Raw genomic sequence first — 57,671 nt, forward strand, 5'->3', positions numbered from 1 at the left:
TTCCAGAAAGACCGCTCCGAAGATGGCAAAGGCGCCACCGGCGGCGCCAATAAAAAGCGCCCCGACGGGAGTCAGCACGTGGCAGCCTGCAGTCACGGCAACAAGGCCACCCAAAAGACCCGAGATCGAGTTTTCCGGCAGAATGACCTTGTCCCTCTGGCGTCCCAGAAAATACCCGGCTCCCGTACCCGCTGCGGCAGCAATCACGGTGTTGGCCAGTATCATCGGCACATGCCAGGACGCTGACAGTGTGGACCCGCCGTTGAAGCCCAGCCAGCCGACAAACAGGATCAAAGCCCCGGAAGTTGCCAGAACCGAGCTGTGGCCCTGGATACGATAGGCGCGCCCATCCGCCCCGAACCGGCCTGATCTCGGCCCCAGGATCACGCAGGCGGCAAGCGCGATCCAGGCGCCGGTGCCATGCACCACCGTCGACCCTGCAAAGTCGACAAACCCAATGCCGGCGAGCATAGCCTTTGCATCGGAAAACAAGGCGGCGCCCCAGGCCCAGTGGGCGAAGATCGGGTAAATGAGACCGGCGGTCAGCACCGAGCACCAGATATAGGCCGACAGACGCATGCGTTCGGCCACCGCACCAGAGATGATTGTAGCCGCTGTTCCGCAGAACATGACCTGGAAGGCAAAGATGGTCAGACCCCACGGATCGAGGTCCGAGAGACCCAACAGGCGAGAATCGAACCCGGCAAACCAGCTTCCGCCGGCACCGAATGCGAGGGAAAAACCGAAAACGGCAAAAATCAGAACGGAAACAGCGAGGTCGAGGAGGTTTTTCTGGGCGACATTGATCGAGTTCTTGGACCGGACGAGGCCTGCCTCAAGCAGCATGAACCCCACCTGCATCAGCAGCACCAGTCCGGCCGCGAACAGCACCCAGACCATATCAAGGCTCTTTTGAAACGATGCCAGGTCGATTGCCTGCGCCGCCAATGCCGGCCCCGTCACCAAAATACCGGCACCGCAGAGAACGGATCTTGTGTATGCCGCCCGGCTCATGATGTATTTGCCCCGCTTTTCGAAAACAAAGGCATGATTTCGCCGAGAGGTTAATTCTGTATTGCTAATTTTGTCAGGTATTTTTACGAAAAAAGAATGCTCATTTCTTCAGCAATCGCCACCAACAAACCCACGATTCAATTCTGAACTCAAACAATTGTAATCATTTAATAAATCGAACCCTGCAGGCAGAGACCCTTCGAGACAGCAACCTTCTCCCCCAAGGGAACAGTGCTCAAAATTGAAGCATCTAACGATCTGTAAAATCAGCGGAAATTCGGCCGAACCTTGCAATTGTCCGACCATCATGCCGTCAGCCACGGCATGATCGGCAACCGATCTTCCCGTGCTAGCCGGAAGATGCCTCAGTCAGCGCGCAGGACTGTCCGCCATTTGTTTCACCGACACCTGCAATTGCAGCTTCCGCTTGCCGAATGGCCAGTTCCCCCATGACCCGGGACGTCAGCCAGGCCCAGTCTTCCGGGTCCACCCTTTGCTCACTGGTCACTTTGACCGGAGACATCGCCCGGATCCCTTGATCCTGAACAGCGGCAATCGCGAAGCGGAAAGCATAATTCGGGGTCATGCCCATACGCAGGTCCGAGATGACGATCTTGTCGTTCTCCTGTTCAGCCCGGTAATAGCCGCGACTGAACCACTGCAATTTCCGGAAGGCATCCGTCTCTTCAACACAGGCAACGAGTTCCGGGTGCCTCGGATGGGGATAGATTTCGGGAGCCTTTTCGCCGTCCAGAAGAGAGATGTAGAGATTGTCGTATCGACCTTCCTGAAGGCCGATAACCTTCCAGAGAAGAATGTTGAACGGCGCGGCAATCGCAAAGACCTCGTCCGGAACAATGCCTTCCTGCCTGAAGATGTCCCGCGCTTGTTGCTCGACATGTCGCTGAAGAACGACACTCAGGCCCAGATAACCTGTCGAAACGGCCAATACCGCCACAGTGAAGGTCTGAAGACGCCGCGTCCAGCTTCCCTTGAAGAGGGCCCATATCACGACAGCCAGGAGAGGCAGGGTGTAGAGCGGATCGATAATGAACACCGATCCGACACCGAGAGGGTCCGGATAAAACGGCCAGAACAGCCGCGTGCCGTAGACCGTCATCGCGTCGATGCCCGCGTGGGTGGACAGGCACAGAAAGACAGTCATCCAGGTCAGCCAGCGACAATCCCTCAAGCCTTTGAACAGCCTTACCAGCCCCTCGCCCAGAAGCGGGGCTGCCAATGCATGCACGAAGACTGAATGCGTCCAGCCGCGATGGAAAACGAAGCTGTCGACCGGGTCATCATAGGGGATGAGGACGTCAAGGTCCGGCAATGTTCCGAGCACTCCGCCGACAAGGGCTGCCTTTCTGGGGCCAAGCTTTTTGCCGAGAAGCGCCGTTGAGACGGCGGCGCCGAGAACGAACTGGGTAAGAGAGTCCATATAAAACCTTGGTCCTGAGCCGGAAGGTAAGCGGGTTATGTGCGGCGGAGGTCACCGATTGGCAAGGGTCCGGATCGAATTGATTGCCCGAACGCCCATCAGTCTTCACCGGACGCTGGCAATCTCCCCCTCCTGACATCGCGCCAAAAAGAACGCCCCGCGTCCTTTCGGACGCGGGGCGTTGCAGTTTCCTTTATCGAAGCGTCAAGCCGCCCCTATGTCAGTCGACCACCCGGAAGGCCCCCTTGGAGGCACTGGTGGTCAGCTTTGCATAGGCGCGCAGAGCCGTTGAAACCTTGCGCTTGCGCACTTCGACCGGTTTCCAGGCCTGATCACCCTTTGCTTCCATCGCGGCGCGGCGTTCGGCAAAGACTGAATCGGGCAGGTCCACTTTCAGAACACGGTTCGGAATATCGATCACGATAGGATCGCCCTCCTCAACCAGCCCGATAGCGCCGCCTTCCGCAGCTTCCGGCGAGATGTGACCAATCGAGAGGCCCGACGAACCACCCGAGAAACGGCCATCGGTGATCAGCGCACAGGCTTTACCGAGGCCTTTGGATTTCAGATAGCTGGTCGGATAGAGCATTTCCTGCATGCCCGGACCGCCGCGAGGGCCTTCGTAGCGGATCAGAACCACTTCGCCTTCCTTGACCTTGTTGGTCAGGATCGCCGAAACGGCACTGTCCTGGCTTTCGAAGATACGTGCCGGGCCGGAGAATTTCAGAATGCTCTCATCGACGCCCGCGGTTTTCACCACGCAGCCATCTTCGGCGATGTTGCCGTAAAGCACGGCGAGACCGCCGTCCTTGCTGTAGGCATGTTCAACTTCCCGGATAACACCGGCCTTGCGGTCCAGATCCAGATCGTCCCAACGACGCTCCTGGCTGAAGGCGACCTGTGTCGGAACCCCGCCGGGTGCGGCCCGGAAGAAGGTATGCACGCTCTCGGAATTCGTCTGACGAATATCCCAGCGCGAGAGTGCTTCCTTCATCGTGGCCGAATGAACGGTCGGAAGGTCGGTATGGAGCAGCCCTGCCCGGTCGAGTTCACCGAGGATGCCCATGATGCCACCAGCGCGGTGAACGTCTTCCATATGGATGTTTTCGACTGCGGGTGCGACCTTGCACAGCACCGGCACCTTCTTCGACAGACGGTCGATGTCGTCGATCGTGAAGCCGATTTCGCCTTCGTGAGAAGCCGCCAGAAGGTGCAGGATCGTATTGGTGGATCCGCCCATGGAGATGTCGAGGCTCATGGCGTTCTCAAACGCCTTGAAGTTCGCAATGTTGCGCGGCAGAACGCTCTCGTCATCCTGCTCGTAATAGCGTTTGGCAAGATCAACGATCAGGTGTCCGGCTTCAACGAAAAGGCGTTCGCGATCCGCATGGGTTGCCAGCGTCGAGCCATTGCCCGGCAAGGCAAGGCCAAGGGCTTCGGTCAGGCAGTTCATGGAGTTGGCCGTGAACATGCCCGAGCAGGACCCACAGGTCGGACAGGCGTTCTGTTCCATCGTCAGAACGTCGGCGTCGGACATCCGGTCGTCGGCAGCGGCGATCATCGCGTCGATCAGATCGACGGACTTGGCAACACCGTTTTCCAGCACCACCTTGCCCGCTTCCATCGGACCGCCGGACACGAACACGACCGGAATGTTGAGCCGCATGGCGGCATTCAACATGCCCGGTGTAATCTTGTCGCAATTGGAAATACAGACGAGCGCATCCGCGCAATGGCCGTTGACCATATATTCGACCGCATCGGAAATCACTTCGCGCGACGGCAGCGAATACAGCATGCCATCGTGGCCCATGGCGATACCGTCATCCACCGCGATGGTGTTGAATTCCTTCGCGACACCGCCAGCCTTTTCCACTTCGCGGGCAACCAGTTGGCCGAGGTCCTTCAGGTGGACGTGCCCAGGCACAAACTGCGTGAAGGAGTTGGCAATCGCGATGATCGGCTTGCCGAAATCATCGTCCTTCATGCCGGTCGCGCGCCAAAGGCCGCGTGCACCAGCCATGTTGCGGCCGTGGGTTGATGTTCTTGAACGATACGGGGGCATTGTCGTTTCTCCCTACATGTGCAGGCCTTTGTCCCTCCGGCACGATGTGCTGCCGGAGCGGATCAGGTTTCCGCGCCCGATTTAGCTCTGATATGGGTTTGACAGGTTTTTTTGCCAAACGAAAGGCCGGATTGGGAAAAAAGAGTACGCTCCGGTACGGTTGCTGCTCACCGTTCCTGATTGCCCCTGATAGACGCCGTATCATTGCTTGGAAGAGGCCCCTGGAAGACCTGCCGGCAAGCCGTTCCAGTGTGGCACTGCAATTTGTACAGGACACAAAAAGAAAGCCGGTGCAGACGCAAAGCCTGCACCGGCTATCCTTCAGACCGCCCCGGATTGGGGGGATGTCGGGCGGCCTGAAATACGAAAGATTACTCTGCTGCGACCGAAGTTTCGGCCAGCGTCGGATAGTCCGTGTAGCCTTTTTCAGCACCGCCGTAGAGCGTATCGGTGTCGAGCTCGTTCAGCGGAGCGTCCTTCTCCAGCCGGTCGACAAGGTCCGGATTGGCAATGAACGGGCGCCCGAACGCCACAAGATCGACTTTGCCCGTTTCCACTGCCTCGATTGCCATGGACCGATCGTAACCGTTGTTGCCCATGCGTGCGCCATCGAAGAGTGCATAGAGTGCGGATAAGTCACCGCCTTCCGGAATGTCGCGCGAACCACCGGTCTGGCCTTCAACCAGATGGAGATAGGCAAGGCCGTAGCCGTTGAGCAATTTGATCGCGTGCGAGAATGTCGCCTGCGGATTGCTGTCGGACGCGTCGTTGGCGTTGGAGAAAGGGCTCAGCCGGACACCGACCCGGTCGCCGCCCCAGACATCAACAACCGCATCCATGACTTCCTTGAGGAAGCGGGACCGGTTTTCGATAGATCCGCCATAGGAATCGTCACGCTTGTTGGAGCCATCCCGCAGGAACTGGTCGATCAGATAGCCGTTGGCTGCATGAACCTCGACACCGTCGAAGCCTGCTTTTTTCGCATTTTCAGAAGCCTTGCGGTAGTCCTCGACAATGCCCGGAATTTCGCTGGCATCCAGCGCACGCGGTGTCGGTGTATCGACGAACTGCTCCCCATCGAAGGTCTTCGACTTTGCGGCAATGGCGGATGGTGCCACGGGATCAGCGCCACCCGGCTGAAGAACCGGATGCGAGATCCGGCCGACATGCCAGAGCTGAATAACAATCTTGCCACCCTTGGCATGAACAGCATCGGTGACTTTCTTCCAGCCTTCGATTTGTGCGTCGGAATAGATGCCTGGCGTCCAGGCGTAACCTTTGCCTTGCGGCGAAATCTGCGAGGCTTCGGTAATGATCAGCCCGGCACCGGCCCGCTGATCGTAGTATTTCACCGTCAGGTCATGCGGCGCATCGTCTTCATGGCGCGCCCGGTTACGGGTCAGCGGAGCCATCACGACACGGTTCTTCAATTCGATTGCCCCAGCCTTGGCGGGCGAAAACAGTTTTGCTTTCGACATATTCAACTTCCCTTCTGACGTTTATCTGCTTCACTATTTCTGGACCCTTCAGTCCAATATTGTGCACACAGGTTTTGGATTTTCGTGATCAGGACGGCCCCTTACGCTGTTGAAGACATCAGGACTGTCCTTGCCTGCTTCAGGGTTCTGGCAATGCGGTCTGCAGGAACACCTGCCTTGCGCAGCGCCAGGGTGCCGATAGCAAGCGATGAATAGGCGCTCGCCCTGTCCCGGACAGCATCCGGATTGGCAGGGTCGATCGCCGCGGCGAAAAGAGTTTCGATATTTTCCAGATGACGACGTCCGATTTCCGCGACCTTGTCATCGTGTGGTGCGAGCTCGGTAATGCAGTTGACCAGGAGACAGCCTCTCGGGCCGCCTTTCGGGTCGGACAATGCCTGCATCATGGCGTCCACCGGATCGTCTTCAGCGGTTTCGGCAACTTCCTTCAGACCGCGAATTCCGTTTTCGGAATAGTGCTCGAGCGCCCGCAGAAACAGTGTCTGCTTGCAGCCGAACGTAGCGTAAAAACTGGATCGGCTGAGCCCCATAGCCTTGGTGAGATCGTCAAGTGAGGTCGCTTCAAAGCCCTTCTGCCAGAATACATGCATGGCAGACTCCAGCGCCGCGGCTTCATCGAAGCTGCGCGGGCGCCCTGGACCTGCCGTGCGTTTTTCCAGGCTGGGGATATGGACCGCATTGTCGCTCATGCTTTTGATATGGACCATACAGTCCAGAATGCAAGAGGAACTCGATTGATTTCTGGACTGATCGTTTCAGATCATCCGGACAGGTGCTGCGCGCTGGCTCATGCTACATTCGGCACGAGCCGGCATAGGCGTCGCCGACGTCGTCAAAAACCCGGGCAACTGCTTCCATCTCATAGAGCTTGCTGGTGCGACGAACACCTTCCACAAGGTAAAAGTCTTGAATGGGGAATTGGTTCGAATTGAAACGAAAATCTCCCCGGACGCTTTCAAACGGCGCGGCGCTGATGGCCGAGATCATTGCTTCCTGATCCTTTATGCCGCCAGTCAGCTCCAGAGCGAAATGGATGAGCTTGGCGGCGTCATACCCCTGGGCGGCATAAACGGACGGCTCGTAATTATACGCCCGGCTGAATTCCCGCACGAACCTCTTGTTGGAGGGATTATCGAGGTTCGGCGCCCAGTGAGAAGCGCTGTAAAGCCCTTCGGCCATCTCCGCGGTATAGGGAAGCGTGATGGCATTCACAGTCTCGGACGACAGGAAGGGAACAATCCCCTTCAGTCCGGAGGTATGAAACTGCTTCACCAGTTCCACGCCCATTCCGCCCGGCATGTAGGCATAAATCGCATCTGGCTCAATTTCCTCGATCTGCTTGAATTCGGACGAGAAATCGGTCTGCCCGAGTTTGGGAAACAGTTCCCGGGCAATCTGCCCCTTGAAATGGCGGCGGAAAGCGGCCACCGCATCGTGGGCGGCTTCATAGTCGGGGGCAATGGTGACGACGTTCTGATATCCCTTCAGACTTGCATACCGTCCCATTGTCTCGTGGACCTGGTCATCCTGCGAAGCCGTGGAGAAGAAGTAGCGGCTGCAACTGCGCCCGGCGATCGGCGCGGGGCCCGAATGGGTGCCGATGAAAAGGGTCTTCGAGCGCACGATAGGATCGTGCACGGCAAGCATGACCTTGGAAAAATTCACACCGACTATAAGATCGACGCCGTTTTCCTCAATCAGTTTTGTCGCCTGCTTGACCGCGTACACCGGGTCCAGCTTGTCGTCGACGACGATCACATTGGTTGGCAAACCACCCAGGGCACCGTTTGATTGTTCGACGGCCAGCATGAAACCGTCACGCATCTGTTCGCCGTAAATCGCGGCCGGGCCGGACAGGGTCGCCAGCATTCCGACCTTAAGTTCCTCCACGTCCTGTGCGGAAACCACCTGGCAGCTCATTGCCAATCCCGTTGCCATTCCTGCTGCAACTCCGGCCGTGCGGGAGATGAAATGAGAGATCCAGCGCGTCATGATGATTGCCCGTTGTTTCTGGCTTCGCCAATGTCCTGACCGGGTAACCGGCCTTCGGCCCCTGCCCAATGGCAGCCTGTTTGCACCAAGTCTGGCATAGACTGGTTAGGCTTTTGCAAACGACGCGGCCAAACAGCAGCGCAAGACCACAGCCCTGTCACATTTCATGCAAATTTCCCCAGTACCGCCGCAATCCGGCCCGCGTGACGACGCAATGCCGAAGATTAATGTTCCGGTACCCAACTATGGCAACCGCTCCGAGCGTGCCCGAACCGCAAAATCAGGAGGGCCACATGTATTCCGTAACCGCGCCTGCCACCGCTTGCGACTTCCCAGAAGGCCACGATCCGGACAATGCACCTCAAAAGAACGAGCTGAAGCTCGTCGTTCCGAATGACCCGCTCACAAGTGATGACACTGCCGACATCGCGCCCGACAGTCATGCAACGGTGGAAGACACCGATCTTGACGGAACAACACTTGCCGCCAAGATCCTGCAAATGCACGCAACATCCGCTGACCTGAAGACGACGGCGTCCCGCCGCCCCACCCTTTCGGGTGCACAGGAGGAAACCGGCTTCGACATGCCGGGTGTGTTGCGTACCCCGCTGCGGGGAACACGGACAGCCGGCCTTCAGCCCGAACCGGTCCCCGCTCCCGCCAAGATGGCGAAGGCAGCAGACAGCTTCCGGCAGGGGCCGAGTTTCGGAACGCTTCTGCTCAGCACCTTGCTGATAGTCGGCATCGGCTCCGGCGCGGTGTTCTTCAGCCTCAGCGGTCTTCTGGCCGGAAAAACCTCGGACAGCCGCACGGTTCAAACCGAGCAGATAAACGCCGCCACGACGATCGAGAGCCTCATCGCGGGTGCAGAGACTGAATTTGAAGGCCGGACCGACCTGACCGCAGCACCGACAGCAAGCGCAGAACAGGTCAAACTGGCCAAGGACCGTATCCGCCAGGTGTTTGCATCGAGATCGACTGCATCACCTGCACCGGAAGATCACTCCAACCCGCTGGGACATGACGCGACCAACGCTGCCGATCCCAAAATCCAGGCAAGACTTGTTCCGCCTCAACCTGTTCCCGTCAAAATCGCCCCCCCGGTGACGCCAGCCGGCAGTGCTCTTGTTTCGGGTGCGGTTGCAGCGCCTTCGGAGGCTGGCTCAAGTCCGGTTTCGGACACACAGGTTCCGGACGTTGACGCGAGCGCCGCAAAAGCTCCAGCCCCTACCGCCGCCCCTGCGGCCACGGATGCCAATACGTCCGATGAGGCCTTTCCGCTCGCCGGCAAGATAAGGTCCTCCGTCAATCTGCGGGAAGCGCAGAACAAGGACGCAGCGGTTCTGGCCGTCATCCCGGCGGGCACCGAAGTCCGTTACAGTGCGTGCGGCAACTGGTGGTGCGGCGTCCAATTCGACGGCAAGACCGGCTATGTGGGCGAAAGCTTCCTGGAAGCCTTGACGAAGCCGTAACTAAAACCTGCACTTGCAAGGTAGAGGCTTGTTAAGCGTCGAAGTGTAACATCCCGTCGATCTGGAAATACGGCCTGCCGCAAGCAGGTGCGCCCCGGTCGACGGGGAGCCTCTGTGCTCCTGTCGATCGCTCTTTAAAGGTTGGAGCATTCTTGCGCCTGGTTCTGGCTCGCGGAATGTTCCGGTTTCGTGGTGCCTGCGAGGCACTGCCGACAGGAGACGGACCATGGCGAACCATGCAGCCCTGAGCCTCAGCACTTCCCTTCTCATTTTCGTCGGGGCTGCGATGTCGTCAGCTCAAGCAGATGGAGCCGATTGCACGATCTATGCGACCGACTACGCCAACGCTCACATGGGCAGCGGCGACGTAGTCGGCGATGCGGTATCAGGCGGCATGGCCGGTGCGGTTGCAGGCGGCGAATGGCGCGGGCCATCGGGTGCCTATCGCGGTGCGCGCGCCGGCGCGGCGCTTGGTGTTCTGGACAATATGGGCTCAATTCCGGGAGGCTGGCAGGCGCTTTACGACATGGCTTACCAGATGTGCCAGCAGCAGACCTCGGGTGTGAATGCTCCCTATTATCAATCACCGTCGATTGGAACGTCCTCATCCGACTGCCGTTCGTCGGCCAGCGTCAACGCACCGCTGAAAAGAAACCCGAATGGCGGCATCATGGTCGGCTCGGATTTCGGCAACTGCCGCTAAGCCAGAAGTTTTCCGACAAAGACCTCGTGGAAGAGCCTTCCCCGCACCGTGACAACGGGTTGACCTTGCGGGCGAAGCACAGTCAACTATGGCCGATTTTTCAGGCTCCGGCCTGCTTTTGCGCCCAACAACAGGATTTTTCATGACAAGCCGCCTTCGCTTCACACCGAAAATCGCAGCGACCGCCCTCGCCGGTTTCTGGCTCGCCACCGCGCCCGCTCAGGCGCAGCAGTGCGGCGGCGACTTCCGGCAGTTTCTGGCCGGCGTAAAGCAGGAAGCACTTGCCAAAGGCCTGTCTGCAAATGCGGCGGACCAGACCCTGGCCGGCGCACAGATTGACCGCAAGGTGCTCTCGAGGGACCGCGCCCAGGGCGTTTTCAAGATGACCTTCCTGGATTTTTCCAAGCGGGTGATTTCCGGCTACCGGATGAAGAACGGTGCTGCGAACATGAAAAAATACGCCAGCGTGTTCCAGCGCACGGAATCCGAATACGGCGTCCCGGCACCTGTCATTACTGCCTTCTGGGCGCTGGAGACGGATTTCGGTGCGGTGCAGGGCGATTTCAACACCGTGAACGCATTGGCGACCCTTGCCCATGACTGCCGCCGGCCGGAGCTTTTCCGTCCGCAACTGATTGCAGCCATCGAGATGGTTCAGCATGGCGACCTTGACCCCAGAACCACCACCGGCGCCTGGGCGGGCGAGATCGGCATGGTGCAGATGCTGCCGGAAGACATCATCAAGTTCGGCCGCGATGGCGACGGCGACGGCCATGTGAAGCTGAAAGAAAGTGCCGCTGACGCAATCCTGACGGCAGGGGCCTTCATCCAGCATCTGGGCTGGCGCCGCGGCGAGCCGTGGCTGCAGGAAGTCAAGGTTCCGCAGAACCTCAACTGGGCCGAAAGCGGCCTCGACAAGACCAAGACCGGCGCCCAATGGGCAGCCCTCGGCGTCCAGCCGCGCTGGGGCCAGATCGCCGGCAACCTGCCAGCCTCCCTGTTGCTGCCTCAGGGCCGCAAGGGACCGGCTTTCCTGGCCTATCCGAATTACAACATCTATCTGGAATGGAACCAGTCGTTCGTCTACACGACAACCGCCGCCTATTTCGCGACCCGGCTGGCCGGAGCACCCGTCTACACTCCGGGTAACCCGGATCCCGGCCTGGACGACGCCCAGATGAAGCAGCTCCAGTCCAAGCTGTCGAGCATGGGATATGATGTCGGCAAGATCGACGGCATTCTCGGCTCAGGGACCCGCAACGCCGTGCAGCAGGTGCAGCAGAAACTTGGCATGCCGGCCGATGCCTGGCCGACGCCTGAACTGCTGAACCGTCTTTAAGGTCTTTAGTCTGGAGATCGCGAACGCAGAGGTTTCCAGACGCCCGTTCGGAAGATGCACACAAAGAAGCCCGAGACCTCACTGAGGTCCCGGGCTTTTTTCGACCTTGAATCAACCTCAGTTGCTGCCGCTCATACCGGCTTTCAGTTTTTCCTCGATCGCCGACAGATTGAAGGATCCTGGGGTCTGGCTCGGAGGATACTCCTGCATCGTCTGCAGGAATTGAGCCGCCAACCCCTGGATCGGCACGATCACAAAAGCCCGGTCGAGCAACCAGTCGAAATAGATGTTGGCATTGTGCTGCGCCTTCTCGAACGGGTCCCGGCGCAGGTTGAAGATCGCCGGAACACGAAGTTCGGTGAACGGTTCCTGCCAGACACCAAACGCCTGACCGCGGTTTTCCAGGAACACGACTTTCCAGTCGTCATACCGGGCTGCCACCACCTGACCATCGTCGTTGACGTACCAGAACTCATGGCGCGGCGACGCGTCACTCTCGCCCTTGAGATAGGCGTTCAGGTCGTAACCGTCGATGTAGTTTCGGTAAGTCCGTCCACCCAGCTCAACGCCATCGAGAAGCTGTTCCTTGATGTTCGGAGCACCGGCAATGGCGGCAAAGGTCGGCAGCCAGTCTTCGTGGGCAACGATGCCATTCAAGGTCACGTCTTCCTGGAAGACACCCGGCCAGCGAACGAAGGTCGGCACACGGTAGGCGCCTTCCCAGTTGGAGTTCTTCTCGCTTCGGAAGGGCGTTGTGCCAGCATCCGGCCAGGTGTTGAAATGCGGACCGTTGTCGGTCGAATACATCACCACCGTGTTGTCGGCGATGCCCAGTTCGTCCAGAAGGTCCAACAGCTCGCCGACATGCATGTCATGTTCGACCATGCCGTCATGGTAGGTATCTCCGCTCGGACCGGCAATTCCCGTGTGTTCTGCTTTCACATGTGTGCGGAAATGCATGCGGGTCCCGTTCCACCAGACAAAGAAGGGAACGCCCTCCTCCACCGCTTCGCGGATGAACCGCTTGGCTTCCGCCAGCGTCTCGTCGTCGACGGTTTCCATGCGTTTCTTTGTAAGAGGGCCCGTGTCCTCGATCCTCTGGGTACCATCGGCATTGGCCCAGGTATGCAGGACGCCACGCGGACCGAATTGCTCGCGGAAGGTTTTGCCGTTTGCAAGGACCATGTCGCCTGGATAATCGCGGTTTTCCGGCTCTTCCTCCGCATTCAGGTGATAGAGATTGCCGAAAAACTCATCGAAGCCGTGATTGGTGGGCAGATGCTCGTCCAGGTCTCCCTGGTGGTTCTTGCCGAACTGGCCAGTCTTGTAGCCCTGCGCCTTCAGGATGGTTGCCATGGTGACGTCAGTTTCCTGCCAGCCCTGCTCGGCCCCCGGCAGCCCTACTTTTGTCATGCCAGTACGCACCGGAACATTGCCGCCGATGAACGCGGCACGTCCAGCCGTACAGCTTTGCTGGGCGTAATAGTCGGTAAAGGCGATGCCTTCCTGCGCAATCCGGTCGATGTTAGGCGTTCGGTAACCCATCATGCCACGATTGTTGTGGCTGATGTTCCAGGTGCCGATATCATCTCCCCAAATGGCGAGAATATTCGGCTTCTGTGCTTCCTGTGCCTGACTTGTCTGGAGTGTTACGGCAAAAGCTGCCGCAAGACCGAGAACCACCGCGCTCCAACGCGGCAAAATGCGAAATTGGCTCATGAAAACTCCCACCCGAATGGTTGTTTTGACTGCGCCTTAAAATTGCAAGCATGGTCCTGCAGCTTTCAGCACGCAGCCTAACATTACCTTAGGTCAGTTTTCAGGCATGACAAGGATTATTCAATAATTTACAAAAACTTCGGTTCCCCGAATGCGTTAACAGTTAACGCGGGGGTGTTCAATCAAAGGATGTGCAGAAAGAAAAGCGCGGGTTTCCCGCACTCATTCCACCTTGTTCTTGTTTGCTCCGGGATTGTCCTCAGCAACAGTGGCCACACCGTCATCCCCTAGCAGAAAGACAGCCAATATCCTGGCCGGCCCTTCTCCGGTGTTTTCCCCCTGATGGGTAACGTCCATTGCCTCCAGCAATCCCTCACCCGCTCGGTAGACCTTTTTGCCGAATTCCTCGTAGGTGACGGTGATCTCGCCCTCAAGAATATAGGCAAACAGCGGTGCATGGTGCTGATGCCACTGGCTCACTTCGCCTGGCTCCATCGTGATTTCGATGGCCTTTACAGAGGGGTTCGACTGCGGAAAGGCAACCTTTTCTCCCGCTACAGTCTCATCCCCGGAAAAAACGTCGCGAACCGTGGCGTAGGGCGTCTTGGCAGCAGCTTCTTCTTCCTGTGCGGCCTTGGATCCCGGCTTGGCGTGCGGCTTGGAGGGTGCAGGTTTGCCATCAGGGGTAATCGACTTGTCTGCAGACAAGGCTGGCGTCGCGCAAAGAGCGCCGCTCAGTACCGCGATGAAAGCAAAGCTGGAAAGCTTCATGATAAGTCCCCGGTTTTTCATTTGCTTGAGTGGCTTGGCCGAAAGGGCGTCTGGCTAGCATCAAAATGTGCTTGCATTGTGCCTGACCTTTCAAGGCGCAACAACATTCTCACAATGACTCGAGAGACTTATCACACATCAATCCGCACTCGGCTTCTGCGTTCGCCCGAAGCAAGGAAAACAGAATTTAATTTGAAATACTAGAATGTTGCAAATTTATTAAATGTATATAGCTAAAAGTTTCAATGTCTATTTCCTCTATATTCAGGATAAATACTTATTTAATTCCAATAAAATACTATCTCCGAATGCACTTCGGACATGTCGGGGCTCTCATGAGATTTGGTATTTCACGCAAGCTGGCGTTGATATTCGGCGCTTTGGTTTTGATTTCCCTGTCCATGGGGTTCTTCTCCTACACCCTCATGAAAAGCGTCGCAAAGGAAGGTGAGCACCTTGGAGCGGAACTCGCGCCCCTTGGGGATGCCGCGATGGAGATAAAACTCACCGCGACGCATGCGCATTTGCTGTTTGAGGAAATCATGTCGGGCGATGATGGCGAGAGCATCGACGAAGTCTGGGGCCTGCTGGAAGAGACGCGGTTTTATGCCATCGCCATCCTCAATGGCGGAACCAACGAAGAAGGCGCCTTTTACCCGTCCCGCTCTCCAGAAGTCCGCAGCAAAATCGAAGACGTTCTCGTCGCGGTCGATGAATTTATCGCCGCCGCAAAAGGCAGATACGCTTCTCTGGCAGGTGATCAGGGTGTCGGCAGTTCAGCCGACGAGCAATTCGACGCACTTTATGACGATCTGGAACGAAAAATCGCAACCATCGCAGTTCCCCTTGCAGACGACGCCCAGGCGCAAGCTCTGGCCGGGGAAGCACGGTACAGTCTCGCCCACGGTCATTTGCTGGTCGCGGAAATTCTGGGTGGTGACGATGGCGAGGACTTCTCCGAAGCCATTGGAAGTTTCGAGAATGCCCGAAAGGCGCTCGAAGCCCACCCTGCGCTTCAGAAGAACAACGAGGTTCTTTCGCAAATCGGTGAGCTCATCAACCTTGCAAACCTCCGGCACCAGACCACGCTTTCGACAGAGAAGGCTGGCTCTGGAGCAGATGTTGCCTTCGATGAAACCTTCGACCATTTCATAGCTCTGGCAGATGACGCCGAAACGCTGATTCATGAGGAGATGGACGAGGGTTTGTCCTCTCTGCGATCGACGGCCCAAACCTCCAATGCTCTGCAGATCGGAGGCACGCTGTTGCTCTCCCTGTTTGCGGTGGCCTCCTGGTTTTACTTCAGCCGCACAATCGGCCACCGTGCCCGACAGCTTTCTGAAAACGCCAATCTGCTGGCGTCCGGCCAATTGGATATCGATCCTCCCACCTGGAAAGCAGCGGATGAACTCGGCCAACTGCGCGACACGCTGAACATCTTCCAGAACTCGCTGATCGAGCAGCGGCAGCTGGCGGAAGAAGTGGACCGGCAACGCGAGGTTCAGGCCTCGGAACGCAAGAAACTGATGCACAGACTTGCCGAAGATTTTCGCGAAAGCACAGAAGCGGTTCTCGCCGCCCTCGACAATGCGACGGAAGGTCTACAGGTTGCCGTGGACCTGTCCACCAAGACCGTAGACGAATCCGGTTCCATCGTGCAATCGACCACGCACGCTGCCGACAATGCTTCTGGCAAGGTGGATACGGTTGCCGCAGCTGCCGATGAACTGACGGCTTCCATCGCGGATATCAGCCGTCAGGTCGAAGCGACTGCATCCGTGGTGGCGTCTGCGACGGGCCAGGCCTCCGTGACCAACAGGAAGATTTCCAACCTGGCCGCCGCAGCCGACAAGATCGGCGAAGTCGTGGTTCTCATCCAGGCGATTGCGGAACAGACAAACCTGCTCGCGCTCAATGCGACCATTGAGGCTGCCCGGGCCGGTGAAGCCGGCAAGGGCTTTGCAGTGGTCGCGGCCGAGGTCAAGGAACTGGCCACACAGACATCGAAGGCGACCGAAGAGATTGGCGGACAGATCGCCGCCATTCAGTCGGAAACCAGAGCGGCCGTGCTTGCGATCGAGCAAATTTCAACGACCATGACCGACGTCGACACCCACACGACCACAATGTCCGCCGCAGTGGCGCAGCAAGGTGCGGCAACAACAGAGATTGCCGCAAACGCTCAGGAAACGTCTTCAGAAACGAACATCGTGTCCCGGAACATGATGCAGATGCAGGAAGCCATTAAGGCCCTGGTCAATTCTTCGAGGCAGTTGCGTGGGTCTTCCGCTTCCGTTCAGGATCAGTCGGCAAATTTACGGCAATCGCTGGATGATTTCCTCACCCGTTTGGACGCCGCCTGAAGAAAGCCGAAAGGTGCTGGCCTATAGCTCCAACGTTTCGCCCGGCTTGGGAGACGCTACCCTGTCTTTCGCCTCCCCCATCTCCTTCAGGAAGGTGTCTGCCGTCTGATCGATGATTGGAAACGAACCGTAATGGCAGGGCACAATGGTGTCGAAGTCGAAGAAACGGCGGCAGGCGAGCGCAGCCGACTTGCCTCCCATCGTGAACCTGTCGCCGATGGGAACAAGTCCGATCTTCGGCTGATAGATCTCGTTGATCAGAGCCATGTCGGAGAATATGTCCGTGTCTCCGAGATGATAAAGGACCTTTTCACCGGGAGCCTCGACGATAACGCCATGAGGATTGCCGAGATAAATGGCCTCTTCGCCGCCCTGGAAGGATGACGAGTGATCGGCCCGTGTCAGTGCGACACTGAACGGACCGACGTTCACCTTGCCGCCGGAATTCATCGGACTGATGTTCTCGATCCCCTGCCGGTTTGCCCACATGCAGATCTCGAAGTTCGAGGTCAACTGAGCCCCGGTCTTTTTCAGGATATCGACCGCATCGCCAATGTGATCGTTGTGACCATGAGTCAGGATGAGATGCGTCACACCTTCCGCGACCTGATCGACTGACAGATTCTCCGGGAACGACGGATTTCCGGTGAAAAACGGATCAAAGAGGATGGACGCGCCGTCAATCTCGATCTTGAAGGCGGAATGGCCATACCAGGTCAGTTTCATTGAGGTCTCCTAGTTGCAGGTCAGGTTGGGATGGACCCTATCAGGGTCGGACAGCTCCCAACAAGTCGGTTGCGCTCACGATGGCTTGCACCAGGATGCATGAAGATCGCGACTTTTACCTAGGCAACTGTGCAATTCAGGCAACGCATCTTTTATTTCAACAACCAGAGCTGGATCATGCTCCGTCTTCGCTCCAGAATTACCCTGGAGTTTCCGGGCGTCTTGGAGCATTGCAGATGCGCAAGCATACGAAACGTGTATGGCTGAAGGTCGCTTTCCCGGCTCTCCTGCTGCTGAGCAGTCTTCCGGCGCCTGCAGTTGCCGCCAATTGCAAGAATGATGGCGGTCTGCTTTTTCTGGGCACGAACAAATCCGACAGCCGCTCGATCTGGATTTCCGGAACCGTTGCCGGGGATTACAGACTGGACGCCGCCCAGGGCAATCAAACGGTCGACACCTGGTCCCGCGCCAGCAAAGGGCTACATCTATCCACTTCTCCAGTCGTTTCGAGCGGAAACGGCGGCACGCACAAGCTTTACAGCGTCGACGGCGGATCCGACTGCCTGATCGACACGCAGAATCAGAAACGCGATTTTCAGCTTCCGAACAACATCAAGCCGCCAAGCCTTATAACCCCACCCATCGGCAGGCTGTTTCCGAATTTCGGGCGGCCAGTCCCTCCAATCGCAACCCTTCCACCGAGTGGCGTGATGCCTGGTCTGCCGGGACCGGTCTCGCCACCAGCAGGTGGGGTCACACCGCCGATCGGAACCTTACCTTCGCCAGGCGTTACTCCTCCGATCGGAACGCGGCCACCCGGTGGGTTCTCCCCAGGGCGCCCAGGGACAATCGCACCCCCTATTGCGGTCGTGCCGCCGTCCGGCGTGTTGCCGGGTACTCCCGGGGGTGTGATCCCGCCCATCGGAACACTTCCCCCCTCAGGTGGCGGCACAGGTGCGCCAGGAACGGTCACGCCCCCAATCGGCACCTTGCCGCCAGGCAATCGCAACCCCGCTCAACCGAGCGTTCCAGCCGGGGTCGTGCCTGTGAGGCGGGCCGATGGTCAGGTGATCAGCTATTGCATCGATCCACGGTCAATCGAGGAGGCACAGGGACCGAGCGAACAGGCGTTCTGCACCAGGGAACAGCTTTGGGCCGCGGGGCGCTTGCAGGCGCAGAATGAAGTTCCAATCACGCCGGGTCGGGAGCTGATCGAACCGACACTCTGGAATGCCTGGAGCACGGTAACCGGGGTCTACAGTGACGACCGGCGTTTCGGCAGGGATTTTCAGACACTCAGCGGAACCGCGGCGTTGGGTGCTGACCGAAAACTCACCGAAAATATTACAGGAGGTATTTCGGTGACCTTTGAAACCATCGATACCAACGGTTTCAATTCCAACTTGAAAATAGACACGCAAGGCTTCGAGATCGGCCCTTATGTCGCCGTGCGCCTTTCGCAGCACTGGGCGGTCGATGGCTCGCTCAGCTATGGTTTTTCAACCAGCCAATCGGACATTTCGGTGCTGAGCGGAGACTACACTACGCATGAACTTGGTGCGACTTTCAGCGTTCACGGTCAATATGCCTTGAGCGATATCCAGGTGCGCCCCAAGGCGACGATGACCTTCAATCGCGTGTTTTCCGATGGCTACGATCTGAACGGGACGATCCTCAACCGGGCCGTCAGTGTTCCCATTTCCGGCAATGCCGCCTCTCTCGGCACAATCGAGCTTTCGACCGAGATCAGCCGGCAGTTCACCTTGCAGGATGGTCTTTTGATCCAGCCTTATGTGGAAGCCGGCGCTGTCTATGAATATCTGCGGCCGAACGACGGCAAGATCCTCGATGACGAATTGAACTTTGTCACTGCCTCTGCGTGGAGTTTCACCCTGCGCGGCGGTGCGACTGCCCTTCTTGCAGAGAACGTCACACTGGATGCCAAGGGAGGCTACCTCAGCCTTGGCCAGAACGGACTGGATGTCTGGGAAGCGCAACTGCGTGTCGCCATAGGGTTTTGAGCGAATTCGAACTGGCGTTTTTCATAGGTCACTGGTAAAGCCGCCGAATGGCAAATGACCCCGCACTTTCCCTGGAAGACTTCATGGCCGCTGTGCCTGCTCGCACACGCCTGATCGGTCTCGATCTCGGCACCAAGACCATCGGTCTGGCGCTCTCCGATCTCGGCCTTGGCATTGCCTCGCCGATGGAGACGATCCGCCGCAAGAAATTCACGCTCGACGCGGAACAGCTGCTGGCCATTTGTGCCAAACAGGGCGTTGGCGGCATCGTGCTCGGTCTGCCGCTCAACATGGACGGCAGCGAGGGGCCCCGCGCCCAGGCAACTCGCGCCTTCGTCCGCAATCTGTCGCAGAAAACAGATCTCCCGATTACCTACTGGGACGAGCGGCTGTCGACGGCAGCCGTCACGCGAACGCTGCTGGAAGCCGACACCAGCCGGGCGAAACGGGCGGATGTGGTCGACAAGATGGCCGCCGCCTACATTCTGCAGGGCTTTCTGGACCGACTCGGCTTTATGGGATTAGATAACGGCTAATCCCACCACTGCCGGATACGGGCCATTGCCTTCAGGCCCGTCGAACGCGAAAGCCTGATACATGCTCACCACGCTTGCCGCCCTGATGCCGGTCATCCTCGTGATTGCCTCCGGCTACCTGATTGCCCGAACCGGCCTCATTACCGGCGAGCAATGGCGCGGTGTCGAACGTCTTGCCTATTTCGTGCTGTTTCCCGCCGTGCTGTTTCGCACGATCTCGCAAGCCGATTTTGCGAGCTTTCCGACACTCAACATGGGTGGAGCTCTGCTCGGCTCCATCTTGTTTATGGCGCTGCTTCTGCTGCTTGCGCGAACGCCGCTGGAACGGGTCTGGGGCATTGCCGCACCGCGCTTTACATCCATCTTTCAGGGCACCTTGCGCTGGAATGCCATGATCGCGCTTGCGATCGCAGATAATGTCGTCGGCGAAACAGGCTTGGCCATGCTTGCGGTCGCGATGGTGTTCATGATCCCCGTTCTCAATGTGGCCTGCATCCTGGTGCTGTCCCATTACGCAAGCGGGACGACCCCAAGCGCTACGAAGATCCTGAAAGACCTGTTCACCAATCCTTTTATCCTGTCGATCGGTGCAGGCGGCCTCATGAATGCAAGTGGCCTTTCCCTGCCTTCGATGGTCAACGACACACTGGAAATTTTCTCCAGGGCCGCTCTTCCCATCGGTATTATTTGCGTCGGTGCCGGGCTCGACCTCAGCTCGCTGCGCAGACCCGGCCCGGCGCTTACCCTCGGCACGTTCTTGAGGCCCGTGTTCATGCCCCTGATTGCTTTTGCGTTTGCCAGTTTCCTGGGTGTCACCGGCCCGGCGCTGGTTGTCGTCGTGATTGCAAGCTCGGTACCCTGCGCGAGCAATTCTTACCTGCTGGCCCGTCAGATGGGCGGTGATGCCAAGTTGATGGCCGAAATCATCACGCTTCAGACCCTGGCCGCGACGCTGACAATCCCGCTGACGCTGCTTCTGGTCAGCTGACCGGATGTTTTGCGGCAATAGCCCGTGGGATATTCCCGGAAAAACAATCGTTTCCCTCCCACTTCTGCATCGTCGGGTTACGTCTTTCCGGACCCTCTGAGCTGCTGCTGCGCGCAGTCTAAAATTTTGTCCAACCGAACAAATATTTAGCGTGCGTGTGGACAGTGGGTATGATGTCTTTTCCTGGCTTGTCGAAGGGGGTTTTCCCCCTTATAGGGATGATCTCGATGACCGCGAGCAACACCCATCGAGACAGCCCTTTCCCCCATCGTCATTTGCTGGGCATAGAGGGCCTTCACCCCCACGAAATTCTGGGCCTTCTGGACCGGGCGGAAGAAGCCGTCGAGGTTTCCCGCCAGATCAGCAAACGACGGCTGGTCCTGCAGGGCAGAACCCAGATCAACCTCTTTTTCGAAAATTCCACCCGCACCCAAAGTTCGTTTGAGCTGGCCGGAAAACGGCTCGGGGCGGATGTGATGAACATGGCAGTGTCCCAGTCGTCGGTGAAAAAGGGCGAAACGCTGATCGATACGGCGGCAACGCTGAATGCGATGCATCCAGACCTCCTGGTGGTACGCCACCACGCGGCAGGTGCGGTGCACCTGCTGGCGCGCAAGGTTGGTTGTTCCGTGGTGAATGCCGGTGACGGCCCGCATGAGCACCCGACCCAGGCCCTGCTCGATGCGCTCACCATACGGCGCCACAAGGGCAAGATCGCGCGGCTGACCGTTGCGATCTGCGGCGACATCGCCCACTCCCGCGTGGCCCGGTCCAATATCATTCTTCTGAATGCCCTCGGCGCACGCGTCCGCGTTATCGCGCCTACCACGCTTCTGCCGTCCGGCATTGCCAAGATGGGTGTCGAGGTTTTCACCAGCATGAAGGAAGGTCTGGCGGGGGCGGACATCGTCATGATGCTTCGCCTGCAGCGCGAACGTATGAACGGTGCCTTCATACCCTCCGTTCGGGAGTATTACCGCTACTACGGGCTGGATGCGGAAAAGCTCGCCTATGCCAAGGACGATGCCCTTGTCATGCACCCGGGGCCCATGAACCGCGGTGTCGAGATCGACGCTTCAGTTGCCGATGGCGCGCAGAGCCTCATTCGCGAACAGGTGGAAATGGGGGTTGCCGTGCGCATGGCCGTGCTGGAAGCCCTTGCCGCCAATCTGCCGAACAACTGATCCAGGGGACAAGAAACGTGGCCTACGACACACCCAAACCTCTGGTTCTTTCCAACGCCAGAGTGATCGACCCGGCACGCGGTCTGGATGCACCCGGATCGGTCATCATTGCGGACGGCACCATCCTTGCTGCCGGCCCGGAAGCCGCCAACCAAGGCTCGCCCTACGGTGCTGAAATCATCGACTGCAAGGGGGCGATTGCCTGTCCCGGCCTGATCGACTTCTGCGTCTCTGTCGGGGAACCAGGCGCCGAGCACCGCGAAACGCTGGCCAGCGCGTCCCAGGCTGCCGCCAGCGGCGGCGTGACGACGATCTGCACCATGCCGGACACGGACCCGGTCATCGATGATCCCGCGCTGGTCGACTTCATCCTGCGCCGGGCGCGCGACACGGCCATCGTCAACGTGCTGCCTCTGGCCGCCCTCACCAAGGGTCTCAAAGGCGAGGAAATGTCCGAGATCGGCCTGTTGCAGGAAGCGGGCGCCGTCGCCTTCACCAACGGCCACAGATCGGTCAAGAACGCCCAGGTCATGCGCCGGATGATGACCTATGCCCGCGATTTCGACGCGCTGGTCATCCATCACACGGAAGATCCGGATCTCGCCGGCGGCGTCATGAACGCCGGCCTAAACGCAAGCTGGAAAGGCCTTTCCGGCGTGCCGCGCGAAGCGGAAATCATCATGCTGGAGCGGGACCTGCGCCTGGTGGCCATGTCCAAAGGCAAGTACCACGCAAACCTGATTTCCACTTCCGACAGCGCCGACGTTATCCGCACCGGCAAGGCGAAAGGGCTGGACATCACGGCCGGGGTGTCGATCAACCACCTCACCCACAATGAAAACGACATCGGCGCCTACCGGACCTTCTTCAAGATGGCCCCGCCCCTGCGCGACGAGGATGACCGGCAGGCGATGATTGCGGCGGTCGCCGACGGCACCATCGACATCATCTGCTCCAACCACGACCCGCAGGACGTGGAAACCAAGCGTCACCCCTGGGCGGAAGCGGAAGACGGTGCCATTGGCCTGGAAACCCTGCTGGCGGCCGCCTTGCGGCTGTACCATTCCGAACAGGTTGACCTGGTCACCCTGCTCGGTGCCATGACCTGCCGCCCGGCGGACCGTTTGGGGCTTGAGACCGGACGTCTTTCCAAAGGGGCTCCGGCGGATGTGACCGTGTTCGATCCGGAGCGTCCGTGGGTTCTGGAAAAGAGTGCCATCAAATCGCGCTCGAAGAATTCTCCCTTTGAAGATGCCCGTTTTTCCGGACGCGTACTTCGAACGGTTGTCGGCGGCAAGACGGTTTTCAACTACGCCTAGACAAGTCTTTGTTCGCGTTCGTTCAATGATCCCGTTCGCGCCACAATTCTCCATGAACTTGGCGCGAACGGAATTTCGAACGGAACACGCAGATGCGTCTGATTGCCCTCGTCTTTCTGATACCCGCGCTGTTTACCGGCAGCGCTTCGGCGTCAGATCTCTACTTGAAATACAAGCTCTATGCCCTGGGACTGCCCATCGGTTCCGGCGTCCTGTCGCTGGATGTCGACAGCAAGTCCTATTCCGTCAGCGCCAATGGCCAGACCGCTGCCTTTGGACGGCTGGTGTCGGATGGCAAAGGCTCCGTCGAAGTGGCCGGAACCGCCCGGGAACTCCATCTGGAGCCAGCCCGTTATGATCTCGACCTGAAAAGCGAAGACGAGACCGGAACCGTGTCCATGCGGATGCGCAAAGGGTCTGTCGACAATGTGTCGGTTCAGCCGCCTCAGGACCGGATGAAAGAACGGGTCAAGGTAACGGCAGCACATCTGAAGGACGTTCTTGATCCCCTGACTGCCGCCGTTCTGCCCGCGCCGCAGGGGCTTGCCAAGGAAAGCTGCAACAGAACCTTGCGGATCTTCGACGGCAAGGAACGCTATGACGTTCACTTGCGTTACAAATCCCGCAAGGCCACCAAAACGTCGGACGGGCGGTTCAAGGGCGACGTTCTAGTCTGCAGCGTCAGTTATGAGCCCATTTCAGGGCACAGGCCGAAGCGCAAGTCGATCCAGGAGCTCGCGGCCAACAAGTCCATGGAAGTCTGGCTCGCACCGGTTGGCGACAAGCCGTATCTGGTACCACTCAGGGCCAGTCTCTCTCTTCCGTTCGGGTCGCTACTGGTGGAGGCGGAAAAATACAAGCTGTCGGAATAGAACCCGCGCTATTTCCCTGCAAAGACACTCTTTTCACTGCTGGCGGGCTTGATCCGGGCCACCATGCCGTTACATTGCAGTGGCTATTTATTATGCACGTCACTGGAGTATCGCGTGCCAGAACCGATCAGCTGGGCTCTTGCCTGGCCCTACTATCTCGGCGCCCTCGCCTTCGGCTATCTGCTCGGTTCGATTCCCTTCGGCCTGTTGTTCACACGCATGGCCGGGCTGGGTGATATCCGCAATATCGGCTCGGGCAATATTGGCACCACCAACGTGCTGCGCACCGGGCGCAAATCGCTGGCCGCCGCTACCTTGCTTGGAGACGGCTTGAAGGGCACGGTTGCCGTTCTGGTCGTCAATCATTTCTACGGCCAGGAAATGGCCCTGATCGCCGGCCTTGGCGCGTTCCTCGGGCACCTCTTTCCTGTCTGGCTGAAGTTCAGGGGCGGCAAGGGTGTTGCGACCTATCTCGGCATTCTGCTGGGCCTGTTCTGGCCAATGTTCCTTCTGGCTGCGGGCATCTGGATCGGCATGGCCTTCCTGTTCCGCTACTCCTCCCTGTCGGCACTGACGGCAACCTTGCTGACGCCGATCATTCTCTATTTCGTGTTCCATCAGGCGCAGATCGCACAAATGTTCGTGCTGCTGTCGGTTCTTCTGTGGGCCAAGCACCATGAGAACATCGGCAGGCTTATGCGCGGCGAAGAAAGCAAGATTGGCGCGAAATCAAAACCGTCGACTGAGGCTTCTGCCGCGACCGGTGACGAAAGCGCGTGAACCCCATCTCTGACAATCGACCGACCACCCTCTCCGAGGTGGAGCGCCTGGCCTGGCTGCGGCTGATCCGCTCGGAACACGTCGGCCCTGTCACATTCGCCGAACTTCTGAAACACGCAGGCACTGCCCAAAGAGCACTTGAACTGCTTCCCGATCTTGCCAGGCGCGGCGGCAAGGCGGGACGAATTTGTTCCCTTGAAGATGCCGAAGCCGAGCTGGACGCCCACAGACGGATAGGTGCCCGGCTCGTCGGGCTCAATGAACCCGACTATCCTCAGCACCTGCGGCACATCGATGGACCGCCACCGCTCCTGTCCGTCAAGGGTGGCCCAACCGCGTTGACCCGCGAGCGCATGATGGCCATCGTCGGGTCTCGCAACGCTTCGCTTTCGGGTAGAAAACTCGCCGCACGGTTTGCACATGGCCTTGGCGCCGAGGGCTTTTCCATTGTCTCCGGCCTTGCCCGCGGGATCGATGCTGCCGCCCATGAAGCCGCCTTGCAAACCGGGACCATCGCCGTCTTTGCCGGAGGTATCAATGTGCTCTATCCGCCGGAGCACGACCGGTTGCTCGCGGCCGTTCTTGAAACTGGCGGCGCTGTCATCAGCGAAATGCCCTTGGGCTGGAAACCCCGAAGCCGGGATTTTCCAAGGCGTAACCGGCTGATTTCTGGCCTCTCATTGGGCGTCATCGTCATTGAAGCTGCAAAGGCCTCCGGCTCGCTCCATACCGCTCGTTATGCACTTGAACAGAACAGGGACATCTTCGCAGTGCCCGGTTCTCCTCTCGATCCGCGATCTGAAGGTGCAAACGGGCTGATCCGGCAAGGCGCTACGCTTGTCTCGACCACCGACGATGTTCTGGAAGGCCTCGACGGCCGGCTGGCGCCCACCCTGCCGTTCGGCAGACAGTTCCGTGAAGACAGCGAAACCGCTCCGCTGCCCCCTGCCGACCCGGACGAAAAACTGCGCGAGCGCGTACTGGCCGCGCTGGGCCCCACGCCGGTGGATATGGACGAATTGATCCGCTTTGCAGATGGCGACGCACGATCCGTTCACGTCGTCCTTCTGGAACTCGAACTTGCCGGACGGCTGGAAAGACATCGCGGCAATAAAATCTCCGCTTTGATGTAAAGGTCCGAATTTCCTTGAATCTCAGTGGATAACCCGTATCTGGACCGAACCGCTTGACCCGGAAGGATCAAAGGTCCATTTGACAGGCGGCGCTTGATCCTTGATCGTCTGCGCCACTGAATTAGCACTCAGATCACCTTCTCCACCGGACGGGGGCTCCGTATCCGGCAAAAATTATTTGGGTAAGAATGAACGTCGTCATTGTGGAATCGCCGGCGAAAGCCAAGACGATCAACAAATATCTCGGTTCCGATTATACGGTTCTGGCTTCCTACGGCCATGTGCGAGATCTGCCGGCCAAGGATGGCTCGGTGCTGCCGGACGACAATTTCGCCATGAGCTGGCAAGTGGATGCGAAAGCACAGAAGCGGCTCAGCGAAATCGCAAGTGCGGTCAAGGATGCTGACCGCCTCATTCTCGCGACTGACCCCGACCGCGAAGGGGAAGCGATTTCGTGGCACGTTCTGGAAGTGCTGCAAAAAAAGAAGGTGCTGAAGGACAAGCAGGTTGAGCGCGTGGTTTTCAACGCGATCACCAAGAAAGCTATCCTGGAGGCGATGGACAATCCGCGCCAGCTGGATACGCCGCTGGTCGACGCCTATCTCGCCCGCCGGGCCCTTGATTACCTCGTCGGCTTCACCCTCTCTCCTGTTCTATGGCGCAAGCTGCCAGGTGCTCGTTCCGCAGGCCGCGTCCAGTCTGTCGCCCTGCGGCTGATCTGCGACCGGGAAATGGAGATCGAAACCTTCAAGCCGCAGGAATACTGGTCGATCTTCGCCAACATGAAGACACCGACCGGGGACATGTTCCAGGCTGGTGTGACCGGGTTCGACGGCAAGAAGATCGGCCGTCTCGACATCAACAATGAAGCGGAAGCCACCGCGATCAAGACCATGCTGGAAAGCGCCAGCTTCAAGGTCGATAGCGTCGCGTCAAAGCCCGCAAAGCGCAATCCGGCGGCACCATTCACCACCTCCACCTTGCAGCAGGAAGCCTCGCGCAAGCTCGGATTTTCGGCATCGCGCACCATGCAGGTGGCGCAGAAGCTGTATGAGGGGATTGCAATCGGCGGCGAGACCTCCGGTCTCATCACCTACATGCGTACCGACGGTGTTCAGATTGCCGGCGAAGCAATCGAGGCTGCCCGCTCCGTCATCGCCAAGGATTTCGGCGACAAATACGTTCCTGAAAAACCGCGCGTCTATACCTCAAAGGCAAAGAACGCCCAGGAGGCGCACGAAGCGATCCGGCCGACGGACCTTTCGCGCCATCCGAAGGATGTTGCCCGTTTCCTCGATCCGGACCAGGCCAAGCTATATGAGCTGATCTGGAAACGGACCATGGCATCGCAGATGGAATCGGCCATTCTGGAACGGACCACCATCGAAATCCTTGCTGATGGTTCCGGAAAGCGTGCCAATCTGCGGGCTACGGGCTCGGTTGTCCGGTTCGACGGTTTCCTTGCGCTTTATCAGGAAGGCCGTGACGACGAGGAAGACGAAAACTCCAAGCGTCTGCCGGCCGTCGATGAAGGCGCTGCCCTGACGGCGGCCTCGGTCGATGGAACCGCGCAGGCAATCGAAGCCTCGCAGCATTTCACGACCCCCCCGCCGCGCTACACCGAAGCCAGCCTCGTCAAGAAGATGGAAGAGCTCGGCATCGGCCGGCCGTCCACCTATGCCTCGACGCTGCAGACCCTCCGCGACCGCGACTATGTCGAACTCGACAAGAAGCAGCTTGTCCCGATGGACAAGGGCCGCATCGTCACGGCGTTCCTGGAAAGCTTCTTCCATCGGTACGTGGAGTTCGACTTCACCGCGAGCCTGGAAGAACAACTCGACAAGATTTCCGCCGGCGAGCTTTCCTGGCTCGAGGTGCTGCGCGATTTCTGGACCGGCTTTTCCGGTGCTGTCGACGAGATCAAGGACCTGCGCGTTGCGCATGTCATCGACGCCCTCAACGAGCTGCTCGGTCCGCATATTTTCCCGCCGAAGGAAGACGGTTCCGATCCGCGCAAGTGTCCGTCCTGCGACACCGGCCAGCTTTCTCTCAAGGTCAGCCGTTGGGGGGCCTTTATCGGTTGCTCCAATTACCCGGAATGCGGCTTCACCCGGCAGCTTGGCAAACCGAGCGGCGAGGACGGCGAAGGTGACGACGGCCCGAAAGTTCTCGGCACAGACCCGGAAACCGGCCTTGACGTTTCCCTGCGCAAGGGTCGCTTCGGCCCTTACGTCCAGTTGGGCGAGGAAGCCAAGCCGAAACGGGCCTCCCTGCCCCGTGGCTGGTCCGCGCCGGACATGGACCTTGAAAAGGCGCTGCAGCTTCTGTCGCTGCCGCGCGAAGTCGGCCCGCATCCGGAAGACGGCAAGATGATCACGGCCGGGATCGGCCGTTACGGCCCGTTCGTGCTGCATGAAGGCACCTATGCGAACCTGTCCACCCCGGACGAGGTTTTTTCCGTCGGCATCAACCGTGCGGTCGATGCGCTGGCGCAGAAACGTGCCAAGGGCGGCGGCCGCGGCGGTGCGGCGGCTACACCGCTGAAGGAGCTTGGCGAGCATCCCTCCGAAGGCGGCCCGATCAATGTCTACGACGGTCGCTACGGGCCTTACGTCAAGCATGGCAAGGTCAACGCCACGCTGCCGAAGGATACCGACCCCAAAGCCGTGACGATGGAACAGGCACTGGAGCTGATCGCGGCGAAGGCCTCGAAGGGTGGCACCAAGAAGAAAGCGGCGGCGAAGAAACCGGCCGCGAAGAAAACAGCAACCAAAAAGACGGCCACCAAGAAGACGACGGCGAAGTCATCCGCAAAGGCCAAGGTTGATGCGTCGTCCGCTGAGGTGCCCTGGGATGATGCGAGTTGAGCGCAAAAAGAATTAACACGCGCAAGCACACCAATCGAAAACACACCAAGGTTCCGGGTGAAATGCCCTCTCGCGAGGATATTCTCGCGTTTGTTGCCGACAACCCGGGCCGCGCGGGCAAGCGCGAGATCGCCCGCCATTTCGGCATTATCGGCGGTGCCCGCATCCATCTGAAAAAGATGCTGAAGGACCTGACCGACGACGGCCTCATGGAAAAGCGCAACAAGCGCATGATCCGTCCGGGCGACCTGCCACCGGTTTTTGTGGCTAACCTGGTCGCGCGCGACAAGGACGGCGAGCTGATAGCAACCCCTGTCGACTGGGACGACGAGGCCGGCACCGCGCCAAAAATTCTTGTCCTGACCGGCAAGACCAAGGCGACGCAACCCGGCCTCGGTGACCGGGTACTCGTGCGCCTGACAGAGGCCGAGGGCAGCCCCGAAGCAGATCACGTTGCCCGCGTCATCCGGGTTCTGGAAAAACGCCAGGGGGCGATCCTCGGCATTCTGCGCAAGCGCGACGGCAGCCGCCCGCCCTATCTTGAACCAATCGACCGCAAGCAGCGGGAACTCGACATCGATCCGCGCGAGCTGAAGGACGCGGAAGACGGTGATCTTGTCAGCGTGCAGGTGACGCGCTCCGGCCGCTACGGCCATCCCGTCGCGTCGGTGGTCGAGCGCTTCGGCTCGATGAATTCGGAAAAGGCGGTTTCGGAGATAGCGCTGCAGTCGCACGGTATTCCGCATGTCTTCCCGGCAGCCGTCGAAGCGCAGGCCGAGAGTGCACAGCCGGTCGAGAAACTCGGCAAGCGCGAGGACTGGCGGCAGGTGCCGCTGATCACCATCGACCCGCCCGACGCCAAGGACCACGACGACGCCGTCTTCGCCGAAGCGGACGACGACCCGGCCAACGAAGGCGGCTACATCTGCTATGTGGCCATCGCGGACGTCGCTTATTACGTCACCCCCGGATCGCCCATGGACCGGGAAGCGAACCTGCGCGGGAACTCGGTCTATTTTCCCGACCGGGTCATCCCGATGCTGCCGGAACGGATATCCAACCAGCTGTGTTCGCTGAGAGAAAAGGAAGACAAACCGGCGCTTGGCGTGCGGATGATCTTCGACAAGACCGGTCGCAAAACTGGGCACACTTTCCACCGGGTGCTGATGCGCTCTGCGGCGAAACTCTCCTATCTGCAGGCCCAGAAGGCGATTGACGGCACGACGGACGAGAAGACCGAAACCCTTCTCGACGGCGTCCTGAAGCCGCTCTGGGCAGCTTATGAAGTGCTGAAGAAGGGACGCGAGGCGCGCGAACCACTGGAACTGGATCTGCCGGAACGCAAGATCAAGCTGAAACCGGACGGGACTGTTGATCATGTCTATGTGCCGGAGCGTCTCGACGCCCACAAGCTGATCGAAGAGTTCATGATCCAGGCGAACGTAGCGGCCGCGGAAACGCTGGAGCGGAAGAAAACGCCCCTGCTCTACCGCATCCACGATGCCTCGACGCCTGAGAAGCTTGAAAACCTGAAAGACTTCCTGTCGACACTCAACATCAAGCTGCCCTCTTCCGGGGGCCTGCGCCCGTCAGCCTTCAACGGCATTCTGGCCAAGGTGAAGGACACGCCCCAGGCTAACCTCGTCAACGAGGTGGTGTTGCGCAGCCAGGCCCAGGCGGAATACGCCCCGCATAACATCGGCCATTTCGGCTTGAACCTGAGACGCTATGCGCATTTCACGTCACCGATCCGCCGGTATGCCGATCTTATCGTTCACCGTGGGCTGATATCCGCGCTCGGCCTCGGCAACGACGGACTGCCGGAAGGCATCGAGACGAAGCTTGAGGCCATCGGCGCGGAGATCTCCGCCGCAGAACGGCGAGCCATGCTTGCAGAACGCGACACCATCGACCGTCTGATCGCCCTGTGGATGAGCGACCAGATCGGCGCGACCTTCCAGGGCAGGATTGCCGGGGTGGTCAAGTCCGGCATGTTCGTTCGCCTGTCAGAGACAGGTGCAGACGGCTTCGTGCCGGCCTCCACCATTGGCCTTGATTATTACCGCTATGACGAAGGGTCGCATGCGCTGATAGGTGACAAAACCGGCGAGACCTACCAACTTGGCGATCAAGTGGAGGTCCGGCTGGTGGAAGCAGCCCCCTTTGCCGGTGCGCTGACATTCGAGCTGCAAAGCCACGGCACCATTGCCGGCAAACGCATCCGGAAAGCCGCACCCAAGGTGCGGCGCGGTCCGCCAAGGGGCGGACGCGGCAAGACCTCACCGAAGAAACAGGGTCGAAGGAGGTCTTCGTGACGGTCCGCTATGAACTGCACGACAAACTGGAAAAGCCGGAAACGGTTTCAGAAAAGCCGCGGCGCAACGTTCTGCAGGCCATGCTGCGCGGGGCGGGCAACCGGTGCATGAACTGCGGCAAAGGCAAGCTGTTCGATGGCTTCCTTCAGCCCCATTATGCCTGCTCTGTCTGCGGTGAGGAGTTCCATCATCACCGGGCAGACGACGCCCCGCCCTATTTCACAATCACCATTGTCGGCCATATCATCGTTCCCGGCCTTCTGGCCGTGGAAGTGTTGTGGCACCCCGCGCTGTGGATCCATATGTCTCTGTGGGTGCCGCTGACGCTGATCCTGTCGCTTTCGCTTCTGCGACCGATCAAAGGCGCGCTGATAGGTCTGCAATGGGCGCTCTACATGCACGGTTTCGATCCGGATGCCGAAGACGACACGCCTCCCATCCCGGTGCCTTCCGAAAGGATCACATGAGCGGTTCGTTCGAAAAGCAACTGGCGAAAGACGAAAAAGCCGGGGATTACCCCTATATCCGTCCCAAGGACGCCGCAACGCTGCTCATTCTGGACCGTGACGATCAGGGCTCGGTCAAGCTTCTGATGGGCCGGCGCCACATGCGCCATGCTTTCATGCCGGGCAAGTTCGTGTTCCCGGGAGGCCGGGTGGATGTCGCCGATTCCCGCATCACCGACGTGCTTCCCTATCATCCGGATGTCGAGGCCAAGCTCACTCGCGACCTGAAAAATGCCAAATCGGCCGCGCGGGTTCGCGCGCTGGCGCTGGCGGCCATTCGGGAAACCTATGAAGAGGCCGGCCTGTTCATTGGTCGTCCGGCGCAAGGCAACGGCCTTCGCCTCGGTACCGGCTTCGAGGCTTTTGCCGAGCGCGGCATACAGCCGGACCTGGGCGGCCTGCGCATGATTGCTAGGGCCATCACCCCACCACAACGCCCGCGGCGCTTCGACACCCGTTTTCTGGCCGTCTGGGCCGATGCTATTGCCGACAGGTTGCCCTCAGGCACAGGGCCATCGGGCGAGCTGGAAGATTGTGCCTGGCTGACATTTGAAGAAGCACGGCAGAAAGACATGCCGATGATCACAAACAAGATCCTGACCGACCTGGAAAACAGGCTGGAGAAAGACCCCGACCTTTCTCCTGCTACTCCTGTCCCCTATTATTTCTTCCGCAAGGGCGGCTTCGTGAAGCAGGAGCTTTAAGGCCACCTGCGATCGACGCTTCGCCGGGCTTACGCGCACGAAGGCTTATTTCGAGAGATTCCCTTCCTGATTTCGCTTTCCGGCTTGCCCGGCGTCGGCAAGTCGACCATCGCCAAGACACTTTGCCAGCGCCTGCCCGCGTTTCTCCTGCGCGTCGATTCCGTTGAGACTGCGCTGAAGCGCAGCGCCCTGAACGTTCATGCTCCCGAAGATGCAGGATATCTCGCCCTTGCAGCCATCGCTGCCGGAAATCTGAAGCTTGGTCACAACGTCGTTGCCGATACAGTCAACCCGGTGGCCGAGTCCCGGCAAATGTGGGCGGACACCGCGCGGTCTACCGACGCAGCACTATTGAATGTTGAAATCATCTGTTCGGATGAGCATGAACACAGAAATCGCGTTGAAAGCAGAGCTTGTGAAATCGATGGGCAGACCCTGCCCCGCTGGTTTGAGGTTCAAGAACATGCATACGAACCCTGGACGGAACCTCGTCTTCAACTGGACAGCTTCAGTCTGACTGTGGACCGATCGGTCGAAGCAATAATGGAGGCTCTGACAGCCCTGCGGCAGAATGGCTGAGATGGCCTGAAAAGGTGGCCAGACCTTAGCAAGTGCTTGACTTTCGCGCTGCGATGAGTAGGTTGCGCGCTGATTTCAGACATTGGGGCAGATTCATCGCCAGCCATCTGGCCGCAAGAACTCTTTGCCCGACAACAGAGAACAGGATCCAAGGCCATGGCCAAGGCGACAACAATCAAGATCAAGCTCCTCTCCACGGCTGACACCGGCTTCTTCTATGTTACCAAGAAGAACTCCCGTACGATGACCGAGAAGATGGTCAAAAAGAAATACGACCCGATTGCAAAGAAGCACGTCGAGTTCAAGGAAACCAAGATCAAGTAAGATCCGGTTTCAGACGACTTTTCAAGAACCCGCCGGAAACGGCGGGTTTTTTTGATGTCTGACAGCAAGAATGGTTTGAGTTTTGCCGGGTCAGTTGAAAGTCGCGACTCATGCCAGGCAAAGTGATACTCGCCAATGGAAGGGCACGACGAAGCAGTTTCAGCATTGCTGCTGACGCTGCTTCACTGTTTTCACCAGAAAAATTAGTGGTCGGCGGGAACACGGCATTCGAGGAGGCCACTCATCGGCCGGTTCCCTGCCGACCTGCCCCACGGACCCAGGAGATGCGGCGGACCTGAGCACTCCGAGGGGAAACTGCAATGCCTGTTTTGACGCTGCTGCGTTCTTAACCACGTCATAGAGGCGATCAGGGAAAACCCTGACCTGCGGGTCACCCTACCTGAATGTTGCCTGATTGCAATATATTCCGCAAAATATGCACAGAAACAATGCCGTTTTAGTAAATCCGTAACCTTAATATGAAGAGCGCGTGAACACGAGGATTTGCGATTCGCGCGGTATATCCGCGGGTGGCAGAGCCATTCAACCGTGAAACCTTGAGGAAACCTTTGCCGGCAACGGCCCCTCGCCGGGCAGCCCGTTATGCTTCGCCGAGATATGCGCGCACTGTTTCCAGGAACTTTGCGACAGAGATCGGCTTGGAAATATAGGCTTCGCAGCCGCCCTGACGGATACGCTCCTCATCCCCCTTCATGGCAAAGGCCGTCACCGCTATCACCGGGATGGACGCGATATCCTCGTCTTCCTTGATCCACTTGGTGACCTCAAGCCCGGAAACTTCCGGAAGCTGAATATCCATCAGGATGAGATCGGGATGATGCTCACGGGCCAATTGCAACGCTTCGATGCCGGTCCGGGTCTGCAATGTATTATAGCCGTGCGCTTCGAGCAGATCATGAAACAGCTTCATGTTCAGCTCGTTGTCTTCGACGATCAACACGGATTTTGCCATATGTCCGGCCCTTTACCCGGCCACTTGCCGGTCCCATTTTATCTTCGCAGCACGTTTTCGTCCGCGGTAGAACCCTTCCCCGGTCCGCATTAAATTTCTTCTAACCCGGAATCGTTTCAGAAAGGCAAAAAAACACAATGAAAAATATACAGAGCAAGTCATTGTCCGTTGAAGAAGCACAAGGAATTGCCACTGAAGCCCTTCTGCAGCTCAGCCGGGATCCGGAACAGATCGGCAGGTTTCTGGCTTTTTCCGGGATTGGGCCGGAAATGATTCGAGAAGCGGCAGGTGAACCGGGCTTTCTGGCAGGCGTGCTCGAGTTCTACATGATGGACGAGGCGCTGCTGCTTGCCTTTTGTGAAAACGCCGGAATACGGCCGACAATGATGGCAGCCGCACGCTATGCGATCGCCGGTGGAGACGAAGATTATGCCTGAGCCGACGCAGGTACTGCCCGAGGTTCTGAGCCAGATCCATGCACTGCCTGTATCAAGCCGTCCCTTGATCATCTGCGATGTCGATGAAGTGATCCTGCATCTGATCGCGCATCTGGAAGACTATCTTCATGCGCGCGAGCTGGCTTTCCTGAAATACGAATACAGATTGACCGGCAACATCGGCCGCCAGGATGGTCAGCAGCCACTGTCGTCCGATGACGTTCGCAGGCTTCTTCTCGAGTTCTTTGATGAGGTGAGCCATTCTCAGGACATGGTGCCCGGTGCAGGCGACGCTCTGAACGCACTGGCAGCGGACTGGGACGTGATCCTGCTGACAAACCTGCCCGGTGGCCATAACAAGCCCGCGCGGGAAAAGCTGCTGGCCGGCCTTGGCATTGCCTTCCCCTTGCTGACGAATTCGGGTCCCAAGGGCGGCGCTGTTGCAGCCCTGTCGCGTGGTCGTCCGGAGCCGGTCGTCTTCATTGACGACAGTCCGACAAACCACGAGTCCGTGCACGCGACACTGCCGTCTGCTGTCCAGATCCAGTTCATTGCCGATGCCAGATTTCTGAACGCGACCGAAAAGGCCGACCATATTGACCTTCTGAGCGGCGATTGGCAGGAGACGGCCGCCTTTATCGGCGCTATTCTGCAGGGCTCAAGCCGAAACCATCAGAACGGCTGATTGCCCGTCCGCACCGCAGCCGATTGCCAGAATCGTGTCCCAACCCGCTCCGCCCTTACGTGCCCTTTGCCGAGACTGTGGCGCCCGCCCTGCCCCGTCGGCCGCGCGGTGCCCCCGTTGCGGCAGTCCGAGGCTGGTCAGGCATCCGGAACTCGACACACTGGCGATTGCCCATATCGATTGCGACGCCTTTTACGCCTCGATTGAAAAGCGCGATAATCCGGAGCTTCAGGACCAGCCCGTCATTGTTGGCGGCGGCCAGCGCGGAGTGGTTTCCACATGCTGCTATATTGCCCGCATCTACGGTGTGCGGTCCGCAATGCCCATGTTCAAGGCGCTTGAAGCTTGTCCCCAGGCGATCGTGATCAAGCCCAATATGGCGAAATACGCAAGCGTTGGAAAAGAGATCCGCGAACGTATGCGAGCGCTCACGCCACTTGTGGAGCCCCTGTCCATCGACGAAGCTTTTCTCGACCTGACGGGTACCGAGCGCCTGCACAGGAAGTCGCCCGCTGAAACACTCGCCGGCTTCATACGCGACCTTGAAACCGACATCGGCATATCGGCGTCCGTCGGCCTTGCCCCTAACAAGTTTCTGGCAAAACTTGCCTCCGATCTGGAAAAACCACGTGGCTTTTCCGTCATTGGCGCTGCAGAAGCTGAAGAGATTCTGGCCACCATGCCGGTGGGCCGCATATGGGGTGTCGGCAAGGTGTTCCAGAAGAAGCTGGAGAAAGACGGCATCCGCACCATCGGTCAGCTTCAGGAAATGGAAGCGACGGATCTCGCCCGTCGTTACGGCTCCATCGGATTGCGTCTTGCCCGCTTGTCGCACGGCGACGACAGCCGGGAGGTCACGCCTGAGCGTGGCGCGAAAAGCGTTTCTGCGGAAACCACGTTCTTCACGGACATCTCAAACGTCGACACCCTACGTCCCATCCTCAGAAACCTTGCGGAAAAGGTGTCGGCCCGGCTGAAGAAAGCCGATCTTTCTGGACGTGGCGTCACCCTGAAACTGAAAACCGCAGACTTCAAGACGATCACCCGTGCCCGGCATTTTTCCGATCCGACCCAACTCGCCGACAAGATCTATGCCGCGGGCGAAAGCCTTCTTCAAATCGAAGCCGATGGCCGCCGGTTCCGGCTTATAGGCATTGGGGTCAGCGATCTGGAAAATGCGGATCGGGCCGACCCCAGAGACCTGCTGGATCAGGCAGCGGAACGGCGGAAGAGTGCGGAACTGGCCGTGGACCGCCTGAGGGACAAATTCGGCAACTCGGCGGTGGAACTCGGCCTCACGCACGCGGCACGCGCAGCTAGGGAAGCCAAGAAAAATGGCGAGACCTGATCGGCTCGCCACTGATTTTTATTCTAAGCGAATAACCAGGCCCGGTTATTGCTGCGGGCACTCGGTTTCGTCGAAAAGCTCCAGCGACGCCATCTTGCCGTGAATGGTAAAATCACCGTAGTCGAGCTTCAGGTGACCGCTGATGCCGTTCTCATAGAGCCAGAAAGAAAGCTGATAGACCGGCAAAAGCTCTCCACTCGCATCCTCGGCCGTGGGATCGAAATAGGCAACCGTTACAGGCCAGTAGCTTTTGCCAGAGAGTGGCGCGTCGACATGGTCGGCATCGGTCGTTGCGTCGTTGACAGCCTTGGCACCGATCACCGTCGTCGTGGCATAAACCTTCTCTCCGGTCTCGGCGCCGTCATAGATATCGGCTGCAACAAAGTGCACACCCGCTTCGGCAGCCTGCAGGATCGCCAGAAGATGTTCCGTCGGAAACAGCACTTCCCGGCCAATCTCCAGCGACTTTTCCGCAGGTTCCTTCAATTCGACGGTGCGAACTTTCTTTCCGTTCCGCGCAGTCCCCCGGGTCGCCTCAACCAGTTTCTGGTCGACAAAGGTCTTGGAGAGGAACTGGTAGCTTTCGGCCCGGGGCTCTTCGAACGATGTGGTTTGCAGATCGGTGATCTGAGACCCACCGTCGGTGTCCTGGAATTCGGTGACAAAACGGAAATTGACGCTGTACCCCTCACAGGCGCTTCCGGAGAAATCATAGACCATGCGTCCGCTCAGACCGGCAATCCCGGCTTGCTCCTCGCTGTCTCCCAGGTTCATGTCGTAAACGGCACGATGGGGCACGAGCTTAAAGCCGGCAGCACCGCTCGCGTTGGCGCCGGCCAGGCCAGGCACCGCATAAGCGGCGACGGCAAGAACGATCGCACCAACGGTCGAGGACACTGACTTCGGAACGCATTGCATCAAAAAAACCTCATTCTTGTCCGGGTGGAAACGCCACCTGGACCGGTTCCACACATTATGCGGCAAACGGCACATTTCGCTACCGCGAATGTATGGCCCTGCCTCAAGCCCCGTTGGCCTGTTATTTCACAAATCGCGATATTAAGGTGGGGGCCACGGCGCATGAAACCAAGCTCCTCCACAGTTTCCTTTTACCGTGCAGCTCCCATTTTAGCCTTGTCACTTTCAACGAATTACGCCAAGACACGCCAAGAATTCTCAAACTTGGAGCCCCCCACATGAGCAGCGCGATCGAAGCCCGGCTGAGCGAGCTTGGCATCACTCTTCCGGAAGCAGCGGCCCCGGCGGCCAATTACGTTCCTTTCGTTAAGACGGGCAATCAGCTGTTCGTTTCCGGCCAACTGCCGATGGCGGATGGCAAGCTTCAGGTTTCCGGCAAGCTGGGTGACGGTCTCGGTGTCGACGAAGGCAAAGCCGCAGCAAAGCTTTGCGCCATCAACCTGTTGGCCCAGGCAAAAGCGGCCACGGGAAATCTCGACAAGGTTGCCCGGCTTGTGAAGATCGTGGGGTTCGTGAACTCCACAGCCGAATTTGCCGACCAGCCTCAGGTGATCAACGGTGCGTCCGACTTCCTGGTTGAGGCAATGGGCGATAAAGGCCGCCATGCACGCTCTGCCGTCAGCGCCGCGTCCCTGCCTTTCGGTGCCGCTGTCGAAATCGAAGCGATTTTCGAAATCGAAAACTGACCTATAGCAGGGCTTTTCCCGCCCCCTGCTCCTCCCGATGCCATCCGGCCGGCGAGGCAATTCTTTCCAACCGAGCCCGCCGCCATGACACCGGAACTCGAAGCCATCTTCGCCCGCCCGATTGCCCACCGCGGCTATCACGATGCCGATAACGGCGTGATCGAAAACACGCCGACCGCCATCCAGCATGCGATCGACAAGAATTTCGCGATCGAGGTGGATGTTCAGGAAACGGCAGACGGCGAAGCTCTGGTGTTCCATGACTACACGATGGAACGGCTGGCGGAGGGAACCGGCAGGGTCATCGATCTTGCCGCGTCCGAGCTCACCAAAGTTCACATGAAGACCGGAACGGACAGGCTCTGGCTGCTGAAGGACCTTTTCGACCTTGTCGACGGCCGCGTGCCGTTGGTGATCGAGATCAAGTCCCTTATGCGCCGAGATGCGCAGATGGACTTCGTGCGCCATGTCACCGACAAGGTGGCGGCTTACAAGGGCCCAGCCTGCATCAAGTCGTTCGATCCGGACATGTTGTCGATTGCAAAGGCGCGCAACGCCTCGGTGCTACGCGGCATCGTCGCCGACGGTGCCGAGCCGGGTCCGGATTATGCACGCTACAGCCGCGTCGACCGTTTCATCCTGCGCCATATCCTGCATGCGCCGCGCACGCGCCCGCACTTCATTTCCTATGGTGTCAAGGACCTGCCCAAGGCCGGGCCCAGCTTGCTGCGCTCGGTGTTCAAGGTGCCTCTGATGTCGTGGACCGTGCGCACCACGGAACAACGGGAAAAGGCCAACCGCTACGCCGATCAGATCGTTTTCGAAGGCTTCGATCCGGACAAGGGTGCCGCCCGTTCTGTGTAGAAATAACCATCGCACGGTCTCAGCCTCTTGCACTGCAAAATGCCAGCGCTACATCAAGAGGATGGTTTCAAACTTGGTTTCTTCTGACGCATGACCTCCTCCCGGTCCACCGACAGCAACGCCCCGGCGCATGACGACGGTGGACAGACGGCGACTTTGCGCATTCTGTCTTCCCTGAAGGATGTCTCTGCCTCCAACTGGGACCAGGTGGCCAATCCCGGCTGGCAGCTTTCCGGTCGAGGCAAGTTGCAGCAGGACCCGAGATGCGAGGCATTTGCCGAGCTTTCCGGCGCACTCGGCGGCGGCTCCGAGCCGGCCGATGAGAGCGTGGATTTCAACCCTTTCCTCTCCCACGCCTTTCTGGAAGCGCTGGAGGCATCCGGCTGTGCCACGGAAGCGACCGGCTGGCTGCCAAGACATATGCTGCTGGAAGATGGCAGCGGACAGATCCTCGGCGCCGTTCCAGCCTATCTCAAAAGCCATTCGCAGGGCGAATATGTGTTCGACCACGGCTGGGCGGATGCGTTTTACCGTGCCGGCGGTGAGTATTATCCCAAGCTGCAGATCAGCGTTCCCTTCACGCCGGCCACCGGGCGCCGGTTTCTGACGGGGCCCGGCGTCAACCGCGAGGCAGGCCTGCAGGCGCTGGCAGCCGGTCTGGTGCAGGTGTGTCAGCGCTCGGGCGCATCGTCCGTTCATTCGACTTTTCTGACCAAATCCGAGTGGGACACTCTTGGCGACCTTGGCTATCTGCAACGGACGGACCAGCAGTTTCACTGGGAAAACCACGACTACGACAGTTTCGACGGCTTTCTGGCAGATCTCGCCTCCCGCAAGCGCAAGGCGGTGAAGAAGGAACGACGCGAAGCCCTGAGTGCCGATGGCATCGAGGTGGAATGGGTCACCGGGTCCGATCTGACCGAGGCGCACTGGGACGCGTTTTACAAGTTCTACATGGACACAGGCTCACGGAAGTGGGGCCGCCCCTATCTGAACCGCAAGTTCTATTCGCTGATCAACGAGAGGCTGGCGGACCGTACGTTGCTGGTGCTTGCCAAACGGCACGGCCAATATATTGCCGGCGCCCTCAACTTCATCGGCTCTCACACGTTGTTCGGGCGCCACTGGGGCTGTACCGAGCATCATCCGTTCCTGCATTTCGAGCTTTGCTACTACCAGGCAATCGACTTTGCCATTGCCAACAAGCTGAAGCGCGTGGAAGCCGGTGCACAGGGAGCGCACAAGCTGGCGCGTGGCTATCTGCCGACAACGACCTACTCAGCCCACTGGATCGCCCATGAAGGGTTGCATCAGGCTGTTGCCGATTATCTGGAACATGAGCGTCTCGCCGTTCAGCGCGAGAACGAGGCGCTTGCCGAGCACGCGCCGTTCCGCAAGACCGACCAGGAAACCTGACCTCCCAGGTTCTCTCACAAATCCAGCTGCATTTCATATTGCTGCAGCAGTTCCTCCGCACCAGCCTGACGCAGGAAGGCATTGGCGCTTTGCGTGGCGGCATCGACGTTGACGAACCGCAGGTCGGATTTACCGACCGCTTCCATCAGCCCGGACAGCAGGGCGCTGCCGATGCCGTTTCGGCGATGGTCCTTGTGAACGGCAATCTGTGCGACCGCCCCATCTGCAAAACTTGCGCCCCAGCCCAGAAGATCGTCACCACGGCGGACGGCCAGAAGATGGACATCCGGGCTAAGGCCATGCAGCGCTGCAAAGCCGTTCTGAGGTGTCGGCTGTGTGTCGAAGAAGGCACTCGTATCTTCCGGTAGATCGTCGAGCCCGATCTTCCCGACAGCCCACTCTCCCGCCTTCGCCGCAAGCGCTTCGCTCTCATTGAGACGAAACACACCAAGCGTTCGCTCCCGGTGAAAGCCGAAGGCCTCATAGGCAGAAACGGCTTTGTCGTTGGTCGTTATGACCTCGAGCTGTAGGCCCTTTGACTCTACGTTTCGCTGTCTTTCGATGACCGCCGCAAGCAGTTGCCGCGACAGGCCCTTGCGGCGGTGGGCCGGGCTCGTGCCGACGGACAAGGTATAAGCCCGGTTGCCGAATTCCGGGTTGGGTGGGCTTGAAAACCAGAAAGCGGCAATCTCCGCGCCTGCCATGGCTGCAAAGGAGTTTTCTGACGAAAACCCGCGCTGGCGCTGAAACTCCCGGAAGTCCTGTTCGCTCAGATGCATCGGCGTAACGTAATCCGAAAACGCCAGGTTCAAGGCCTCGCAAAGCTGTGCAGCCTCGAACGAGCGGCACTCGACAATCTGATAGGTCATGGGAAATTTCCGAAGGAATTCAGGAAGGTGCAAACCCTAGCACCGAACCCCGCAGCGGAAAAGCCGATCCTGTGTCAGTGCTGATCTTGTGTGACCAGCACCTGCACTTTCAGACCCGTGAAGTCGGGTCAGTCAAAGGATTCCGCGACATCATACATCACGGGCTCGAAACTCTTGCACATTGAACTGATGCGCCGGTTGCGCTCACGCATTTCCGTGGTGCGCAACATGGCCAGGAAATCTTCCCGCCGGCGCCATTGCGAATAATTGGCGATCCGGGTCTGCGCATCGTTCACATGCAATCCCGCCCCAATGAAGCCCGGCTGATGGCGAATGAAATTTTCGTAGGCGTCCTTCAGCTCGTCCAGAAGGTCGTAACAGGTGCCCGGCGTCATTTCGAAGGTGGTAATGACGGTCTGGCAGTCTCGGTCGCTTGAAATCTCGGGCATGGCTCTCCTCCTCCGCCGTTTGTTTCGAGGCTGGCACGTTTTTACGGGAGCGGCAATATGGGGAGGATTACGTGGAACGGCAGAGTGCGTTTTCCGTCTCCCTCGCCTGACAGCTCTGATCCGGCCTCAAGTCAATGCTCAGGCAGACTCGATCCCGTCAACCTTCATGCTGCCCACTGCCTGCAGCGCAAGCGACAACAGCTTTTCATAATGGGTTGTGCGGGAAGACCCCGATCGCCAGACGAGATACATCATCCGGCGCATCGGCAGGCCCTCGACCTTCTTCAACAGAAGATCCGGCTCCTTGCCGAACTCGGAAGCAATGTAGGCAGCAGGAAAGAGCGCCAGCCCCATGCCGATCGAGGCCATCTGGCGCAAGGCGTCCAGGCTTGTGCCTTCATAGTCCTGACGGAAATCAGCCCCTGCAGCGTGCGCCAGCGCCTGAACGTCGTTGTGAAGACGAAAGCCCTGACCGAGAGCGAGCAACTTTTCACCGCGCAGCATTTCAACAGGGATCACGTCGACGCCGGCCAACGGATGCGACTTCGGCACGGCAAGAGAAACGCTTTCCCGGCACAGGACCCGCGCCGTCCACTGATCCGACGCAGCGAAATCCGGCGTCAAAATGCAGTCGAGCGCACCGGACATCAGTCCCTCCTCCAGAAGATTCGGCCTGTCTTCACGGATATAGAGTTCAAGCAGCGGAAACTCGCGTTTCAGAATCGGCAAAAGGTAGGGCATGAAATACGGCCCGAATGTGGGTGAGACGCCAAGACGGATCAAACCGCCAAGATTTGATTGCCCCGCCTGAGCCAGCGTCACGATTTCGTCGAGATTTTCCAGCGCGCGCCGCGCGAGTGGCAGAAGGCGTTCACCGGAGGCCGTCAGGCTGATGCCCCCGCTGCCACGCTCCAGCAATGTGCAGCCGAGCTGATCTTCAAGCAGCTTGAACTGGGCTGAAAGTGTCGGTTGCGATACGTGGCACCGCACAGCGGCCTTGCCGAAGTGCAAGGTTTCTGCAAGCGCAACAAAATAGTCGAGTTGCCGTGACGATGGTCGAAACCGCATAGTACCCCGCGATCGATAGAGATTTTCTATCAACTCAATCGAAACAATGTATTTCATCTATCCCCCCTCAGCCACCATATCAAGGGCGTCAAAGACACGGCCCACGAGAGAGGAGGAACGCGATGTACAACAGACTGAAGTCGCTGCGCAGCCAGCACAACACTCTGGATGCCCTTATCCGCAGGGAGGAATTGCACCCCTATCCGGATACGCAGCACATACGGTCCCTGAAGAAATTCAAACTCCGGCTAAGGGACGAAATCGCGCGGATCGAAACCAACCTCAGAGCTCCGCAGCTCGCATACTGAACCACTTCACCACGCCAATCGGGAGGGTTGAATGAACCCGTTTCTGCCCATGTTTTCACCTTTTGCTGACTTGCACCGTGCGCCTTCCAGAGAATCCCGTCTGAGGGATATCGATGCCCGAATGGCTTCGTTCCTGCGCGAAAAACAGACGTCGAACACAACCTGCCCCAAGGTGCTCGACAACGTCAAAACCGTAAGGAGCAAAGTCCAGCGCGAGATGGTCGCGGCCCGTTAGACCGCCGGCCCAAAAAGAGGGCGGGTTCCTGCCCACCGGATTTCCGCCATCCGGCCCTTTAGACCATCACCCTGGACACCCCGCCCGCAGGCCTCGCGGGCGGGTTTCTTTTTTGTTTGCCTTGCCGGAAGCCGCGTCTTTTTGCCAGATCGCCTTTTTGGCGAAGGCCTTGGGCACCCACTGAAATCATCAACCAAATGCGTCCCATTCAGCGCCGCCCGCCGCAGAGGCGACTTCTAACAAACTGGGGCACCCATCCCCTCCGCCGCCCGACAGGCCATGGAAGACGGACTTCATGTTCTGGAGGAAACGCCGATGAGCGGCTTAATCAGACTGTGTGGTGATCGAGATGGGCGCGGTTCTGCGGGAGACTCAGAAAATGAGTCCGAAACCGCCTACAAGAGACTGATATTACGGGATTAAGGAAGGCTGTAGTAAACGTTGTCTCGCCCCTTTCACACCCAGATTTTGTTGTGCGCCTCAGCTTGCCAGATGCGGGAGGGTACATAGACAAAAGGCGGCCCAGGGCCGCCTTTTGATCGTCATGGCTGTGTCTGGCCTCAGTTGGCCGGAACGGCATCCGCCGGGGCTGACGGTTCTGCTTTCGCCTTGTTCTTCTTCGGCGGGCGAACCCGGAAGAACAGCGCATAAAGAACCGGTGCGGCGATCAATGTGAGCACTGTGGCGAACGCCAGACCACCCATGATCGTCACCGCCATGCCGCGGAAGAAGGCATCCGACAGAAGCGGTGCCATGCCGAGGATGGTAGTGATTGCCGCCAGCATCACCGGGCGCATACGCGAGACGCTGGCCTCGACGATCGCCTCGTATTTGTCCCTGCCCTCACCAATCAGAAGATCGATCTCTTCCAGCAGGACGATGGCGTTCTTGATCAGCATGCCGGACAGCGACAGGAAGCCCAGGAGAGACATGAAGCCGAAAGCCGTATCCGTGGCCAGAAGAGCGATGGCAACACCGTTGATCGACATGGGGACCATCAGCCAGATGATCAGCGGCTGCCGCACGGAGCCGAACAAAAGGATCGAGATGATCAGCATGATCAGAAAACCAAGCGGCAGCTGTGCGCCCAGAGATGCCTGAGCATCGTTGGTGCTTTCATATTCGCCGCCCCACTCCAGTGCGTATCCGGGCGGAAGTTCGATGGCCTCGATTTGAGGGCGGACCCTGGCAAGGGCCGCGGACGCGGTTTCGCCTCCTGTCGTTTCAGCCTTCACCGTAAGCGTGCGCACACGGTCCCGGCGATGGATGAGCGTATCTTGAGGCTCCATCACGAAGTCCCGCACCACCTGCTCAATCGGCACATAGCGGCGTTCGTTGCTACTCAGAACCAAAGCGTCCGATACGCTTTCGTTCACGGAGATGCCGTTCTGGTCGGCCTTGCGGGCGACAATTGGAACACTTTCGTCGATATCGCGATAGGACCCCACGCGAACGCCCTCAGTCGCAAACTGCAGAGCAACAGACAATTCCTCCCGAGTCACACCCGATATCCGGGCGCGATCCTCGTCGAAGATCGGCCGCACGACGAGTTCGCGCTGCCGCCAGTCCGTGTTGACGTCGGCAAGCTTGTTTTCCGTCTTGTCGAAGATCGCCTGCGCCTCGTTGCCAAGCCGCTTGAGCACGTCCGCATCCGGACCTGAGAAACGAGCCTCGATCTTGGCACCACCACCGGGGCCGAATACCAGGCGCTTGGTAATGATCTGCGCCGATGGGAAGAGCTCTGCGAACCGCTCTCTCAGATCCAGCGCCAGCATGTCGATCTCTTCGCGATTGTGCGTTCTGATGATCATGTGACCATAGCTCGGGTTCGCGTCTTCCGGTGAGTAGGTCAGCATGAAACGCGTCGCGCCACCACCGGCAAAGCTGGTGACTTTCTCCACGCGTTCATCCGCCAGGACGATCTTCTCCATTTCCTTCAGGTCGGCCTCAGTCGACCGGATATCGGTGCCCTGTGGGGCCCAGTAGTGGAGATAGAAGATCGGGGTATTGCTGTCCGGAAAGAATGCCTGCTTCACATTGCCGAAGGCCATGACACAGACAACGGTGATCCCGATCAGAGCGGCGACCGTCAGCAGTCGCACATGCAGGGAGCCGATCAGGATCCCGCGATAGGTCCTGTAGAAAATACCTTTGTAGGGGTCGTGATTTTCCAGATCGCCGGTGGCTGTTCTGAAAAAGTACTTGCCGAAAAGCGGCGTGACCGTGATCGCGAATACCCAGGACAGGAGCAACGAAATGCCGATCACGGCAAAAAGCGAAAACAGGAACTCGCCAGTCGCGTCCGGCGACAGACCAATTCCGGAAAACGCCATGATGCCGATAACGGTCGCGCCCAGCAGTGGCCACATGGTTTGGCTAACGACACGGCTGGCTGCCTCGATTGCCTTCTGGCCCCGCTGCATGTTGATCATCATGCCTTCCGCGACCACAATGGCGTTGTCCACCAGCATGCCCATGGCGATGATCAGCGCACCGAGCGAGATGCGTTCCATCTCGATGGCGAAGATCCGCATGAACAGAACGGTTGCCATCACTGTGAGCAGCAGCACCGTGCCCACCACGATGGCTGCGCGCCACCCCATGAACAGGGCCAGCACCCCGATCACGATGACGACGGAGGCGGCCAGGTTCGTGATGAAGCCGTTCACGGATTCATCGACCACGATATTCTGTTCGTAAATGGGATGTAGTTGCATACCGACGGGCAGTTGCGCCTCGACCTGGGAAAGCTTCTCGATCACGCGTTCGCCGACGTCGACAATGTTGGTGCCGTCGACCTGGGACACCCCGATCGTGACGGCCGCATGACCATTGTGCCTTATGAGCCGGTTCGGCCGTTCGGGCTCTCCCAGTTCCAGCGTCGCGATGTCGGACAGTCGGATCATGGCAGTCGACCCAGCCCGGCCGATGACAAGGTCCTGAATCCCCCGAAAATCGTCGAAGGCGGAGGCCGTCATCAGGCGAATGCGTTTGTCGCCTGAAATACCGGACCCGTTGGTCTGGATCCGGTTTTCCGCATCCAGAACACTGATCACATCGTTGAAGGTGATGCCGAGCCCTGCCATCTTGTCCTGATTGACGTTCAGATAGATGACGTCCTCGGGTTCGCCGGCAATTTCAACCTTGCCGACGCCGGTCACAGTCAGAAGTTCACGGCGGATGCGCTTGACCGTTTCACGAATGTCCCGGTTCGTGTAGCCGTCGGCAGTGAAGGCGTAGAACAGGCCATAAACGTCGCCGAAATCGTCATAAACCAGGGGCGTGCCCGCCCCTGCCGGCAGGTTGCGCACCTCGTCATTGACCTTTCGCCGCAGCTCGTCCCAGACCTGCGGCAATTCCTCGCCGTCATAGGTCGGTTTGATCTCAACACCGATGCGCGACAGGCCGGGCTCCGACACGGACGTGATCAGATCCAGTTGCGGCATCTGCTGGATGGCCGTTTCGAGGTTTTCGGTAATTTCGTTTTCGACTTCAGCCGCCGTTGCGCCCGGGTAACTGGTAATAACCTGAGCCTGCTTGATGGTGAAGGCCGGGTCTTCCAGCCGTCCAACCGTATAAAGCCCCCACAGGCCGCCCAGGAGCGACATGATCACGATCATCCACGTGTTGACCGGCTTTTGAATGGAGTAGCGTGCAATATCCACTTTGTCTGATCCTCTTGCCTGTCCGCTACCGGATCAGTTCAAACGCCGCACGACCTGGCCGTCGCTGAGATAAGCAACGCCGGCGGAAACGATTTCGTCGCCTTTTTCCAGGCCGTCACGGACGGGGATGAAGTTGCCCATCACAGTGCCTATTTCGACCGGGTGCTTGGACACAGCCCCAGAGCCTGAGTCGAATTTCCAGACGTAGGATTTGCCGTCACTATCGACAGCTATGGCACTCGAGGGCACCAGGAACTGTTCGCCCAGTTCCAGGCCTTCTGGCAGAAACTTCACAGTGACGGATGCCGTCATGCCCGGAGAGAGCTGCTCCGCCCCTTCCCGCGGCATCGCAAGGGTAACGCGATAGGTTTGCGCCACATCGTCGACCTGGCTGGAATGCTCGCGGTAAGTCAGCGGAAAGTGCTTATCGCCGTAAGCCGGAAATCTTGCCTCGATGGAGGCCACCTCGGATGCCGACACCCGTCCGAACAAGGCCTCGGCAACGTTGATGTCCACCTGGATTTCCGATACGTCATGCAGCCGCACAACCGGTGTCCCCACACTGACCGTCGTGAAATTGTCGACCAGACGCACGGAGACGATACCGTCGAAAGGTGCTTTCAAGGTGGTGTACTTGAGGTTCTGCTTGGCTTCCTTCAGGGTCTCAAGCGCAAGGTCGTACTTGTTCTTCTGTTCGTCGTAGGCCGACTGGGAGATGACCGACCGTTCGCGCAGGGTTTCCAGCCGATCGAGTTCCCTTTTCGCCTGCTCGGCGTTGATCGTCGCCTGTCGTACAGCCCGGTCGTAGTCGGTCGTGTCCAGTTTGGCGATCAGGTCGCCTTCCTTCACGTGCTGGCTCTCCAGTACCGGCAGTTCGACCAGTTTTCCCGGCACCTGGAATGAGAGGTCGACGGTTTTCACCGCTGCCACCCGGCCAGCAAAGCGTCGTTCCAAAAGGCCGATCTGGTCCGTCACCGTGAAGATTTTCGCAGGTCTGGGCGCGGCGTTCAGCTTCGCCTCCGCTTCGGAAACCGGATCGACGGAATCGTCCTGGCAGGACGCAAGCATCCCGGCAGTCAACAGAAGGGCGACCCAACGGCGAATTGGGGCTTTGTGAAGTGCCAACATTTGGTCTTCCGTTCTAGTCTTTGAGTTGGGTCAGACGCTTGCGGAGGTCCTGAAACACCAGCGCGCGTTCATCGTCAGAAAAAATGGTGACGCAATGCGCCTCGGAGAAATGAAGACCTTCCAGGCAGGCCCAGATAGACCAGGCTTTGCCGCGGTCGGGAAGTTCGGCTTCGATGGCCGCCTTGAGCCGTGATTTCACCCCCCTGAAAGGTTCGCTCAGTTCGGGCCGGTCCGCTTTTGTGGCAAGCATGGCCTGTGCCAGGTCGCGCTGCTCGCCCAACCAGCCTTCGGTGACCTCGATCATTGCGCTCAAGGTGGCGGATTGGGACGACAGGTTACGCTCCCTTGCTGCTGCCACTTCAGCTTCGAACTGACCTGCCAGAAACTCAACCATGCCGGTGATCAGCGCGTCCTTGGTGGGAAAGTTATAGAGCACCCCGCCTTTGGAAAAACCGCTTTCCTCGGCCACGGCATCCATGGTCAGGCTCTGTGCACCCGAGCGACGGATGACCTCGATTGCCGCTTTCAGTATTTCCGATTTCGATTCATGCGAACTGCGTGTCGAACGCGCGGCCATTTTTTACCGTCCAGTCAGTACAGTTTTGCACCCTTTATACCGTCCAGCCGGTACAGACAAGTCGCCTGGCATGTATAAATCATCCCGCATTTTTGTCTCGCCCGTTTATGAGGCGAGACAGCGCAGAAAATAGCCTGGAGGGCTCAAGAAGTGTGCAAGTCCGCCAGCAGGCACACGAGAAATTGTGAGATTGACCCTTGTGGGAGAGGAGGCGCAGCCCACCAGAAAGGGATCAGGCTGCAGCGTTCTTCCGCATCGCAGCTTCATTGGCTGCTTGCTCCGCCGCTGCTGCTTCCGCTGCAAGCCTTGAGCGTTCGTTGGCTTCTTCTTCGGTCCGTTCCGCAAAGGCGATGAACTCGTCAGCCGGCATGGGAGCTGCGAAGTAATAGCCCTGAGCCGCGGTCACACCCAGTTCGAGCAGACGATCGATCTGCTCTTCCATCTCGACGCCTTCGGCAATGATGCCCATGCCCAGATTGTCGGCCAGCTCGACCATGGAATCGACGATCGTCGTGGAGTTGTCGTCCGAACCGATGGTATCGATGAACATCTTGTCGATCTTGATGATGTCGACGCCCAGCTTTTGCAGATAGGCCATGCCGCCATGGCCGGTGCCGACGTCATCCAGCGCCACACGCACACCAAGCGCCTGCAGTTCCGCGATGATCTTGCGTGCCAGTTCCATGTCTTCCAGCGGATGGCGTTCGGTCACCTCCACGACGATCTGCTGGAAGGAAATCCGCGATTTCTCGAAGATCGAACGGATGTCGGAAATGACCTCCCGATCCAGGAAGTGACCCGCGAAAAGATTGATCGACAGCTTCAAATCCGGATTGTCGCCATAAAGGTCGCCGATTTCCTCGGAGGAAACGCGCATGATGTGACGGGTCATGTCGAAGATATGGCCGTTGTTTTCGGCATAGGCCATGAACTGACCTGGTGACACGATCATGCCGTTCGGACGGCGCCAGCGCATCAGGACTTCACACCCGCGCAGGCGTCCGCTCTCGATATCCATGACAGGCTGATAGTAAGGAATGAATTCGCCATTGCGGATCGCGGCGATGAATTCGTCGTCGGCTTCCCGTTCGGGCCGCCAGGACAGCCAAATGCCGATGGCAACGAACAAGAGAGCAATCCCCGCACAGGCGGCAGCGGCAACGACCTTCAGGTCCTGCACGACCTTGCCGGCAGCAGAGACCGGCGCGGTGATCGTCGCTACAAGCGGATAAAGCTCAGAGGAAACTTCGACAGACAGGATTTCCGAAGGATCCGTGGCCTCGGAATTATATCCGCCGACACTGTACCAGAGCAGGTTGTTACCAAGTCGCAATTCGGCCCTGCGATAGGAACGCAGATATTCCGGGCCCGGGTCGATGGCTATCACGGCGGGTGTTACTTCCGCGAAAAGCCGGGTCTGGTCTTTCAGGTCCCAGCTTATCACTGCCGCGCGTGCCCCCAGATAGTTCCGGTCCAGCATACCGATGCCGACAAGCGGGCCGTCTTCACGCATCGGCGGCAGCACGATCTTGCCGGCCAGATCCCTGTCCGGAATGATGCACATGCGCTGACCGGCGGCATCGGCGAGCCCGATGGCATCGATCATCCCGTGTTCGACAATCTGCTTCTCGTAAATGCCCCGGTCTTCAGCGTTGCAGGTTTGAACGTCGTCCCGGTCCAGCCGCTGCAGCAGGGAAACGGTTGTGGAAATCGCTTCTTCGGCTCGGTGGATGGCCACATTTCCCATGGCCTCCATCTCAACGACGGCGCGGCGTTCCGCGTACTGGTTGAGAATGATGTTGATCGCAAACAGCGGAGCGGTCGCCAGCGCAAGGGCGATCAGCACCGTTTTAGCGAAACCAACATAGCGGAAAGACAAGTCACAGGCCTGTTCATGATAAGCTCTTTCTGAACATGGCTGATCTGGGTAAACAAGGACTGAAGATTCAGTCGTTTCATTCAGATCAAAGCCACCTGCCTCATTGCCGTGTTAGCTGCAAAACTGACGAGAAAAACCGGACTTCGGGAGGGTTACATGCAGGCGTTGTTTATTGGACAAGCCTATATCGACGTTACTTTTTTGACCGACAAATTGCCGACGGGAGATGAAAAGACGATTGCCCGGGATTACGCAATCAGCTTTGGCGGGAACGCCGTGACGGCAGCGTTTTGCTGCGCCAAGCTGGGCGGCAAGCCGGAGCTGTTGTGCTCGCAAGCAGACGACTGGTTGGCACGTATGTTCCTGGACATGGCAGCGGCCTACGGCATATCCATTCACGGCCGCAAGGTGCGTGAAAGTTCCCTCTCCTTCATCATGCCGCAGGGAGGCAAGCGTGCCATCGTCCGCTGCCGCGACAACGAGTTCCTGCATCCTTTCCCTCCCCTCACCCTGACCGGCATGAAGGCTCTGCACCTCGACGGGCATATGCCGGACGCAGCGCTGCATTATGCGACCACCTGCAAGAACCTCGGCATCCTGACGTCTCTCGATGGCGGTGCCGTGCGCGAAAACACCGATGAGCTTCTCAACCAAATCGACATTGCGGTCGTTTCCGAACGCTTCTGCCAGCAACTTGGCATGTCGACCGGTGAAACGCTTTCGTATCTGCGCACCAAGAATTGCCCTGTCGGCGCCGTGACGCTCGGCAGCGAAGGTATGGTCTGGTACGAAGCCGGCGGTCCGGACAAGGTGATGCCCGCCCTGAACGTGCCTTTGTCGAAGGTGGTCGATTCCAACGGTGCCGGCGATGTGTTCCACGGCGCCTATATTGCATCCTACCTGCGCTGGCCGGAGAGAAGCTGGGATCAGCATTTCCGCTTTGCACGAGGCGCCTCGACGCATGCAATCCAGCATCTGGGCAACGAGGCCAGTCTTCCGACGCTGGAAGACATCGAACGCGCCAACGTGACCTTCGCTGAAAAGGCCGTAGCCTGACATTCATAAAGGCGGCAAAACCGGTGTGCATGCAGCCTTCGCGTTTCAACCGGGCAAAATGTGACGCAGGACATATTTTGACCGAATAAGCCCGGCTATTGCTTCCTCCGGCTTTCGCCTTGCCACACTGTGGAACTTCCCTCAGAGTGGGACCACCTCTATTTCGTGGAGATTTTCAATGATGTTTTCCCGTTCGCCCCGGATCGCAGCCGGTCTGACGGCCGCCGTCAGTCTGCTCGCCCTTCAAGCCTCCCCGGCGCTTGCCTTCGATCCGTCCGGGAACGAGATTGCCGATGCCTTTCTGACCCTGCTGGACGCTGAAAAAGGCACCGTCGAAAGCTATGGTTCGGTTGACGAAGCAGGCGATGCCGTAACTCTCAGCGACATCGTCATCAGCAAGGAAGACGAAGAAAACGCCAGCGTCACTATCGCGTCGACCGTTCTGACGGGTGGAGAAATTCAGTCCGATGGGCGGCTCAAGCTTTCAAGCCTCGACATGAGCAACCTTCAGCTCACCGCCAAGGACGGCGGCATGTCGCTGGCGGATCTCAAGGTCACCGACCTTCTCTTGCCGACCCCGGAAGAAGCTGCTTCAGATACGCCGCCCGTCGGCCCCGGCTACAAGACCTTTGAAGCCAACAGCATTCAGATACGCGATGAAGACAACCAGATTGCCGACATCGTCAAGATCTCTTCCTCGATCGAAGCCATGGACGGCGATCTTCCGACCGCGGGCCAGTTTGCTGTCACCGGAGCCACCATTGACGTCAAGGAGCTGGAAACGGAGGAAACGAAATCCCTCACGGAACTCGGCTATGAAACCCTGACAATCGATGTTTCCGGATCGGGCAAATGGGATCCGAAAGCGGCCACACTCGTGGTTCCGGAACTGAAGATCGACGCCAAGGACGCTGCCAGCCTGTCTGTTTCTCTGTCCATGGGCGGGGTTACCCGGGACGTGGTGACCCAGCTCAACGAAAAGTCGGAAAAGCCTGAGGAAGCGATGGCGCTCCTGCAGAATGTGACCATCGAAAATGCCAAGATCCGGCTGGACGACGCCTCGTTGACGGGACGTGTTCTGGATCAGGAATCGCAAAAGGCCGGTGTCGATACGCCGACCTATGTTGCCGGCCTCACCGGCACGCTGCCCATGATGCTCGGCATGCTGCAGAACAAGGAACTGGAAGGCCAGATCGCCAAGGCTGTGACCCAGTTCCTGAACACGCCCGGCTCGCTGGAACTGACGGCTGCTCCGGGCGCACCTGTTCCGCTGTCCCAGATCATGGGAACGGCGATGTTTGCGCCGCAAATGATCCCGCAGATCCTGTCGGTCGGCATTACCGCCAACCAATAAATCTGCCTCGAATGCAAAAAGCCCGGGCAACTGACCCGGGCTTTTTTTGTTTTGACGCTCAAAGCTGCGGCTTATTCGGCCGCCTCGTTGCGGCTCTGGAATTGCAGCTCGCACAGCCGACGGTAAATTCCGTCATGCTCGAACAATTCATCATGCGTACCGCTTTCCACAACACGCCCCCTGTCCATGACGAGGATCTGGTGTGCATGGCGAACCGTGCTGAGGCGGTGGGCGATCACAAGCGTTGTACGACCCTCCATCAGCGTTTCAAGCGCAGCCTGGATCTTGGCTTCGGATTCCGCGTCGAGAGCCGAGGTTGCCTCATCCAGCAACAGGATCGGCGCATCAAGCAGCATGGCGCGCGCGATGGCAATACGCTGACGCTGACCGCCCGACAACCGGCCGCCGCCATCGCCGGCAAGGGTGCTGTAACCTTCGGGCATTTCCATGATGAAGTCATGGGCGTTCGCTGCCCGTGCCGCTGCCTCGATCTCTTCCTGAGAAGCATCCGGTCTGCCGATGGCGATATTATCGCGGATACTGATGTTGAAGAGATACGAGTCCTGGCTCACGTAAGCAATGTTCCGGCGCAGCGAGCCCATCGTGACCGACTTGATCGACTGGCCATCGACGGAGATCGTGCCTTCCTGCGGATCATAGAAGCGCTCGATCAGGGCAAAGACGGTGGACTTGCCGGCGCCCGACGCACCAACCAGTGCCGTTGTCTTGCCGCCTTCAGCGGTGAAGGTCAGGCCGTTGAGCGCGGCGCCTTCTCCGTAGGAGAACTTGACGTCCTGCACCTCGATCTGACCGCGACTGACCTTGATATCCGGCGCATTGTCAATCTGCTCCAGATCTGGTTGCTCATCGATCAGTTCGTACATCAGGCGCACACCGACCAGCGACTTGCTGAGATTGACATTCAGCCGGGCCAGACGGCGCGCGGGATCATAGGCAAGCAGCAGTGCAGTGATGAATGCGAAGAAGGCACCGGGATCCTTGCCCAATTCCACGACCGAGTAACCGCCGTAGAAGATGACCAGCGCGATTGCAAAACCGCCGAGGGATTCCATCAAGGGTGACGTGCGAGCCGTCAGCGAGGCGATCTTGTTGGACTGGCGCTCCACTTCGGCGACGGAGGTCGCCATCCTCTGCTGCATCGTCGGCTCTACCCTGAAAGCCTTGACAATGCGAATTCCCAGAACGGTTTCCTGCAGGGTCGAGCCGATCTTGGCGTTTGAGACAACCTGCCGCTTGGCATAGGTCTTGACCCGTTTGACCAGAAAGCTGACGCCGACAACGATCGGCGGCATGATGACCAGCGCCAACAGGCTCATCAGGGGATCCTGGACAATCATCACACCGACGAGGCCGATAAGGGTCAGAACGTCCCTGCCGAGGCTGAGCACGATCATGTCAATGACCGAACGTGCGCTGCCGGCACCGGTGTTCACGCGGATGCCGAGTTCCGGCAAGGACATCCGGTCGAAATAAGCCTGGTCCTGTTTGGTCAGACGATGGAAAAGCCGATTCTGCAGATCCGCGACGATTGCGTTGCCGACCCGCGATAAAACAACCATCTGGCCGTAGGTCGAAGCCCCCTTCAGGGTGAAGATGCAGATGACGGCGCCGGCGATCACATAGATCATCATCTTGTCGCGATTGATGAAGACCTCGTTGATGACATCCTTCATGATCCAGGCACTTGCGGCAGTCGTTGCCGCAACCAAACCCATGAAGACGAAGGCCACCAAGTAGCGCGGGATATAGGCCCGAAGATTTTCGCTCAACAGGCGCTTGATGACTTGAACCGTGCCATCCGGGTCTTGCCAGATCTCCCATTTTGCAGGGTTGAGCACTGTAAGCCGCCTTTCCAAAAACTTGCAAAGCATAACACGACTGAGGCCGGCAGGGCCGGCCTCTCGCCTCTTTCGCAGAGGGGTATCCCTATTTTACGGTCACCCGCAAGTAGGATGTTCTCACGCGTCCGGCAAGTTCAGACGCAAATGCAGATCGCGAAGCTGCGCCGATGTCGGTTCGCTTGGCGCGCCCATCATCAGGTCTTCCGCTTTCTGGTTCATCGGGAAGAGCATAACTTCACGAATATTGGCCTCGTCAGCCATCAGCATGACCATACGGTCGATCCCGGCAGCGCACCCACCGTGCGGAGGCGCGCCATACTGGAACGCGTTGACCATGCCGCCGAAACGCTTATCGACTTCCTCCGCCGGATAACCTGCGATCTCAAAGGCCTTGTACATGATCTCGGGCTTGTGGTTCCGGATCGCGCCAGACACCAGTTCGTGTCCGTTACAGGCCAGATCGTACTGATATCCGCGAACTTCCAGCGGATCGCCTTCCAACGCTTCTATTCCGCCCTGGGGCATGGAGAACGGGTTGTGCTCGAAATCGATCTCGCCGGTTTCCTCGTCGCGCTCGTAGATCGGGAAATCCACGATCCAGGCAAATTCGAAGCGGTCCTTGTCGGTATGGCCGAGTTCTTCGCCGATGATGACACGGGCCTTGGCCGCAACCGGCTCGAACTGCTTCGGCTTACCGCCCAGGAAGAAGGCGGCATCGCCGACTTCGAGGCCGAGCTGCGTGCGGATCGCTTCGGTGCGTTCCGGGCCGATGTTCTTGGCCAGCGGACCGGCCGCTTCCATGGAGCCGTCTTCGGCCTTGCGCCAGAAGATGTAGCCCATGCCCGGTAGACCCTGCTCCTGGGCGAACTTGTTCATGCGGTCGCAGAACTTGCGGCTGCCGCCCTTCGGTGCCGGAATGGCGCGGATTTCCGTACCCGGCTGCTCCAGCAGGTTGGCGAAGATCGCAAAACCGGACCCGGCAAAATGCTCGGACACGATTTCCATCTTGATCGGGTTTCTGAGGTCCGGCTTGTCCGTGCCGTACCAAAGCGCAGAATCCTTGTAGGAAATCTGCGGCCAGTTGCGGTTGACCGGACGACCGTTGCCGAAACGTTCGAAACAGCCGGCAATCACCGGTTCGATGGTGTCGAACACGTCCTGCTGGGTGACGAAGGACATTTCCATGTCGAGCTGGTAGAAGTCCGTCGGCGAGCGGTCAGCGCGCGGATCTTCATCGCGGAAGCACGGCGCGATCTGGAAATACTTGTCGAAGCCGGAGACCATCAGCAGCTGCTTGAACTGCTGCGGAGCCTGCGGCAGCGCGTAGAACTTGCCCGGATGCAGGCGGGACGGCACCAGGAAGTCACGCGCGCCTTCCGGAGAAGAGGCCGTGATGATCGGCGTCTGGAATTCGTTGAAGCCGATGTTCCACATCCGGTCGCGCAGATCGCGCACCACGTTGGAGCGCAGAATCATGTTCTGATGCAGTTTCTCACGGCGCAGATCCAGGAAGCGGTACTTCAGGCGCACTTCTTCCGGATACTCCAGATCGCCGAAGACCGGCAGCGGAAGTTCCTTTGCCGCACCCAGAATTTCCATCTCGCGGATGAAAACTTCAATGTCACCGGTCGGCAGGTCCGGGTTGATGGTTTCGTCCGTCCGCTTCTTCACGTTGCCGTCGATGCGGATACACCATTCCGAGCGAACGGTTTCGGCCAGTTTGAAGGCCGCGGAGTCCGGGTCGACCACACATTGGGTGACGCCGTAATGATCGCGCAGATCGATGAACAGCACCCCGCCATGATCGCGGACCCTGTGGACCCAGCCGGAAAGACGGATAGTCTGGCCTTCGTCGGACAGACGGAGGTCACCGCATGTGTGACTACGGTAGGGGTGCATTCTCATTCCTCGACATTTTTCTTGGCATAGAAAATCGTTACGGCCCGCCGGAGGCAGGCCGTGTCCGGCTGCACAATCCATGTTGCGGCACGAAAGTCAAGGAAAAGGCTTGCACTATGCTTGCCTCTCCCCTTTTGAACGAGAAACGGGTCGGAATTTCTCTCAGGCGTCGACCGCCTGCAACAGTGGATGCCATTGGCCGCGGATCTCGTGAGAACCGGCGTCGGAATAATCGAACACACCTGATCCGGCCGCGGCGTGGCGGGCATAAACTACCCGCTCGGATATCCGGGCAAGCAGCGGATAGCCCTTCCTGGCAAGCAGTTGCTCCAGATCGCCAACCTGGTTGGACCGGCGATCGATGCGGTTTGCAACCACATGAATGTCGGCCTTGCCCTTGCGTACGCGCTTGATATCGGAAATTCGGTCGAGAAACTTCAAGGTGGCGTCCCAGTCGAAAGCAGAGGCAAGAACAGGAACAACGATGTCGGAAGCCTCGGCGATCAGGTTCTTGGCCAGCTCGGAGCGAAGCCCGCCAGGTCCGTCAATGATGACGGCATCAAGATCCTTGTCCTTGTCGCCGATGGCCTCTTCCTTGCTCCAGTTGAGACCTTCGATCCGCGCCAGGCTCTTGGGCCGGCGCTTGATCCACGAGAGGCTGGACTTTTGCCGGTCTGCATCCGCAAGGGCAACATCTTCTCCC

General features: G+C 58.7%; 49 protein-coding genes (2 of these 49 running past the window's edge). 28 read left to right on the forward strand and 21 right to left on the reverse strand.

The annotated features are described in order from the left end of the window. From amt to V1T76_RS09730, 6 genes are all read right to left on the reverse strand, one after another. Positions 1-1,014, reverse strand: partial view of an ammonium transporter gene (amt, locus tag V1T76_RS09705; RefSeq protein WP_330560468.1) — the beginning only. The gene continues 2,181 nt to the left of window position 1, outside the view; only the first 1,014 of its 3,195 coding nucleotides appear in the window; its start codon is at positions 1,012-1,014; its stop codon lies beyond the left edge, outside the window. A gap of 349 nt (positions 1,015-1,363) precedes the next feature. Continuing rightward, positions 1,364-2,455 carry a metal-dependent hydrolase gene (locus V1T76_RS09710; RefSeq protein WP_330560469.1) on the reverse strand — a complete coding sequence of 364 codons (1,092 nt, stop codon included), beginning with the start codon at positions 2,453-2,455 and terminating at the stop codon, positions 1,364-1,366. Positions 2,456-2,675: 220 nt separating this feature from the next. Further along, positions 2,676-4,520: a dihydroxy-acid dehydratase gene (gene ilvD, locus V1T76_RS09715; protein WP_330560470.1), complete on the reverse strand. Its 1,845-nt coding sequence runs from the start codon at positions 4,518-4,520 to the stop codon at positions 2,676-2,678. Positions 4,521-4,891: 371 nt separating this feature from the next. Next, positions 4,892-5,998 (reverse strand): alkene reductase, encoded by a 1,107-nt coding sequence (locus V1T76_RS09720; RefSeq protein WP_330560471.1) that lies wholly within the window; start codon positions 5,996-5,998, stop codon positions 4,892-4,894. Positions 5,999-6,099: 101 nt separating this feature from the next. Further along, a complete protein-coding gene (locus V1T76_RS09725) occupies positions 6,100-6,708 on the reverse strand; it encodes a TetR/AcrR family transcriptional regulator (RefSeq protein ID WP_330560472.1) in 609 nt (202 codons plus the stop codon). 103 nt (positions 6,709-6,811) lie between these two features. Beyond that, a complete protein-coding gene (locus V1T76_RS09730; protein ID WP_330560473.1) occupies positions 6,812-8,011 on the reverse strand; it encodes an ABC transporter substrate-binding protein in 1,200 nt (399 codons plus the stop codon). A gap of 293 nt (positions 8,012-8,304) precedes the next feature. Here V1T76_RS09730 and V1T76_RS09735 point away from each other — a divergent pair, with 293 nt between their 5' ends. The 3 genes from V1T76_RS09735 (at position 8,305) to V1T76_RS09745 (ending at position 11,525) form a co-directional block, all read left to right on the forward strand. Continuing rightward, positions 8,305-9,483 (forward strand): SH3 domain-containing protein, encoded by a 1,179-nt coding sequence (locus V1T76_RS09735; protein WP_330560474.1) that lies wholly within the window; start codon positions 8,305-8,307, stop codon positions 9,481-9,483. Positions 9,484-9,709: 226 nt separating this feature from the next. Further along, positions 9,710-10,186, forward strand: a complete 477-nt coding sequence (locus V1T76_RS09740) for a hypothetical protein (protein ID WP_330560475.1) — start codon at positions 9,710-9,712, stop codon at positions 10,184-10,186. A gap of 142 nt (positions 10,187-10,328) precedes the next feature. After that, the gene (locus tag V1T76_RS09745; protein WP_330560476.1) at positions 10,329-11,525 is read left to right on the forward strand and encodes a lytic murein transglycosylase; all 1,197 of its coding nucleotides are present in this window, start codon (positions 10,329-10,331) and stop codon (positions 11,523-11,525) included. Between the two features lie 117 nt (positions 11,526-11,642). On the opposite strand, the gene V1T76_RS09750 is transcribed toward V1T76_RS09745, so the two are convergent. Together V1T76_RS09750 and V1T76_RS09755 are read right to left on the reverse strand one after the other, a co-directional pair. Beyond that, on the reverse strand, positions 11,643-13,244 hold the full coding sequence (locus tag V1T76_RS09750; RefSeq protein WP_330560477.1) for an arylsulfatase: 1,602 nt from the start codon (positions 13,242-13,244) through the stop codon (positions 11,643-11,645). Positions 13,245-13,466: 222 nt separating this feature from the next. Then, positions 13,467-14,015 carry a cupin domain-containing protein gene (locus V1T76_RS09755; RefSeq protein WP_330560478.1) on the reverse strand — a complete coding sequence of 183 codons (549 nt, stop codon included), beginning with the start codon at positions 14,013-14,015 and terminating at the stop codon, positions 13,467-13,469. 335 nt (positions 14,016-14,350) lie between these two features. Here V1T76_RS09755 and V1T76_RS09760 point away from each other — a divergent pair, with 335 nt between their 5' ends. Further along, positions 14,351-16,378 (forward strand): methyl-accepting chemotaxis protein, encoded by a 2,028-nt coding sequence (locus V1T76_RS09760; protein ID WP_330560479.1) that lies wholly within the window; start codon positions 14,351-14,353, stop codon positions 16,376-16,378. Between the two features lie 21 nt (positions 16,379-16,399). On the opposite strand, the gene V1T76_RS09765 is transcribed toward V1T76_RS09760, so the two are convergent. Further along, complete coding sequence (locus V1T76_RS09765; RefSeq protein ID WP_330560480.1) at positions 16,400-17,104, reverse strand: metal-dependent hydrolase; 705 nt, start codon at positions 17,102-17,104, stop codon at positions 16,400-16,402. Positions 17,105-17,340: 236 nt separating this feature from the next. Here V1T76_RS09765 and V1T76_RS09770 point away from each other — a divergent pair, with 236 nt between their 5' ends. The 14 genes from V1T76_RS09770 to rpmG all read left to right on the forward strand — a co-directional run bounded on the left by V1T76_RS09770 (position 17,341) and on the right by rpmG (position 33,232). Next, on the forward strand, positions 17,341-19,125 hold the full coding sequence (locus tag V1T76_RS09770) for an autotransporter domain-containing protein (RefSeq protein ID WP_330560481.1): 1,785 nt from the start codon (positions 17,341-17,343) through the stop codon (positions 19,123-19,125). 47 nt (positions 19,126-19,172) lie between these two features. After that, complete coding sequence (gene ruvX / locus V1T76_RS09775) at positions 19,173-19,661, forward strand: Holliday junction resolvase RuvX (RefSeq protein WP_330560482.1); 489 nt, start codon at positions 19,173-19,175, stop codon at positions 19,659-19,661. A gap of 61 nt (positions 19,662-19,722) precedes the next feature. Further along, positions 19,723-20,649 carry an AEC family transporter gene (locus tag V1T76_RS09780; RefSeq protein WP_330560483.1) on the forward strand — a complete coding sequence of 309 codons (927 nt, stop codon included), beginning with the start codon at positions 19,723-19,725 and terminating at the stop codon, positions 20,647-20,649. Between the two features lie 227 nt (positions 20,650-20,876). Further along, entirely contained in the window at positions 20,877-21,833 is a 957-nt protein-coding gene (locus tag V1T76_RS09785) for an aspartate carbamoyltransferase catalytic subunit (protein WP_442970103.1), read from the forward strand. Positions 21,834-21,850: 17 nt separating this feature from the next. Beyond that, complete coding sequence (locus V1T76_RS09790; protein ID WP_330560484.1) at positions 21,851-23,152, forward strand: dihydroorotase; 1,302 nt, start codon at positions 21,851-21,853, stop codon at positions 23,150-23,152. 92 nt (positions 23,153-23,244) lie between these two features. Next, on the forward strand, positions 23,245-24,024 hold the full coding sequence (locus V1T76_RS09795; RefSeq protein ID WP_330560485.1) for a DUF3108 domain-containing protein: 780 nt from the start codon (positions 23,245-23,247) through the stop codon (positions 24,022-24,024). Positions 24,025-24,138: 114 nt separating this feature from the next. Then, on the forward strand, positions 24,139-24,804 hold the full coding sequence (gene plsY / locus V1T76_RS09800; protein WP_330560486.1) for a glycerol-3-phosphate 1-O-acyltransferase PlsY: 666 nt from the start codon (positions 24,139-24,141) through the stop codon (positions 24,802-24,804). Then, positions 24,801-25,937 carry a DNA-processing protein DprA gene (gene dprA, locus V1T76_RS09805; RefSeq protein WP_330560487.1) on the forward strand — a complete coding sequence of 379 codons (1,137 nt, stop codon included), beginning with the start codon at positions 24,801-24,803 and terminating at the stop codon, positions 25,935-25,937. Before plsY ends, dprA begins: the two co-directional genes overlap by 4 nt. A 188-nt stretch (positions 25,938-26,125) precedes the next feature. Beyond that, a complete protein-coding gene (gene topA / locus V1T76_RS09810) occupies positions 26,126-28,804 on the forward strand; it encodes a type I DNA topoisomerase (RefSeq protein ID WP_330560488.1) in 2,679 nt (892 codons plus the stop codon). Between the two features lie 62 nt (positions 28,805-28,866). Then, positions 28,867-31,119: a ribonuclease R gene (gene rnr, locus V1T76_RS09815; protein ID WP_330560811.1), complete on the forward strand. Its 2,253-nt coding sequence runs from the start codon at positions 28,867-28,869 to the stop codon at positions 31,117-31,119. Further along, on the forward strand, positions 31,116-31,586 hold the full coding sequence (locus tag V1T76_RS09820; protein WP_330560489.1) for a DUF983 domain-containing protein: 471 nt from the start codon (positions 31,116-31,118) through the stop codon (positions 31,584-31,586). Before rnr ends, V1T76_RS09820 begins: the two co-directional genes overlap by 4 nt. Then, positions 31,583-32,329, forward strand: coding sequence for an NUDIX hydrolase (locus V1T76_RS09825; RefSeq protein ID WP_330560490.1), 747 nt, complete (start codon positions 31,583-31,585; stop codon positions 32,327-32,329). The genes V1T76_RS09820 and V1T76_RS09825 overlap by 4 nt, the downstream gene beginning before the upstream one ends. 69 nt (positions 32,330-32,398) lie before the next feature. Beyond that, positions 32,399-32,908 carry an AAA family ATPase gene (locus V1T76_RS09830; RefSeq protein WP_330560812.1) on the forward strand — a complete coding sequence of 170 codons (510 nt, stop codon included), beginning with the start codon at positions 32,399-32,401 and terminating at the stop codon, positions 32,906-32,908. Positions 32,909-33,064: 156 nt separating this feature from the next. After that, complete coding sequence (gene rpmG / locus V1T76_RS09835; protein WP_006934913.1) at positions 33,065-33,232, forward strand: 50S ribosomal protein L33; 168 nt, start codon at positions 33,065-33,067, stop codon at positions 33,230-33,232. 601 nt (positions 33,233-33,833) lie between these two features. Here rpmG and V1T76_RS09840 read toward each other — a convergent pair. Then, positions 33,834-34,205 carry a response regulator gene (locus V1T76_RS09840; protein ID WP_006934912.1) on the reverse strand — a complete coding sequence of 124 codons (372 nt, stop codon included), beginning with the start codon at positions 34,203-34,205 and terminating at the stop codon, positions 33,834-33,836. Between the two features lie 137 nt (positions 34,206-34,342). Here V1T76_RS09840 and V1T76_RS09845 point away from each other — a divergent pair, with 137 nt between their 5' ends. Genes V1T76_RS09845 through V1T76_RS09855 form a run of 3 tightly spaced genes read left to right on the forward strand, consistent with a single transcriptional unit; the run spans position 34,343 to position 36,675 of the window. Continuing rightward, complete coding sequence (locus V1T76_RS09845; protein WP_040440051.1) at positions 34,343-34,642, forward strand: DUF3572 domain-containing protein; 300 nt, start codon at positions 34,343-34,345, stop codon at positions 34,640-34,642. Further along, positions 34,635-35,327, forward strand: a complete 693-nt coding sequence (locus tag V1T76_RS09850) for a hypothetical protein (protein WP_330560491.1) — start codon at positions 34,635-34,637, stop codon at positions 35,325-35,327. Before V1T76_RS09845 ends, V1T76_RS09850 begins: the two co-directional genes overlap by 8 nt. A 31-nt stretch (positions 35,328-35,358) precedes the next feature. Further along, complete coding sequence (locus V1T76_RS09855) at positions 35,359-36,675, forward strand: DNA polymerase IV (RefSeq protein WP_442970112.1); 1,317 nt, start codon at positions 35,359-35,361, stop codon at positions 36,673-36,675. Positions 36,676-36,720: 45 nt separating this feature from the next. Here the strand turns inward: V1T76_RS09855 and V1T76_RS09860 are convergent, their stop codons facing one another. Further along, the gene (locus V1T76_RS09860) at positions 36,721-37,593 is read right to left on the reverse strand and encodes a cell envelope integrity EipB family protein (RefSeq protein ID WP_330560493.1); all 873 of its coding nucleotides are present in this window, start codon (positions 37,591-37,593) and stop codon (positions 36,721-36,723) included. Between the two features lie 278 nt (positions 37,594-37,871). Here V1T76_RS09860 and V1T76_RS09865 point away from each other — a divergent pair, with 278 nt between their 5' ends. The 3 genes from V1T76_RS09865 to V1T76_RS09875 all read left to right on the forward strand — a co-directional run bounded on the left by V1T76_RS09865 (position 37,872) and on the right by V1T76_RS09875 (position 40,619). Beyond that, complete coding sequence (locus tag V1T76_RS09865; protein WP_330560494.1) at positions 37,872-38,339, forward strand: RidA family protein; 468 nt, start codon at positions 37,872-37,874, stop codon at positions 38,337-38,339. A gap of 84 nt (positions 38,340-38,423) precedes the next feature. Beyond that, positions 38,424-39,203, forward strand: a complete 780-nt coding sequence (locus tag V1T76_RS09870) for a glycerophosphodiester phosphodiesterase family protein (RefSeq protein ID WP_330560495.1) — start codon at positions 38,424-38,426, stop codon at positions 39,201-39,203. Positions 39,204-39,293: 90 nt separating this feature from the next. Continuing rightward, positions 39,294-40,619 (forward strand): GNAT family N-acetyltransferase, encoded by a 1,326-nt coding sequence (locus tag V1T76_RS09875; RefSeq protein ID WP_330560496.1) that lies wholly within the window; start codon positions 39,294-39,296, stop codon positions 40,617-40,619. Between the two features lie 14 nt (positions 40,620-40,633). On the opposite strand, the gene V1T76_RS09880 is transcribed toward V1T76_RS09875, so the two are convergent. The 3 genes from V1T76_RS09880 to V1T76_RS09890 form a co-directional block, all read right to left on the reverse strand. Further along, positions 40,634-41,488, reverse strand: coding sequence for a GNAT family N-acetyltransferase (locus tag V1T76_RS09880; protein ID WP_330560497.1), 855 nt, complete (start codon positions 41,486-41,488; stop codon positions 40,634-40,636). A gap of 128 nt (positions 41,489-41,616) precedes the next feature. Next, the gene (locus tag V1T76_RS09885) at positions 41,617-41,937 is read right to left on the reverse strand and encodes an antibiotic biosynthesis monooxygenase family protein (protein WP_330560498.1); all 321 of its coding nucleotides are present in this window, start codon (positions 41,935-41,937) and stop codon (positions 41,617-41,619) included. A 138-nt stretch (positions 41,938-42,075) separates the two neighbouring features. Further along, positions 42,076-43,062 (reverse strand): LysR substrate-binding domain-containing protein, encoded by a 987-nt coding sequence (locus tag V1T76_RS09890; protein WP_330560499.1) that lies wholly within the window; start codon positions 43,060-43,062, stop codon positions 42,076-42,078. Between the two features lie 65 nt (positions 43,063-43,127). Here V1T76_RS09890 and V1T76_RS09895 point away from each other — a divergent pair, with 65 nt between their 5' ends. Continuing rightward, complete coding sequence (locus tag V1T76_RS09895) at positions 43,128-43,313, forward strand: YdcH family protein (protein WP_330560500.1); 186 nt, start codon at positions 43,128-43,130, stop codon at positions 43,311-43,313. 31 nt (positions 43,314-43,344) lie between these two features. Further along, a complete protein-coding gene (locus V1T76_RS09900) occupies positions 43,345-43,548 on the forward strand; it encodes a hypothetical protein (RefSeq protein WP_330560501.1) in 204 nt (67 codons plus the stop codon). A 560-nt stretch (positions 43,549-44,108) separates the two neighbouring features. Here the strand turns inward: V1T76_RS09900 and V1T76_RS09905 are convergent. The 4 genes from V1T76_RS09905 to V1T76_RS09920 form a co-directional block, all read right to left on the reverse strand. Then, positions 44,109-47,213, reverse strand: coding sequence for an efflux RND transporter permease subunit (locus tag V1T76_RS09905; protein WP_330560502.1), 3,105 nt, complete (start codon positions 47,211-47,213; stop codon positions 44,109-44,111). A gap of 33 nt (positions 47,214-47,246) precedes the next feature. Continuing rightward, positions 47,247-48,341, reverse strand: coding sequence for an efflux RND transporter periplasmic adaptor subunit (locus tag V1T76_RS09910; RefSeq protein WP_330560503.1), 1,095 nt, complete (start codon positions 48,339-48,341; stop codon positions 47,247-47,249). A 13-nt stretch (positions 48,342-48,354) separates the two neighbouring features. Continuing rightward, on the reverse strand, positions 48,355-48,918 hold the full coding sequence (locus tag V1T76_RS09915) for a TetR/AcrR family transcriptional regulator (RefSeq protein WP_330560504.1): 564 nt from the start codon (positions 48,916-48,918) through the stop codon (positions 48,355-48,357). 232 nt (positions 48,919-49,150) lie between these two features. Further along, positions 49,151-50,797 carry an EAL domain-containing protein gene (locus tag V1T76_RS09920; protein ID WP_330560505.1) on the reverse strand — a complete coding sequence of 549 codons (1,647 nt, stop codon included), beginning with the start codon at positions 50,795-50,797 and terminating at the stop codon, positions 49,151-49,153. 156 nt (positions 50,798-50,953) lie between these two features. Here V1T76_RS09920 and V1T76_RS09925 point away from each other — a divergent pair, with 156 nt between their 5' ends. Together V1T76_RS09925 and V1T76_RS09930 are read left to right on the forward strand one after the other, a co-directional pair. Beyond that, the gene (locus V1T76_RS09925) at positions 50,954-51,853 is read left to right on the forward strand and encodes a sugar kinase (protein ID WP_330560506.1); all 900 of its coding nucleotides are present in this window, start codon (positions 50,954-50,956) and stop codon (positions 51,851-51,853) included. 178 nt (positions 51,854-52,031) lie between these two features. Next, positions 52,032-53,207 carry a hypothetical protein gene (locus V1T76_RS09930; RefSeq protein ID WP_330560507.1) on the forward strand — a complete coding sequence of 392 codons (1,176 nt, stop codon included), beginning with the start codon at positions 52,032-52,034 and terminating at the stop codon, positions 53,205-53,207. A gap of 71 nt (positions 53,208-53,278) precedes the next feature. Here the strand turns inward: V1T76_RS09930 and V1T76_RS09935 are convergent, their stop codons facing one another. From V1T76_RS09935 to V1T76_RS09945, 3 genes are all read right to left on the reverse strand, one after another. Further along, complete coding sequence (locus V1T76_RS09935) at positions 53,279-55,066, reverse strand: ABC transporter ATP-binding protein (RefSeq protein ID WP_330560508.1); 1,788 nt, start codon at positions 55,064-55,066, stop codon at positions 53,279-53,281. Between the two features lie 120 nt (positions 55,067-55,186). After that, the gene (aspS, locus tag V1T76_RS09940) at positions 55,187-56,968 is read right to left on the reverse strand and encodes an aspartate--tRNA ligase (protein WP_330560509.1); all 1,782 of its coding nucleotides are present in this window, start codon (positions 56,966-56,968) and stop codon (positions 55,187-55,189) included. A 162-nt stretch (positions 56,969-57,130) separates the two neighbouring features. After that, a protein-coding gene (locus tag V1T76_RS09945; protein WP_330560510.1) for a ParA family protein crosses the window boundary here: on the reverse strand, positions 57,131-57,671 show its 3' portion. 86 nt of this gene lie beyond the right edge of the window; 541 of the gene's 627 nt are visible here — the last part of the coding sequence; its start codon lies off the right edge, out of view — the gene reads right to left on this strand; the stop codon is at positions 57,131-57,133.

The sequence above is a fragment of the Roseibium sp. FZY0029 genome, assembly GCF_036350355.1.
Taxonomy (GTDB): Bacteria; Pseudomonadota; Alphaproteobacteria; order Rhizobiales; family Stappiaceae; genus Roseibium.

Excerpts from the sequence above, each read along its gene's own strand:
- V1T76_RS09710 (WP_330560469.1), bottom strand. The coding sequence starts at position 2,455 with ATGGACTCTCTTACCCAGTTCGTTCTCGGCGCCGCCGTCTCAACGGCG.
- ilvD (WP_330560470.1), bottom strand. The coding sequence starts at position 4,520 with ATGCCCCCGTATCGTTCAAGAACATCAACCCACGGCCGCAACATGGCT.
- V1T76_RS09720 (WP_330560471.1), bottom strand. The coding sequence starts at position 5,998 with ATGTCGAAAGCAAAACTGTTTTCGCCCGCCAAGGCTGGGGCAATCGAA.
- V1T76_RS09725 (WP_330560472.1), bottom strand. The coding sequence starts at position 6,708 with ATGAGCGACAATGCGGTCCATATCCCCAGCCTGGAAAAACGCACGGCA.
- V1T76_RS09730 (WP_330560473.1), bottom strand. The coding sequence starts at position 8,011 with ATGACGCGCTGGATCTCTCATTTCATCTCCCGCACGGCCGGAGTTGCA.
- V1T76_RS09735 (WP_330560474.1), top strand. The coding sequence starts at position 8,305 with ATGTATTCCGTAACCGCGCCTGCCACCGCTTGCGACTTCCCAGAAGGC.
- V1T76_RS09740 (WP_330560475.1), top strand. The coding sequence starts at position 9,710 with ATGGCGAACCATGCAGCCCTGAGCCTCAGCACTTCCCTTCTCATTTTC.
- V1T76_RS09745 (WP_330560476.1), top strand. The coding sequence starts at position 10,329 with ATGACAAGCCGCCTTCGCTTCACACCGAAAATCGCAGCGACCGCCCTC.
- V1T76_RS09750 (WP_330560477.1), bottom strand. The coding sequence starts at position 13,244 with ATGAGCCAATTTCGCATTTTGCCGCGTTGGAGCGCGGTGGTTCTCGGT.
- V1T76_RS09755 (WP_330560478.1), bottom strand. The coding sequence starts at position 14,015 with ATGAAGCTTTCCAGCTTTGCTTTCATCGCGGTACTGAGCGGCGCTCTT.
- V1T76_RS09760 (WP_330560479.1), top strand. The coding sequence starts at position 14,351 with ATGAGATTTGGTATTTCACGCAAGCTGGCGTTGATATTCGGCGCTTTG.
- V1T76_RS09765 (WP_330560480.1), bottom strand. The coding sequence starts at position 17,104 with ATGAAACTGACCTGGTATGGCCATTCCGCCTTCAAGATCGAGATTGAC.
- V1T76_RS09770 (WP_330560481.1), top strand. The coding sequence starts at position 17,341 with ATGCGCAAGCATACGAAACGTGTATGGCTGAAGGTCGCTTTCCCGGCT.
- ruvX (WP_330560482.1), top strand. The coding sequence starts at position 19,173 with ATGGCAAATGACCCCGCACTTTCCCTGGAAGACTTCATGGCCGCTGTG.
- V1T76_RS09780 (WP_330560483.1), top strand. The coding sequence starts at position 19,723 with ATGCTCACCACGCTTGCCGCCCTGATGCCGGTCATCCTCGTGATTGCC.
- V1T76_RS09785 (WP_442970103.1), top strand. The coding sequence starts at position 20,877 with ATGACCGCGAGCAACACCCATCGAGACAGCCCTTTCCCCCATCGTCAT.
- V1T76_RS09795 (WP_330560485.1), top strand. The coding sequence starts at position 23,245 with ATGCGTCTGATTGCCCTCGTCTTTCTGATACCCGCGCTGTTTACCGGC.
- topA (WP_330560488.1), top strand. The coding sequence starts at position 26,126 with ATGAACGTCGTCATTGTGGAATCGCCGGCGAAAGCCAAGACGATCAAC.
- rnr (WP_330560811.1), top strand. The coding sequence starts at position 28,867 with ATGCCCTCTCGCGAGGATATTCTCGCGTTTGTTGCCGACAACCCGGGC.
- V1T76_RS09825 (WP_330560490.1), top strand. The coding sequence starts at position 31,583 with ATGAGCGGTTCGTTCGAAAAGCAACTGGCGAAAGACGAAAAAGCCGGG.
- rpmG (WP_006934913.1), top strand. The coding sequence starts at position 33,065 with ATGGCCAAGGCGACAACAATCAAGATCAAGCTCCTCTCCACGGCTGAC.
- V1T76_RS09840 (WP_006934912.1), bottom strand. The coding sequence starts at position 34,205 with ATGGCAAAATCCGTGTTGATCGTCGAAGACAACGAGCTGAACATGAAG.
- V1T76_RS09845 (WP_040440051.1), top strand. The coding sequence starts at position 34,343 with ATGAAAAATATACAGAGCAAGTCATTGTCCGTTGAAGAAGCACAAGGA.
- V1T76_RS09850 (WP_330560491.1), top strand. The coding sequence starts at position 34,635 with ATGCCTGAGCCGACGCAGGTACTGCCCGAGGTTCTGAGCCAGATCCAT.
- V1T76_RS09860 (WP_330560493.1), bottom strand. The coding sequence starts at position 37,593 with ATGCAATGCGTTCCGAAGTCAGTGTCCTCGACCGTTGGTGCGATCGTT.
- V1T76_RS09865 (WP_330560494.1), top strand. The coding sequence starts at position 37,872 with ATGAGCAGCGCGATCGAAGCCCGGCTGAGCGAGCTTGGCATCACTCTT.
- V1T76_RS09870 (WP_330560495.1), top strand. The coding sequence starts at position 38,424 with ATGACACCGGAACTCGAAGCCATCTTCGCCCGCCCGATTGCCCACCGC.
- V1T76_RS09875 (WP_330560496.1), top strand. The coding sequence starts at position 39,294 with ATGACCTCCTCCCGGTCCACCGACAGCAACGCCCCGGCGCATGACGAC.
- V1T76_RS09880 (WP_330560497.1), bottom strand. The coding sequence starts at position 41,488 with ATGACCTATCAGATTGTCGAGTGCCGCTCGTTCGAGGCTGCACAGCTT.
- V1T76_RS09885 (WP_330560498.1), bottom strand. The coding sequence starts at position 41,937 with ATGCCCGAGATTTCAAGCGACCGAGACTGCCAGACCGTCATTACCACC.
- V1T76_RS09890 (WP_330560499.1), bottom strand. The coding sequence starts at position 43,062 with ATGAAATACATTGTTTCGATTGAGTTGATAGAAAATCTCTATCGATCG.
- V1T76_RS09895 (WP_330560500.1), top strand. The coding sequence starts at position 43,128 with ATGTACAACAGACTGAAGTCGCTGCGCAGCCAGCACAACACTCTGGAT.
- V1T76_RS09900 (WP_330560501.1), top strand. The coding sequence starts at position 43,345 with ATGAACCCGTTTCTGCCCATGTTTTCACCTTTTGCTGACTTGCACCGT.
- V1T76_RS09910 (WP_330560503.1), bottom strand. The coding sequence starts at position 48,341 with ATGTTGGCACTTCACAAAGCCCCAATTCGCCGTTGGGTCGCCCTTCTG.
- V1T76_RS09915 (WP_330560504.1), bottom strand. The coding sequence starts at position 48,918 with ATGGCCGCGCGTTCGACACGCAGTTCGCATGAATCGAAATCGGAAATA.
- V1T76_RS09925 (WP_330560506.1), top strand. The coding sequence starts at position 50,954 with ATGCAGGCGTTGTTTATTGGACAAGCCTATATCGACGTTACTTTTTTG.
- V1T76_RS09930 (WP_330560507.1), top strand. The coding sequence starts at position 52,032 with ATGATGTTTTCCCGTTCGCCCCGGATCGCAGCCGGTCTGACGGCCGCC.
- aspS (WP_330560509.1), bottom strand. The coding sequence starts at position 56,968 with ATGCACCCCTACCGTAGTCACACATGCGGTGACCTCCGTCTGTCCGAC.